This is a genomic window from Limnohabitans sp. T6-20, assembly GCF_003063505.1.
In the GTDB taxonomy this organism is placed as follows: domain Bacteria; phylum Pseudomonadota; class Gammaproteobacteria; order Burkholderiales; family Burkholderiaceae_C; genus Limnohabitans_A.
In genome coordinates, this window is sequence record NZ_NERW01000002.1 from 1 (window position 1) to 56,637 (window position 56,637).

The 56,637-nt window shown below is 55.5% G+C and carries 56 protein-coding genes and 2 pseudogenes (1 of these 58 only partly in view); 51 read left to right on the forward strand and 7 right to left on the reverse strand.

The features are described from left to right. Positions 1–128: 128 nt before the first annotated feature. Positions 129–359 (forward strand): annotated as a pseudogene (locus B9Z33_RS06210) (IS30 family transposase); the annotation flags it as partial. Here B9Z33_RS06210 and B9Z33_RS15600 read toward each other — a convergent pair. Continuing rightward, the gene (locus B9Z33_RS15600; protein WP_199220339.1) at positions 254–547 is read right to left on the reverse strand and encodes a hypothetical protein; all 294 of its coding nucleotides are present in this window, start codon (positions 545–547) and stop codon (positions 254–256) included. The pseudogene B9Z33_RS06210 and the gene B9Z33_RS15600 overlap by 106 nt on opposite strands. Positions 548–848: 301 nt before the next feature. Between B9Z33_RS15600 and B9Z33_RS06215 the strand changes: the two genes are divergently transcribed. The 3 genes from B9Z33_RS06215 (at position 849) to B9Z33_RS06225 (ending at position 4,902) form a co-directional block, all read left to right on the forward strand. After that, on the forward strand, positions 849–3,437 hold the full coding sequence (locus tag B9Z33_RS06215; RefSeq protein ID WP_108286196.1) for an ABC transporter permease: 2,589 nt from the start codon (positions 849–851) through the stop codon (positions 3,435–3,437). 243 nt (positions 3,438–3,680) lie between these two features. After that, on the forward strand, positions 3,681–4,085 hold the full coding sequence (locus tag B9Z33_RS06220; protein ID WP_108286197.1) for a group II truncated hemoglobin: 405 nt from the start codon (positions 3,681–3,683) through the stop codon (positions 4,083–4,085). Positions 4,086–4,263: 178 nt separating this feature from the next. Beyond that, complete coding sequence (locus tag B9Z33_RS06225; protein WP_108286198.1) at positions 4,264–4,902, forward strand: Smr/MutS family protein; 639 nt, start codon at positions 4,264–4,266, stop codon at positions 4,900–4,902. Between the two features lie 237 nt (positions 4,903–5,139). On the opposite strand, the gene B9Z33_RS06230 is transcribed toward B9Z33_RS06225, so the two are convergent. Then, the gene (locus B9Z33_RS06230) at positions 5,140–5,967 is read right to left on the reverse strand and encodes a symmetrical bis(5'-nucleosyl)-tetraphosphatase (protein ID WP_108286199.1); all 828 of its coding nucleotides are present in this window, start codon (positions 5,965–5,967) and stop codon (positions 5,140–5,142) included. Between the two features lie 120 nt (positions 5,968–6,087). On the opposite strand from B9Z33_RS06230, the gene B9Z33_RS06235 reads away from it, so the two are divergent. The 3 genes from B9Z33_RS06235 (at position 6,088) to B9Z33_RS06245 (ending at position 8,676) form a co-directional block, all read left to right on the forward strand. Beyond that, on the forward strand, positions 6,088–7,395 hold the full coding sequence (locus B9Z33_RS06235) for a hemolysin family protein (protein WP_108286200.1): 1,308 nt from the start codon (positions 6,088–6,090) through the stop codon (positions 7,393–7,395). A 298-nt stretch (positions 7,396–7,693) separates the two neighbouring features. After that, complete coding sequence (locus B9Z33_RS06240; RefSeq protein WP_108286201.1) at positions 7,694–7,993, forward strand: H-NS family nucleoid-associated regulatory protein; 300 nt, start codon at positions 7,694–7,696, stop codon at positions 7,991–7,993. Between the two features lie 131 nt (positions 7,994–8,124). After that, a complete protein-coding gene (locus tag B9Z33_RS06245) occupies positions 8,125–8,676 on the forward strand; it encodes a transcription termination/antitermination protein NusG (protein ID WP_108286202.1) in 552 nt (183 codons plus the stop codon). A 68-nt stretch (positions 8,677–8,744) separates the two neighbouring features. Here the strand turns inward: B9Z33_RS06245 and B9Z33_RS06250 are convergent, their stop codons facing one another. Then, positions 8,745–9,164: a hypothetical protein gene (locus tag B9Z33_RS06250; RefSeq protein ID WP_233252753.1), complete on the reverse strand. Its 420-nt coding sequence runs from the start codon at positions 9,162–9,164 to the stop codon at positions 8,745–8,747. Further along, positions 9,151–9,732 (reverse strand): transcriptional regulator, encoded by a 582-nt coding sequence (locus tag B9Z33_RS06255; protein ID WP_108286203.1) that lies wholly within the window; start codon positions 9,730–9,732, stop codon positions 9,151–9,153. Before B9Z33_RS06255 ends, B9Z33_RS06250 begins: the two co-directional genes overlap by 14 nt. A 164-nt stretch (positions 9,733–9,896) precedes the next feature. On the opposite strand from B9Z33_RS06255, the gene uppS reads away from it, so the two are divergent. The 38 genes and pseudogenes from uppS to B9Z33_RS06445 all read left to right on the forward strand — a co-directional run bounded on the left by uppS (position 9,897) and on the right by B9Z33_RS06445 (position 47,939). Beyond that, complete coding sequence (gene uppS / locus B9Z33_RS06260) at positions 9,897–10,619, forward strand: polyprenyl diphosphate synthase (RefSeq protein WP_255418202.1); 723 nt, start codon at positions 9,897–9,899, stop codon at positions 10,617–10,619. 447 nt (positions 10,620–11,066) lie between these two features. Next, a complete protein-coding gene (locus B9Z33_RS06265; protein ID WP_233252754.1) occupies positions 11,067–12,017 on the forward strand; it encodes a glycosyltransferase family 2 protein in 951 nt (316 codons plus the stop codon). A 15-nt stretch (positions 12,018–12,032) separates the two neighbouring features. After that, positions 12,033–13,166: a dTDP-glucose 4,6-dehydratase gene (gene rfbB, locus B9Z33_RS06270; protein WP_108286205.1), complete on the forward strand. Its 1,134-nt coding sequence runs from the start codon at positions 12,033–12,035 to the stop codon at positions 13,164–13,166. Beyond that, on the forward strand, positions 13,163–14,035 hold the full coding sequence (gene rfbA / locus B9Z33_RS06275; protein WP_108286206.1) for a glucose-1-phosphate thymidylyltransferase RfbA: 873 nt from the start codon (positions 13,163–13,165) through the stop codon (positions 14,033–14,035). The genes rfbB and rfbA overlap by 4 nt, the downstream gene beginning before the upstream one ends. Next, a complete protein-coding gene (rfbC, locus tag B9Z33_RS06280; protein WP_108286207.1) occupies positions 14,035–14,586 on the forward strand; it encodes a dTDP-4-dehydrorhamnose 3,5-epimerase in 552 nt (183 codons plus the stop codon). Before rfbA ends, rfbC begins: the two co-directional genes overlap by 1 nt. Further along, positions 14,586–15,407, forward strand: a complete 822-nt coding sequence (locus B9Z33_RS06285) for an ABC transporter permease (protein WP_108286208.1) — start codon at positions 14,586–14,588, stop codon at positions 15,405–15,407. Before rfbC ends, B9Z33_RS06285 begins: the two co-directional genes overlap by 1 nt. After that, positions 15,397–16,749, forward strand: coding sequence for an ABC transporter ATP-binding protein (locus B9Z33_RS06290; protein WP_108286209.1), 1,353 nt, complete (start codon positions 15,397–15,399; stop codon positions 16,747–16,749). Before B9Z33_RS06285 ends, B9Z33_RS06290 begins: the two co-directional genes overlap by 11 nt. 79 nt (positions 16,750–16,828) lie before the next feature. Beyond that, positions 16,829–19,222: a methyltransferase domain-containing protein gene (locus tag B9Z33_RS06295; RefSeq protein WP_108286210.1), complete on the forward strand. Its 2,394-nt coding sequence runs from the start codon at positions 16,829–16,831 to the stop codon at positions 19,220–19,222. Next, positions 19,219–20,214 (forward strand): glycosyltransferase family 2 protein, encoded by a 996-nt coding sequence (locus tag B9Z33_RS06300; protein WP_108286211.1) that lies wholly within the window; start codon positions 19,219–19,221, stop codon positions 20,212–20,214. The genes B9Z33_RS06295 and B9Z33_RS06300 overlap by 4 nt, the downstream gene beginning before the upstream one ends. Beyond that, the gene (locus tag B9Z33_RS06305; protein ID WP_108286212.1) at positions 20,207–21,154 is read left to right on the forward strand and encodes an NAD-dependent epimerase/dehydratase family protein; all 948 of its coding nucleotides are present in this window, start codon (positions 20,207–20,209) and stop codon (positions 21,152–21,154) included. Before B9Z33_RS06300 ends, B9Z33_RS06305 begins: the two co-directional genes overlap by 8 nt. A 29-nt stretch (positions 21,155–21,183) precedes the next feature. Next, entirely contained in the window at positions 21,184–22,212 is a 1,029-nt protein-coding gene (locus B9Z33_RS06310) for a GDP-mannose 4,6-dehydratase (RefSeq protein ID WP_108286213.1), read from the forward strand. Positions 22,213–22,263: 51 nt separating this feature from the next. Further along, positions 22,264–23,295, forward strand: a complete 1,032-nt coding sequence (locus B9Z33_RS06315; RefSeq protein ID WP_108286214.1) for a dehydrogenase — start codon at positions 22,264–22,266, stop codon at positions 23,293–23,295. Beyond that, the gene (locus B9Z33_RS06320) at positions 23,280–23,876 is read left to right on the forward strand and encodes a D-sedoheptulose 7-phosphate isomerase (protein WP_146183832.1); all 597 of its coding nucleotides are present in this window, start codon (positions 23,280–23,282) and stop codon (positions 23,874–23,876) included. Before B9Z33_RS06315 ends, B9Z33_RS06320 begins: the two co-directional genes overlap by 16 nt. Next, positions 23,876–24,562, forward strand: a complete 687-nt coding sequence (locus B9Z33_RS06325) for a nucleotidyltransferase family protein (RefSeq protein ID WP_108286215.1) — start codon at positions 23,876–23,878, stop codon at positions 24,560–24,562. Before B9Z33_RS06320 ends, B9Z33_RS06325 begins: the two co-directional genes overlap by 1 nt. Beyond that, the gene (locus tag B9Z33_RS06330) at positions 24,559–25,110 is read left to right on the forward strand and encodes a D-glycero-beta-D-manno-heptose 1,7-bisphosphate 7-phosphatase (RefSeq protein WP_108286216.1); all 552 of its coding nucleotides are present in this window, start codon (positions 24,559–24,561) and stop codon (positions 25,108–25,110) included. The genes B9Z33_RS06325 and B9Z33_RS06330 overlap by 4 nt, the downstream gene beginning before the upstream one ends. Positions 25,111–25,146: 36 nt before the next feature. Beyond that, positions 25,147–26,877 (forward strand): hypothetical protein, encoded by a 1,731-nt coding sequence (locus B9Z33_RS15415; RefSeq protein WP_146183833.1) that lies wholly within the window; start codon positions 25,147–25,149, stop codon positions 26,875–26,877. A gap of 200 nt (positions 26,878–27,077) precedes the next feature. Further along, entirely contained in the window at positions 27,078–27,494 is a 417-nt protein-coding gene (locus tag B9Z33_RS15820) for a GtrA family protein (RefSeq protein ID WP_369916734.1), read from the forward strand. Further along, positions 27,491–28,306 carry a glycosyltransferase family 2 protein gene (locus B9Z33_RS06345; protein ID WP_108286219.1) on the forward strand — a complete coding sequence of 272 codons (816 nt, stop codon included), beginning with the start codon at positions 27,491–27,493 and terminating at the stop codon, positions 28,304–28,306. Before B9Z33_RS15820 ends, B9Z33_RS06345 begins: the two co-directional genes overlap by 4 nt. Positions 28,307–28,327: 21 nt before the next feature. Beyond that, positions 28,328–29,194, forward strand: coding sequence for a lysylphosphatidylglycerol synthase domain-containing protein (locus tag B9Z33_RS06350; protein ID WP_158270185.1), 867 nt, complete (start codon positions 28,328–28,330; stop codon positions 29,192–29,194). Position 29,195: 1 nt separating this feature from the next. Continuing rightward, on the forward strand, positions 29,196–30,659 hold the full coding sequence (locus B9Z33_RS06355; protein ID WP_108286221.1) for a hypothetical protein: 1,464 nt from the start codon (positions 29,196–29,198) through the stop codon (positions 30,657–30,659). Then, a complete protein-coding gene (locus B9Z33_RS06360; RefSeq protein ID WP_199220304.1) occupies positions 30,652–31,050 on the forward strand; it encodes a capsular biosynthesis protein in 399 nt (132 codons plus the stop codon). The genes B9Z33_RS06355 and B9Z33_RS06360 overlap by 8 nt, the downstream gene beginning before the upstream one ends. After that, on the forward strand, positions 31,050–31,793 hold the full coding sequence (locus B9Z33_RS06365) for a glycosyltransferase family 2 protein (protein ID WP_108287019.1): 744 nt from the start codon (positions 31,050–31,052) through the stop codon (positions 31,791–31,793). The genes B9Z33_RS06360 and B9Z33_RS06365 overlap by 1 nt, the downstream gene beginning before the upstream one ends. A 282-nt stretch (positions 31,794–32,075) precedes the next feature. After that, positions 32,076–33,122, forward strand: a pseudogene (locus B9Z33_RS06370) (nucleotide sugar dehydrogenase); the annotation flags it as partial. Between the two features lie 17 nt (positions 33,123–33,139). Continuing rightward, entirely contained in the window at positions 33,140–33,541 is a 402-nt protein-coding gene (locus B9Z33_RS06375) for an FdtA/QdtA family cupin domain-containing protein (protein WP_108286223.1), read from the forward strand. Further along, entirely contained in the window at positions 33,538–34,014 is a 477-nt protein-coding gene (locus B9Z33_RS15790) for an acyltransferase (protein WP_108286224.1), read from the forward strand. Before B9Z33_RS06375 ends, B9Z33_RS15790 begins: the two co-directional genes overlap by 4 nt. Next, positions 33,998–35,116, forward strand: a complete 1,119-nt coding sequence (locus B9Z33_RS06385; RefSeq protein WP_108286225.1) for a DegT/DnrJ/EryC1/StrS aminotransferase family protein — start codon at positions 33,998–34,000, stop codon at positions 35,114–35,116. The genes B9Z33_RS15790 and B9Z33_RS06385 overlap by 17 nt, the downstream gene beginning before the upstream one ends. Before the next feature lie 4 nt (positions 35,117–35,120). After that, positions 35,121–36,365: an O-antigen translocase gene (locus tag B9Z33_RS06390; protein WP_108286226.1), complete on the forward strand. Its 1,245-nt coding sequence runs from the start codon at positions 35,121–35,123 to the stop codon at positions 36,363–36,365. Between the two features lie 4 nt (positions 36,366–36,369). Beyond that, positions 36,370–37,305 (forward strand): glycosyltransferase, encoded by a 936-nt coding sequence (locus B9Z33_RS06395; RefSeq protein ID WP_108286227.1) that lies wholly within the window; start codon positions 36,370–36,372, stop codon positions 37,303–37,305. 24 nt (positions 37,306–37,329) lie between these two features. Then, positions 37,330–38,325 carry an NAD(P)-dependent oxidoreductase gene (locus B9Z33_RS06400; RefSeq protein ID WP_108286228.1) on the forward strand — a complete coding sequence of 332 codons (996 nt, stop codon included), beginning with the start codon at positions 37,330–37,332 and terminating at the stop codon, positions 38,323–38,325. Between the two features lie 44 nt (positions 38,326–38,369). Continuing rightward, positions 38,370–39,617, forward strand: coding sequence for a hypothetical protein (locus B9Z33_RS06405; protein ID WP_108286229.1), 1,248 nt, complete (start codon positions 38,370–38,372; stop codon positions 39,615–39,617). Beyond that, positions 39,610–40,770, forward strand: a complete 1,161-nt coding sequence (locus B9Z33_RS06410) for a glycosyltransferase (protein ID WP_108286230.1) — start codon at positions 39,610–39,612, stop codon at positions 40,768–40,770. The genes B9Z33_RS06405 and B9Z33_RS06410 overlap by 8 nt, the downstream gene beginning before the upstream one ends. Next, entirely contained in the window at positions 40,754–41,347 is a 594-nt protein-coding gene (locus B9Z33_RS06415) for a sugar transferase (protein ID WP_108286231.1), read from the forward strand. The genes B9Z33_RS06410 and B9Z33_RS06415 overlap by 17 nt, the downstream gene beginning before the upstream one ends. Further along, positions 41,344–42,000 carry an acetyltransferase gene (locus B9Z33_RS06420; protein WP_158270186.1) on the forward strand — a complete coding sequence of 219 codons (657 nt, stop codon included), beginning with the start codon at positions 41,344–41,346 and terminating at the stop codon, positions 41,998–42,000. Before B9Z33_RS06415 ends, B9Z33_RS06420 begins: the two co-directional genes overlap by 4 nt. A 10-nt stretch (positions 42,001–42,010) precedes the next feature. Next, complete coding sequence (locus B9Z33_RS06425) at positions 42,011–43,225, forward strand: DegT/DnrJ/EryC1/StrS aminotransferase family protein (protein ID WP_108286233.1); 1,215 nt, start codon at positions 42,011–42,013, stop codon at positions 43,223–43,225. Between the two features lie 66 nt (positions 43,226–43,291). Beyond that, a complete protein-coding gene (locus B9Z33_RS06430) occupies positions 43,292–45,244 on the forward strand; it encodes a nucleoside-diphosphate sugar epimerase/dehydratase (RefSeq protein WP_108286234.1) in 1,953 nt (650 codons plus the stop codon). 335 nt (positions 45,245–45,579) lie between these two features. Next, complete coding sequence (locus B9Z33_RS06435; RefSeq protein ID WP_108286235.1) at positions 45,580–45,981, forward strand: transposase; 402 nt, start codon at positions 45,580–45,582, stop codon at positions 45,979–45,981. Further along, a complete protein-coding gene (gene tnpB, locus B9Z33_RS06440; protein ID WP_146183834.1) occupies positions 45,978–46,313 on the forward strand; it encodes an IS66 family insertion sequence element accessory protein TnpB in 336 nt (111 codons plus the stop codon). The genes B9Z33_RS06435 and tnpB overlap by 4 nt, the downstream gene beginning before the upstream one ends. Positions 46,314–46,394: 81 nt before the next feature. Then, complete coding sequence (locus B9Z33_RS06445) at positions 46,395–47,939, forward strand: IS66 family transposase (RefSeq protein WP_108287021.1); 1,545 nt, start codon at positions 46,395–46,397, stop codon at positions 47,937–47,939. Between the two features lie 90 nt (positions 47,940–48,029). Here B9Z33_RS06445 and purT read toward each other — a convergent pair whose 3' ends face one another. Beyond that, positions 48,030–49,166, reverse strand: a complete 1,137-nt coding sequence (purT, locus tag B9Z33_RS06450) for a formate-dependent phosphoribosylglycinamide formyltransferase (protein ID WP_108286236.1) — start codon at positions 49,164–49,166, stop codon at positions 48,030–48,032. Between the two features lie 129 nt (positions 49,167–49,295). Between purT and B9Z33_RS06455 the strand changes: the two genes are divergently transcribed. The 3 genes from B9Z33_RS06455 to B9Z33_RS06465 are packed head-to-tail and all read left to right on the forward strand — an operon-like array spanning position 49,296 to position 52,437. Continuing rightward, positions 49,296–50,510, forward strand: a complete 1,215-nt coding sequence (locus B9Z33_RS06455; protein ID WP_158270187.1) for an efflux RND transporter periplasmic adaptor subunit — start codon at positions 49,296–49,298, stop codon at positions 50,508–50,510. Between the two features lie 12 nt (positions 50,511–50,522). Continuing rightward, on the forward strand, positions 50,523–51,755 hold the full coding sequence (locus B9Z33_RS06460) for an FtsX-like permease family protein (protein WP_108286238.1): 1,233 nt from the start codon (positions 50,523–50,525) through the stop codon (positions 51,753–51,755). Further along, entirely contained in the window at positions 51,748–52,437 is a 690-nt protein-coding gene (locus tag B9Z33_RS06465) for an ABC transporter ATP-binding protein (protein ID WP_108286239.1), read from the forward strand. The genes B9Z33_RS06460 and B9Z33_RS06465 overlap by 8 nt, the downstream gene beginning before the upstream one ends. Here B9Z33_RS06465 and B9Z33_RS06470 read toward each other — a convergent pair. Both B9Z33_RS06470 and radC read right to left on the reverse strand, forming a co-directional pair. After that, entirely contained in the window at positions 52,434–53,432 is a 999-nt protein-coding gene (locus B9Z33_RS06470) for an adenosine kinase (RefSeq protein ID WP_108286240.1), read from the reverse strand. The two genes, B9Z33_RS06465 and B9Z33_RS06470, sit on opposite strands and share 4 nt — an antisense overlap. Before the next feature lie 313 nt (positions 53,433–53,745). Continuing rightward, on the reverse strand, positions 53,746–54,417 hold the full coding sequence (gene radC / locus B9Z33_RS06475) for a DNA repair protein RadC (RefSeq protein ID WP_108286241.1): 672 nt from the start codon (positions 54,415–54,417) through the stop codon (positions 53,746–53,748). 129 nt (positions 54,418–54,546) lie between these two features. Between radC and B9Z33_RS06480 the strand changes: the two genes are divergently transcribed. The 3 genes from B9Z33_RS06480 to serS form a co-directional block, all read left to right on the forward strand. Further along, complete coding sequence (locus B9Z33_RS06480; protein ID WP_108286242.1) at positions 54,547–54,990, forward strand: peptidylprolyl isomerase; 444 nt, start codon at positions 54,547–54,549, stop codon at positions 54,988–54,990. After that, positions 54,990–55,919 (forward strand): 4-hydroxy-3-methylbut-2-enyl diphosphate reductase, encoded by a 930-nt coding sequence (ispH, locus tag B9Z33_RS06485; RefSeq protein WP_108286243.1) that lies wholly within the window; start codon positions 54,990–54,992, stop codon positions 55,917–55,919. Before B9Z33_RS06480 ends, ispH begins: the two co-directional genes overlap by 1 nt. Positions 55,920–56,249: 330 nt before the next feature. Then, positions 56,250–56,637 carry the 5' end (the start) of a serine--tRNA ligase gene (gene serS / locus B9Z33_RS06490; RefSeq protein WP_108286244.1) on the forward strand. It continues 920 nt past the right edge of the window, so only the first 388 of its 1,308 coding nucleotides appear in the window; the start codon lies at positions 56,250–56,252; its stop codon lies off the right edge, out of view.

A 56,637-nucleotide genomic window follows, 5' to 3' on the forward strand; every position in this document is an offset into this window, starting at 1 on the left:
AGAGAAAGGAGCTGCAGGACGACAATTGAACTTATAGTTATCCACAGCCAGCCGACATAAAAGCTGGCTCAAGCCCCTGGTCAAAACTCAATCGGCACAGGTGGTCAATATTGGATCGGCGTCAACACACAGACATCCAGGTTTACTTCTGCGATCCGCAAAGCCCTTGGCAACGCGGCAGCAACGAGAACACGAATGGACTACTCAGACAGTACCTACCTAAGGGCGTGAACATCTCGGGCTATTCGCAGGTTCAGCTCAACGCGATTGCGCGACAATTAAACGAGAGGCCGCGCAAAACGCTCGGCTTCCATACGCCCGCTGAGATGTTCAGCGAATGCGTTGCATCGACCGGTTGAATCCGCCCCCAAGTGCTGGCTCTGCCCAGACGGTCCTCTGCGCTCAAAGTGCGGATGAGGCAACGAGCTGCTTCAAACGCCTCAAAAACAGCTTGGCGGTTGAGCGTGACCATCGTCAGCAGATACACCTGTCCTGCTTGTGAATGGCGTCCAGTGCGCAAGCGGTGTGACTCGGCTTTTTGTGCCATGTTGTGTGCTCCCTGTGAGGATGCTAGTCACCCGGCCTTGGGCTGGCAAGTCTGTTTGACCACCATTCGCGAGCAGGGGCTCGCTCCCACGAAACCCCAAAGGTGCTGTCCCTGTGGGAGGCTGCCCCGCAGCCGAATGTGTGAATTGGCTCCAGCCAAGATTCGCGAGCAGGGGCTCGCTCCCACGACAACCCAGAGGTGCTGTCTCTGTAGGAGGCTGCCCCTGCAGCCGAATGTTTGAACGGGCACAAAGAAATGCCTTTCGCCCCGCCGTGAATGTGTTGTGCGGTAAGGTTGCGGCATGAATCAACAAGGATGGATGCACGGCCTGCGGCTGGGACGGCGCAATTTGTGGCGCGATTTGCGTGCGGGCGAATTGCGACTGCTCATGCTCTCGGTCGCCTTGGCTGTGGCGGCGCTCACAGCCGTGGGATTTTTGGCTGACCGCATGCAGTCGGGCTTGTGGCGCGATGCGCGTCAGCTGCTTGGCGGCGATGCGGTGGTGGTCAGTGACCAAAGCACACCGCAAGCCTTTGTGCAGCAGGCCCAAAAACTGGGCCTGCAGACCAACACCAACGTGACTTTTCCGACCATGGCCCGCGCCATGGCCGAGCAAGGCGGAGCCAGTCGGCTGGTCGCCCTCAAAGCGGTCGAGCCGGGTTATCCGCTGCGCGGTCAGCTGCAGGTCTTGCCTGACCCTTCCAGCGGTCCCGCTGCAGCCGTTCCCACATCGGTGGCCGGTGCTTTAAGCGCCGAGTTGCCAGGTGCCAAGCCATTGCGCATCCCGCCCGCTGGCGAGGTCTGGGTCGACCCTGCTTTGCTCGACAACCTGAATCTGAAAACCGGGCAACTGCTGGCCTTGGGCGACCGCAGTTTCCGCATCACGGCCATCATCGAGCGCGAACCCGACCGTGGTGCAGGCTTCATGACCTTTGCTCCCCGCGTCATGCTGAACGCGGCCGACCTGCCATCGACTGGCCTGGTGCAACCCGCCAGTCGCGTGACTTGGCGCATGGCCGTGGCAGGCGATGCCGCTGCGGCCGAGCGATTTGTTCAATGGGCCAAGCCCGAAGTGGAGCGGTCGCATGTGCGGGGTGTGCAGATCGAATCGCTCGACAGCGGCCGCCCCGAAATGCGCCAAACGCTGGACCGCGCTGCCCAGTTTTTGAATCTGGTGGCCTTGCTGGCCGCCTTGCTGTGCGCCGTGGCCGTGGCTTTGGCGGCCCGCAGTTTTGCCGAGCGGCAACTCGATGCCTGTGCCTTGCTGCGGGTTTTGGGGCAAAGCCAGCGCACACTCACTTTGAGCTATGGCCTGGAATTTCTGGGCGCGGGCCTGTTGGCCAGCGCTGTGGGCGTGTTGGTGGGTTATGGCGTGCACCTGGGCTTTGTGCTGTTGTTGGCAGGTTTGATCGATGCACAACTGCCCGCTGCCACCGTGCAGCCCGCCTTGATGGGTCTGGGCATGGGCCTCACGCTGCTGGTGGCTTTTGGCTTGCCGCCTGTGTTGCAGTTGGCCAAAGTGCCGCCCTTGCGCGTCATCCGGCGTGACCTGGGCAGCCTGCAAGTGCGCTCGGGTTTGGTGTTGGTCATGGGTCTGGTGGGCTTTGCGCTCACGCTGCTCATGGTCAGCCGCAACCTCACGCTGGGCCTGATCACTGTGGGTGGTTTTGCCTTGGCCCTGCTGGTCTTTGCCGGGCTGGCCGCCGCCGCTTTGTGGTTGCTGCGCCGCACCGTGCCTGGCGAACAAGCGCCGCGCTGGTTGCGACTGGCCACGCGCCAAGTGGCGGCACGCCCCGTGTTTGCGGTGGTGCAGGTCAGCGCCTTGTCGGTGGGCTTGCTGGCTCTAGCCCTGCTGGTGCTGCTGCGCACCGACTTGATCGCCAGCTGGCGGCAAGCCACACCCGCCAAGGCGCCTGATCGGTTTGTCATCAACGTGCAGCCCGAGCAAGCCAGCGACTTTTTGGCGAGCTTGAACAAAGCGGGCGTGCAGTCACCCGACTGGTTCCCCATGATCCGGGGCCGTTTGGTCGCCATCAACGGTCGCGAGGTCGGTCCTGCAGACTTTGAAGCCGACCGCGCCAAACGCCTGATCGACCGCGAAATCAACCTCTCGCACTCGGCCACTTTGCCCGCGCACAACCCCCTTTCCGCAGGCCGTTGGGTGCCCGAAGAAACCGATGGCCTGAGCGTGGAGCAAGGCATTGCCGACACGCTGGGCCTCAAGCTGGGCGACCAATTGCGTTTTGACATCGCAGGCCAGACCCGCGAGGCCCGCATCACCAGCTTGCGCAAGGTCGACTGGACCTCTATGCGTGCCAACTTCTTCATGATGTTCCCCGTCTCGCAAATGCCCGACCTGCCCATGACCTACATGGCCGCATTCCGCTCGCCGCAAGGCTTGGCGGGCTTTGACAATGCGCTGGTCAACCAGTTCCCCAACATCACCAGTGTCGACATGCGCAGCACCTTGGCGCAAGTGCAGCGCGTCATGGACCAAGTCATCCGCGCGGTCGAATACCTGTTTGCCTTCACGCTCGCCGCAGGCCTGATGGTGCTGTTGGCCGCTGTGGGCGCCAGCCGCCAGGCGCGCGAACGCGAATACGCCATCATGCGGGCGCTCGGGGCTGGGCGCGCTTTGCTCGCTCAGGTGCAGCGCACCGAACTGTTGGGCTTGGGCTGGCTGGCCGGGTTCATGGCCAGCAGCATGGCCTTGGTCGTGGGCTGGGCGCTGGCCCGCTATGCGTTCGAATTTTCGTGGCAACCCCCACTCTGGGCCCCCTTGGCTGGAGGCACTTTGGGTGCCCTGCTGGCCTGGGTCGCAGGCAGCCTCAGCCTGTCTGGTGTGCTGCGCCAACCTGTCATGCAAACCCTGCGACAAGCCGCAGAGTAAATGAATTGGGGTCAGATCCCAATTGTTTCCCCAGTGGGAGGTCGCCCCCGCGGCCGAATGCGTGCAGTGGCTCCGGCCGCCATTCGCGAGCAGGGGCTCGCTCCCACGAAAGACCGCAGGGCAGTTCCCCTGTGGGAGGCCGCCCCCGCGGCCGAATGCTTGCAGCGGCTCCGGCCGTCATTCGCGAGAAGTGGCTAGCCCCCACACGAAACCATCGGCACCGCTTCCTGCAAAATACAAGCCATGCAAATCGAAGACAAACCCCCGTTTGACACCCCGTTCGAGTGGATCGGTGGCGAGGCCCGCGTCAAGGCCTTGGCCGAGCGGTTTTACGATCTGATGGACATCGAGGCTGCCTACAAAGAATTGCGCGCAGCCCATGGCAGCACCTTGCAGGATGCGCGCGACAAACTGTTTTGGTTTTTGTGCGGCTGGCTCGGCGGCCCAGAGCATTACACCGAGCGCTTTGGCCATCCGCGACTGCGCATGCGCCACATGCCGTTCTCGATCGGCATCCTTGAACGCGATCAATGGTTGGCCTGCATGGACCAAGCCATGCAAGAAACCCAGGTCGATCCGGTGCTGCGCGAGCGCCTGAACGCCAGCTTCTTCAAAACCGCCGACTGGATGCGCAATCGCGGCGACTGATGCTTTTTGCGAGATTGCGGCCGAATGCGTGCAGAGGCTACGCCTGCCATTCGCGAGCAGGGGCTCGCTCCCACGAAAGACAGCAGACCGTTCCCCTGTGGGAGGCCGCCCCCGCGGCCGAAGGTATGAATGGGCTGGGTGTTCGTCAAGTAAGCGCCTTTTGTGGCACGATCAGCCCGTGAAAATCAATTCCCTGCAAGACCTCAAGAAAGTCCAGAAAAAACTGGCCGAGGCCCACGAAAAAGCACAAGCGGCAGAAGCTGCTCGCCTGGCCGCCGCACGCCAGCGCGAGGCCGAGGCCAACTTGTTTGCACGTGCGGTCGGGGTTGTGCAGCGCATGCCCCAGAACGACCAGGCCAGCATCAGCTCACCCGCCCCTGCACCGGTCGCGGTGCAACGCCAAAAGGACGAAGAAGCGGTGTTGCGCGATGCGCTGAGCGATGGCTTTGATGTCAGCACCTTGCTCGACACCGACGACGCTCTCAGTTTTCGGCGGCCAGGCATCGGCATCGACGTGACCCAAAAATTGCGCAAAGGCGGCTGGTCCATCCAGCGCGAGATCGATCTGCACGGCCTGCGCAGTGACGAGGCGCGCGTGGCGCTGGCCGAATTCATCCGCAATGCCCACCGCCAAGGCCTGCGCTGTCTGCGCGTGGTGCATGGCAAAGGGCTGGGTTCACCCGGCAAAACGTCGGTGCTCAAGCCCAAGGTGCACAGCTGGTTGATTCAAAAGAACCAGGTCATGGCCTTCGTTCAGGCCAAACCCGCAGAAGGCGGCGCGGGGGCATTGGTGGTGTTGCTCAAACCGGCAGGCTGAGCCACTGCACGCATTCGGCCGCAGGGGCGGCCTCCTACAAGAAGGTTGTGCACTCGGCCGCAGGCAGACGGTGCCTTGTATTCGTGGGAGCGAGCCCCTGCTCGCGAATGGTCGTTGGAGCCACTGCACGCATTCGGCCGCAGGGGCGACCTCCTACAGGGAGGCGTTGCACCCAGCTGCAGGCAGACGGGCGTTAATCGGGGTCAGAGTTAATCGGGGTCAGACCCCATTTGCTGGTCAACCCGGTTTTTGTGCCTGCTCGCACTTCACTTGGATCAATTCATGCCGACCGTCGTGACCCAAGCGCATCGCGCTCAGGCAGCCGCCCCACACGCAACCCGTATCCAGTGCCCACACGTCATGGCGCTTGAGCAAGCCCAAGGTCGACCAGTGGCCAAAAGCCACCGTCACATTGGCTGTTTGCCTGCTTGGCACATCAAACCACGGCATGAAGCCCGCAGGTGCCGCATCGGCCCCTTCTTTGGCCTCGAATTCCATCTCGCCGGCCGCTGAGCAAAAGCGCAAGCGGGTTAGCGCATTCACCACCATTCGCAAACGAGCCACACCCGTCAAATCATCGCGCCAGGCGGCAGGCTCGTTGCCATACATCTGGTGCAAAAAATCGTTCAGGTTCGGCCCACGCAACACCGCCTCCACCTCGCCCGCCAAAGCCAAGGTTTGCGCCACCGACCACGACGGCAGCACCCCCGCGTGCACCATCAGCACCCCGTGATCCCAAATGGCCATGCGCTGGTGGCGCAGCCAGTCCAGCAGGGCAGGGCGGTCGGCCGCGTGCAAGATGCCGTCCAGCGTGTCCATCGGCTTGAGTCGGCCCGCCCCGGCCGCCACCGCCAGCAAATGCAAATCATGGTTGCCCAGCACACACTGCACGGCGTTGCCCATCGCCATCAAACGGCGCAGCACCTGCTCTGATGCCGGCCCCCGGTTCACCAAGTCGCCCAACTCATACAAGCTGTCGCGGCTCGCAGAGAAATCAACCTCGTCCAGCAATCGCCCCAAAGGCGCATCGCAACCCTGAACATCACCCACCCAATAAACAGCCATAAGTACCTCGTTGGTGAGATTGTCCCAAATCGCTTCATCGCTGGCCTGCGCTGTCACTTTCTCTTTCGCCCCGACCCATCTTGTTTCAGGCCACCCCCCACTCTTGGCACAATGGCGGCTATGGATTTTTTATTGATCGTCTTCCTCACCCTGCTCAACGGGGTGTTTGCCATGTCAGAGCTGGCGCTGGCCTCCAGCCGCAAGGCCCGCTTGGCCGCCATGGAAGAGGCGGGCGACAAAGGCGCGCATGCGGCGCTGCAGCTACTTGAAGAACCCACCCAGTTTTTGTCCACCGTGCAAGTGGGCATCACCTCCATCGGCGTGCTCAATGGCATCGTGGGCGAGGCCGCTTTCAGTGCGGTTTTGGCGCTGAAGCTGGTGGCGTGGGGCCTGACCGAATCGGTGGCGGGCATCACCGCCACCGCCATCGTCGTCACCATCATCACCTTCACCACCATCATCTTTGGCGAACTGGTGCCCAAGCGCATTGGCCAGCTCTACCCCGAGGCCGTGGCCCGTCTGGTGGCGCGGCCCATGGCCTGGTTGGCCAAAGCCGCAGGGCCGTTTGTCAAACTGCTGTCACTGTCCACACAAGGCATGCTCAAGCTCATGCGCATCGACAGCACAGGCAGCCGCGCCGTGACCGAAGAAGAAATCACCGCCAGCCTGGTCGAAGGCGTGGATGCCGGCTTGATCGAAGAACACGAACACCAAATGGTGCGCAACGTGTTCCACCTCGACGACCGCGCGCTCACCTCCATGATGACGCCACGCAGCGACATCCAATGGCTCGAAGCCAGCCTCACGCCCCAACAAGCCATGGACCGCATCAACCAAATGCGCGGCGAAGGCAATCACTCCTGGTACCCCGTTTGCCGCGATGGCTTGGGTCACATCATTGGCGTGATCAGCCTGTCGCACCTGCTGGCGCTGCCGCACAGCGACGAGCGCCCCCTCGAACACCACGCCCAAACCGCTCACTTCGTGCCCGAAACCCTGACCGGCATGGAGCTGCTGGAGCAAATGCGTGACCAATCCAGCCGCATGCTCTTTGTGGTGGACGAATACGGTGAAGTGCAAGGCCTGCTCACCCCGCTCGACCTGCTCGAAGCCATCACTGGAGAGCTCAAGCCCGACACCCAAACCGACGCCTGGGCCACCCAAAACGACGACGGCAGTTGGCTGCTCGACGGCATCATGCCCGTCAACGAACTCAAGGCCCGTTTGGACATCAAGGAGCTGCCTGCCGAAGACAAAAACCGTTACAACACCCTGGCCGGGCTGCTCATGTATGCGCTGGGCCAATTGCCCACCCAAGGGCAGGTGATCGAATTGGCCGACTGGCGCTTTGAAGTCATCGAGCTCGAAGGCCGCCGCATTGACAGGGTTTTGGCCACACAAGCGCAATACAATTCTGAAACGCCCTGATTGGATTGCTGTTTGCGCAGGCATTGGCAAGGCATGCGGCCATGAGTCGCTGATTCTCTGAAAAGCGCCAAGCTGCACCGCTAAAGTAAATCTTTGACCATTATGGATAATGGATTTACCCAAGGTATCCTCATTCGCCGTGAGGCCATTCCCAAAGTCCCGTACCTGTTATTTTTTTAATCACAGCTTTGGATTCGGATGATTTTCAATAAAAAATACCTTGTATATCCAAATCATGGATATCTGTAGATATTGCTTGGTGTATATTCAACACTCTTATTTCTAATCAGGATCTCACATGACCGCAAGCTACAAAGAATTATTGGCCCAGCGCGAAGCCCTGGAGCAAGCCATTGCCCAAGCCCGCAAGAACGAAATCTCCAGTGCCGTTGCCAAAGCACGCGAACTCGTGGCCGAATATGGCCTGACCGCCCAAGACATCTTCCCTGCCCGTGGTGCCAAATCCGGCGCACCTAAAGCCACCAGCAAAGTTGCTGCCAAATACCGCGACCCCGCCACTGGCCAGACCTGGACAGGTCGTGGCAAAGCCCCTAAATGGATTGAAGGCAAAGACCGCACCCCATTCGTGATTGCCTGAATGCCATTGGCTTGCACTTGAATGAAAAAACCCCGCTGTTGCGGGGTTTTTTTGTGGCTTCATCCAAGCCAGATAGGCATGCCACCGCCCGTTAAAATACACCCCCGAGACAGCCTGCAAAAAAATACCGAATGACCCAGAACCCCGAAACTGCTGACGCCCTCTTTGGCATCCCCGCGCCGTCAGACCGGTGGTACCTGGCCTACACCAAACCACGGCAAGAACAAATCGCCCAGGTCAACCTCGAGCAGCAAGCCTTCGAAGCCTATTTGCCGCTCTACAAAAAATTCAAGAAAACCGAGCAAGGCCCGGTGGCGCTGTTTGAACCCATGTTCCCGCGCTACATATTGTTCAGGCCCAGCAAACCCGAGCAAAGCATCTCGGTGGTGCGCAGCACCAAAGGCATTGCCACCATCGTCCGCTTTGGCTTCGAGCCCGCCCAATTGCAGGGCGATCTCGTGCAACGCATCCGGCAGCTTGAAGAAGACCGCAACCACGCCACACTGCAAGAGCTCAGCAACCTCAAACCCGGCCAAACCGTGCGCCTCAAACACACCGCCTTGGGCGGCATCGAAGGCCTCATTCAAAGCGTCTCCAGCAAACGCGTCGCTGTGCTGCTCGAAATTTTGGGCCGCCCTACAGTGGTGCAGCTTGAACACCACCAGGTTGAAGTCAACACCTAGTCTGGATAGAGCAGACTGACGCGGTCAGTAGTAGCCTCACGCGGCTCGTGGATTTTCGAAAATCCGCTTCAGTTTTGAGTCATCAAAACGGTGTCATCGATCAATTTTTGAGCCAATTCCATCAGCTCCGTCACCAGTGCTTCTTGCAGATCCATGAAGCCTTCATATTCGGCCAAATTGCGTTTTTGATGCGCGGCATCCAAAACGCGCCATTGCGAAGCAGACCAGCCCAAAGTGTGCACAAGACACTGGAACACCGTAAATCTGTTTTCGCTGCGGTAACCATGCCAGCGCAAAGCCGCTAAAGCTGCGGCATGCGATGCGTTGTAGGCGCTGGTAAAGCGCCCCTCCAAAGACATCTGCTTCAAAGAAGCATCTTCGAGCCTCGTTCGGGCCATCGACAACAAGCGCTTGACCTCCTGCATGTTGCATGGCTCGGTTTTCAGTTGCCCAATCTTGGCTAAATTCCTCAGTTCATCCAGGCCCATTCAAGTCTCCTGTCAAAGTCAACAAAGGTTGTGCCAGCACTTGGTGAACAAATGAGCCTTCTTCGTTTCGTCGGTCGTTGAATTCTGACCGTGAATAGCAAGTAGGGTTGATTTTTCTGCCCAAGGCAGCTTCGACAGGGGCAAGCCACTCAAATACATCACTCAACCGCAAGTCATCACCCACCAGCATCACATCGATGTCGCTGCTCGCTGAGTCTGAATTTTTGGCCACCGATCCAAACAAACCAGCCCACTGCAGTTGTTCGGCATGTGGCAACAAAGCCTTTTGCAATTGACTCGACACACCCAATGTCTTTCGGGTCAGCGACACCAGCTCGTTAAAAACGGGGCTGTCAGGGTTGGCCTTGAAGCAACGCAAATTCCCTATTTTTTGCGTGCTCACCAAATGTGCGTCCGCCAAGCGGTTCACCTCACGTTGCAAAGACGCGCTGCTCAGCCCCGTCAGCCGCCGCAACTCGCTCAAATGGAAACTTCGTTCAGGCGAACCAAAAATCCAACGCCAGACACTGGCTTGGCTTGGCGTAAAAATAGCATCCATCAAAGACATGGCTAAATTTTAGCACGATCATTCCAATATTTGGCTTGATTTGGCGTGCGGCTCTATTGCACGACAAGTCAGACGTTGAAATACAGGCACCTGTGACCCCGGATGCACTCGCTGCACTTCGCTATGCCTCTAAAATCTGCAACCATTCAGCCCCGCACGCCACCTTGTCTTCATCTACGCCTTCCAACCCCTTGCCGCAGCACATTGCCATCATCATGGATGGCAATCGCCGCTGGGCCAAAAAGCGCTTCATGCCTGCTGCGCTGGGGCATGCGGCGGGGGCCAAGCAAGTGCGCGAGATCGTCAAAACCTGTGCTGAGCTGGGTGTACCGCACCTGAGCCTGTTCGCCTTCAGCACCGAAAACTGGAAACGCCCCGAAGAAGAAGTCTCCAGCCTCATGGGCCTGTTCATGTCTTACCTGCAAAAAGAAGTGGACAGCATGAACACCAACGGCGTGCGCCTGAAAGTGGTGGGCGACAAAACCCGCTTTGCCCCCGCGCTGCAAGACCTCATTGCCCGAGCCGAGCAGCAAACCGCCGCCAATACCCGCATCACCCTCACGGTGTGTGCCAACTACGGCGGCCGCTGGGACATGATCCAGGCGGCCCAAGCCTGGCAGCGAGCCCACCCCGGTCAAACCCTGCAAGACATGACCGAAGACACGCTGGCCCCCTACCTCAGCACCTCCTATGCGCCCGAGGTCGATTTGCTCATTCGCACGGGGGGCGAATCCCGCATCAGCAACTTCATGCTCTGGCAAGCCGCCTACGCCGAAATGTTCTTCACCGACGACCTCTGGCCCGAGTTTTCGCCTGCGCGCCTGAAAGAAGCCATCACCTGGTTCGCCAGCCGTGACCGCCGCTTCGGTTCCTCTGCACCACTTTGATACCTGCAGCGCACCGGCCTGTTGCGGGTTAACCCATCGGGTTAACCCGCGCCGAAATTCTACAAATTCCCTTAAATCTTTTAGACATGCACCATTTTGGGTTAATTTTTTAAGAGTCGGCATCGTTCTCAAGAATACAATCGTGGGTTACCCAAAACGGCCCATTTGCCAAGCTTCGCGTCAGTCTGCGCGCATAAGCTGAAAGCCTATGGCCCCGGTCCCAAGTCTGCAAAACACCTTGCCGGACTGCGGTAGCTTGCCTGTCGCCTCATGTTCGCAGTGGCCCAACCCCCATTCGCGAGCAGGGGTTCGCTCCCACAGAAATCACCAACACCGCTTACTTGACAACACACCTGTAGGAGCTTGCCCCCGCAAGCGAATGCCAGCCAAGCTAAAGCTTCAAGCAAAAACCATGCGCCTCGCCCCCGCCCCCCTCTCGCCAATCCATTGAGCATTTTGACACCGCAAAGTTCCATTCAGCCCTCGGTTGCCATCCTCATGGGCAGCTACAACGGCAGCAAATACATCGGTCAGCAGCTCGAATCTTTTGCCAACCAAACCCATGCCAACTGGCGTTTGGTGGTCAGTGATGATGGGTCGACCGACGACACGCTGGCCCAAATAGAGAAGCACACCCAAGCCTGGGCACCAGGGCAGCTGACGGTGCGCCAAGGGCCACGGCAGGGCTTTTGCCACAACTTCTTGTCCATGGCGTGCGATACCACGCTCCAGGCTGACATGTACGCCTTCAGCGACCAAGACGATGTGTGGCTCCCCAACAAACTGCAAGTGGCTGTAGAGCACATCCAGCAACACGCACGCCCAGAGCAACCCTATGTTTATTGTGGGCGCACCACCTATGTGCGCGACAACCTCAAACCCTATGAGCAATCCACGCTGTTTGTGTACCCCCGAAGCTTCCGCAATGCCTTGATACAAAGCATTGCAGGCGGCAACACCATGGTGTTCAACCAAGCGGCCAAAAAACTGATTGAGCAGGCCGGCATGGTGCCCACCGTCTCGCATGACTGGTGGCTTTACCAGTTGATCACCGGTGCTGGTGGTCGGGTGTTCTATGACGAAAAGTCTTACATCCTTTACCGTCAGCACGCACAAGCCTTGGTGGGTGGCAACACGACCATCGCGGCGCGATTCAAGCGGATTTTTCTGGTTTTTCAAGGGCGGTTTGAAGCATGGACGGACCGCAACATCCTTGCGCTTAACCAAGCGCGAGACTTGCTAACCCCAGAATCGAGAGAAATCTTTGATCTCTTTGTCCGGCTCAGGCATTCCACTTTGAGGCACCGTTTTCGCATGCTCGAAGTCTGCGGCCTATACCGCCAAACATGGCGGGGCACCATCAGCCTCATCATTGCCGCAGTGTTCAAAAAAATCTAACTACCTGTATTCAAAATGACGATTCTCGTGACTGGCGGTGCCGGCTTCATAGGTGCCAACTTTGTCCTCGACTGGCTGGCCGCCAGCAACGAGGCCGTCATCAACCTCGATAAACTCACCTATGCGGGCAACCCCGAGACCTTGGCCAGCCTGCAAGGCGACGAGCGCCACCAATTGGTGCAAGGCGACATCGGCGACAGCGCTTTGGTCAGTCGATTGCTGGCCGAGCACCAGCCCCGCGTCGTGGTCAACTTTGCTGCCGAAAGCCATGTGGACCGCTCTATCCATGGCCCGGGGGAGTTCATTGAGACCAACATCGTGGGCACCTTCCGTCTGTTGGAGTCGGTACGGGGGTATTGGGGCGGGTTGGCTGATTCAGACATTCGCGAGCAGGGGCTCGCTCCCACAGGGGGGCAGGCTCAAGCCCTTGCTCAGGCCCCCACAAAAAGCGGCTTCCGGTTTTTGCATGTCTCCACCGACGAGGTCTATGGCTCGTTGAGCCAATCTGATCCGGCCTTTGCCGAGACAAACCGTTACGAGCCCAACAGCCCCTACAGCGCGAGCAAGGCCGCCAGCGACCACTTGGTGCGCGCCTGGCACCACACCTACGGCCTGCCGGTGCTCACCACCAATTGCAGCAACAACTACGGCCCCTATCACTTCCCCGAAAAGCTCATCCCGCTGATGATCGTCAACGCGCTGGCGGGCAAACCCCTGCCCGTTTACGGCGACGGCATGCAAATTCGAGACTGGTTGTACGTCAAAGACCATTGCAGCGCCATCCGACGCGTGCTCGAAGCCGGGCGACTGGGCGAGGTCTACAACGTGGGCGGTTGGAACGAAAAGCCCAACATCGAGATTGTGCAAACCATTTGTAAGCTGCTCGATGAGATGCGCCCCAAAGCCGACGGGGGCAGCTATGCCAGCCAGATCACCTACGTGACCGACCGCCCCGGCCACGACCGCCGTTACGCCATCGATGCCCGCAAGCTCGAAGCCGAACTGGGCTGGAAGCCCGCCGAAACCTTTGACACCGGCATCCGCAAAACCGTCGAGTGGTACTTGGCCAACCCCGAGTGGGTCGCCCATGTACAAAGCGGGGCCTACCGTGAGTGGGTGAGTAAGCAATATGCAGGAGCCGCCAAATGACCCAACGCAAAGGCATCATCCTTGCAGGCGGCTCCGGCACTCGCCTCTACCCCGTCACGCAAGCCGTGAGCAAACAGCTCATGCCCGTGTACGACAAGCCCATGGTCTATTACCCGCTGACCACCCTCATGCTGGCGGGCATCAAAGACGTGCTGCTCATAAGCACCCCACAAGACACACCCCGCTTTACAGAGCTGCTGGGCGACGGCAGCCAGTGGGGCATGAACATCCAATACGCCGTGCAACCCAGCCCCGACGGCCTGGCGCAAGCCTTCATCATCGGCAAAGACTTTGTTGGCAATGACCCGAGCGCATTGGTCTTGGGCGACAACATCTTTTATGGCCACGACCTGGTTAGGTTGCTGGACAGCGCGAACCAGCGCAACAGCGGTGCCAGCGTGTTTGCTTACCATGTGCATGACCCCGAGCGATATGGTGTGGTTGACTTTGACGACCAGCAACGAGCCTTGAGCATCGAAGAAAAGCCCAAAGCGCCCAAGAGCAACTACGCCGTTACGGGCTTGTATTTTTATGATCAGCAGGTCTGCGACATTGCCGCAGACATCAAACCATCACATCGTGGCGAGTTGGAAATCACCGACGTCAACAAACGCTACTTAGAGCTGAACCAACTCAACGTCGAAATCATGGGCCGTGGCTACGCCTGGCTGGACACCGGCACCCACGATAGCCTGCTTGAAGCTGCAGGCTTCATTCATACCCTGCAAAAACGCCAAGGCCTCATGGTCGCCTGCCCTGAAGAGATTGCCTTCCACCAAAAGTGGATCAACGCCGAGGCACTGCAAAAGCTGGCCCAGCCCCTGGCCAAAAACGGCTACGGCCAATACCTATTGAACCTGCTCAAGTAATGCCTTACACCGTCACAAAAACAAACATCCCCGACGTCCTGATCCTCGAGCCCAAAGTGTTCGACGACAGCCGGGGCTTCTTTTTTGAAAGCTTCAACCAGCAAGACTTCAACCAAGTCACTGGCCTGGATGTGAACTTTGTGCAAGACAACCACAGCCGCAGCGCACATGGCGTGCTGCGCGGCTTGCACTACCAGCTGCAGCAGCCACAAGGCAAGCTGGTGCGCGTGGTGCGGGGCGCTGTGTTTGACGTGGCCGTGGACATCCGCAAAAGCTCCCCCACCTTTGGCCAATGGGCTGGGGTCGAGCTGACTGAAGACAACCACAAACAATTTTGGGTGCCCCCAGGCTTTGCCCACGGCTTTGTCGTGCTGTCAGACGCTGCAGACTTTTTGTACAAAACCACCGAGTACTACGCTCCCGCCCACGAGCGCTGCATTGCTTGGAACGACCCTGCCATCGGCATCACCTGGCCCCAAGGGCTCACGCCTCAACTGTCGGCCAAAGACCAAGCGGGCTTGACGCTGGCGCAGGCTGAGGTGTTTGCCTGATGCAAGATTTTTCTGCATCTCCGCGCGAGATGGTCGCCAGCCTTTGGCGCAACAAAGGCCTGATCCGAAACTTGGTCCACCGCGAAGTGGTGGGCCGTTACAAAGGCTCCATGCTGGGCATCTTCTGGTCGCTGGCCACGCCCATCTTTATGCTGGCGGTTTACACCTTCGTTTTCAGTGTCGTCTTCAAGGCCCGCTGGGGTGCTGGCGGCAGCGACTCCAAAACCGAATTCGCCTTGGTCCTGTTTGCAGGCTTGATGATTTTCAACCTGTTTTCTGAATGTGTGGGCCGCGCTCCTGGTCTCATCCTGTCCAACGTCAACTACGTCAAAAAAGTGGTCTTCCCCCTTGAAGTACTGCCCTGGGTCAGCATGGGTAGCGCACTGTTCCACTTTGCCGTCAGCTTGGGGGTGTGGCTGGTGGCGTATCTGATGCTGTTTGGTGTGCCGCACTGGCATGTGCTGCTGTTGCCTCTGGTGCTGGGGCCGCTGGTGCTGTTTGTCATGGGCCTGAGCTGGGCCTTGGCTTCTTTGGGCGTGTACCTGCGCGATGTGGGTCAGATCATCGGTTTGGTCATCACGGTGTTGATGTTCTTGACGCCCATCTTTTACCCCGCATCGTCATTGCCGCCCGCCTATCAGCCGCTGATGTTTTTAAACCCGCTGACGCCCCCCATTGAAATGGCGCGAGACCTGCTTTATTGGGGCCAAATGCCCAATATGACGCTGCTGGCGCTGTATGCGGCTGGCTCTCTGGCGTTTGCCCTGCTGGGCTTTGCCTGGTTCCAGAAGACCCGCAAAGGATTTGCCGATGTCCTCTGAGAACACCACATCTGACACCACAGAATACGCCATCGAAGTCAATGGCTTGGGCAAGTGCTACCAGATTTATGACAAGCCCAGCGACCGCCTAATGCAAATGCTGATGCGCGGGCGCAAGCAGTACTACAAAGAATTCTGGGCACTCAAAGACGTCAGTTTCAAGATCAAAAAAGGCGAGACCGTCGGCATCATCGGACGCAACGGCTCGGGCAAATCCACCTTGCTGCAAATGATCTGCGGCACGCTAAACCCCACAGGGGGCGAAGTCAAGGTCAATGGCCGCGTGGCGGCGCTGCTGGAGCTGGGTGCAGGCTTTAACCCCGAATTCTCGGGTGTGGAAAACGTCTACATGGCGGCATCGCTGTATGGGCTGAGCAAAGAAGATGTCGATCAACGTTTTGACGACATTGCCACGTTTGCCGACATTGGCGACCACCTCCACCAAGCAGTCAAGACCTACTCGAGTGGCATGTATGTGCGGCTGGCCTTTGCTGTGATCGCTCACGTGGATGCGGATATTTTGGTGGTGGATGAAGCCTTGGCCGTGGGCGATGCTTTTTTTACCCAGAAGTGCATGCGCTACCTGCGCAAATTCATGGAAAAAGGGACTGTACTATTTGTAAGTCATGACACGCACGCCATCCTCGACCTGTGTAACTATGCAATTTGGATCGAAAAAGGTGAGATTTTGCAGGAGGGGCTACCCAAGGATCTATGCGCCTCGTATTTGCAGTCCTTCTATGAGGCCCAGCAAGGGGTGGGCAGCACAACGAAATTGAAGCCAGCTAAGGTTGTTGACAGAACCTTGCCAGCGACTGACCAACGCCTTGAGTTCATCAATAACAGCAATTTGCGCAACGACTTACAGGTGTTTCAGTTCGATCCATCTGCCCCATCTTTTGGCATGGGGGGCGCCCGCATTGTTGATGTCAGCATGCTCAATGAAGAGGGGCGGTCTATGGTGTGGATTGTCGGTGGCGAGAGGGTAACGATCCGGATAGCCGTGCAGGTGAATCAGTATCTGCTCTCACCCATAGTAGGGTTTTCTGTTAAAGACCGTAAGGGTCAAGTCCTGTTTGGTGAAAATACCTTTTTGTCTTATCAAGACAAGGCTTTCCATAGCCCGCACGAAAGTGAATTGCAGGCATTCTTTACCTTTCAGATGCCTCTGCTGCCTGCGGGGGAATACAGCATCGGCGCCGCTGTAGCAGATGGCACACAGGACGAGCACGAGCAACATCACTGGATTCATGATGCAGTCATGTTCAAGTCGGAATCCAGCAGCGTATCTTCCGGCCTGATTGGTATACCGATGCTTGATATCCGTATGGAGAACGCGTGATGGGATACGGACAGATGAGAGCACTAAACGCAGCCCAGACTGCTGTGTTGTATGGAACAGTAGGGCAAGAGTCTTAAATATGAATAATACCGACAAGCAAGTGACAGAACTGCCCTGGACCGGTGAGAGATACCTTCCCAGTATTCAAGGCGGAGTCGAGTTAGAGCATTTTCACCGCTACCTGTTTGCTGAGCAGCTGGTGAAGGGGAAGTGCATTCTCGATATTGCCAGCGGCGAAGGCTATGGAAGTGCCCTGATGGCTAGATCGGCATCCAGCGTGGTGGGCGTAGATATCTCGGAAGACGCAGTGATACACGCACGAGAGAAATACCGTGCGGACAATTTGGAGTATCGCGTAGGCTCTTGCGCTGCCATCCCGCTGGAGGACCATAGCGTCGATGTCATAGTGAGCTTCGAGACTATCGAGCACCACGATCAGCATGAAGAGATGATGAGGGAGATCAAGCGTGTGCTGAAGCCCGATGGTGTCCTGCTCATCTCTTGCCCGGATAAATTGGAGTATTCAGATAAGCCCGGCTACAAGAATGAATACCATGTCAAGGAACTGTATCGAGAGGAATTTGTTCAGCTCTTGGCAGACCATTTCAAGAAGCACGTCATGTTTGGCCAGCGTGCAGCTTATGGCTCTCTGATCCTCCAGGAAGAGGGCCTTTATGAAAACATTACCGCCCGAATTGATGATAAGTTTGCGCCCCCGGTCAAGGGGCTGGCCAATGCCCTTTATCTGATCGCAATTGCTTCCGACGTGCAACTCCCCGCAGTGCAGGTGGGCTTGCTAGATCAGGAACTGAAGTCAATCAGCGAAATCTCCGAACGCGATGTGTGGATTGCCACGTTGAATGAAACTATCCAGTCCTTGATTCTGGATCGTGATTCGCAGAAGGCTGGATATGAGCAATTGCAGGAAGAGCTTAAAAATCTAAGGGCTACATATTGTCTTGATCGCGCGGACCAAAAGTCCCTGCATGAAAAAGAAATCGCTGAGCGGGACGCCCGAATTTTTAACCTATCCGTAGCGATCCAGTCTTTGGAGAGAGAGCAGCCAAAGACGGACGAGATTGCTGCATTAAAGCTTGAGTTGCGGGCTCTGCGTCAATCAACGTCTTGGCGGGTCACCTCGCCGATGCGTACGATGGTCAATCTGACGAGACGGTTCCTGGGTAGCTCAATGAAGACAACCCCTAAGGCCCCAGAAAACCAATTTGCTCCCCAGGCAACGGTTGTGTCCGTCCAGAATTTGGGTGGTAAGAGAACACCTGAAGAGGAGCCGAATGCACCAGCCCGTTTGTCGGAAAAGTACCGCGTCCTGCTGACGAGCTTTTATTGCCCGACCCGTGCCCATGCGGGCGGACTGCGGATATTGGACATGTACGCTCTGTTGCGTGCGAAGTGTCCCGACGCCCGGATTGATCTCTTCACCTGCAGCCGACCTGGCATTGACTGGTCGCTTGATGACGCTAACGCGATCTTCGACAATATTTACTTGACCAATTCTGACGACCTCAACCCGGAAGAGTTGCGCTTGCTGCAGGGTGGTTTATCGGTGCGTTATGACCTTGTTGATCTGCAATTTCATCAAACGGCACGCCGGATGGATGCTTTTCGTGCGATCGGATCCAAGGTCATCTTTACTCCTATGGAGTCTTTGGCCAAGGCGTTCTACCTTGAGTTGGTGGCAATGTTCCGTCGAGGTAATTTGCACGGAATTAGGCGACTGGCGGGTGGGCTACAAGCGGCGCTTGAAGAAATCAGCTTCTGCCGGAAGGCGGACGAAACAGTGTGCGTCTCCGAAACCGATGCTTCCTTTCTCCGCCGAGTGGGTGGTGGCGGGAAGGTACGCAGCATCGAAACCGGCATTTCGCAGATCGAATTTGGCGACGCGTTGAGCCCCGGCTTTGTACCGGCTCAGGCCGCAAGCAAGAATGCAAAACTTATCTATGTTGCTTACTTTGGGTCCCAGACAAATATCGACGCGCTGAACTGGTTCCTCGAGCACGTTCATCCCCTCGTTAAGAAAAGCGTTCCAGGCTACAAGCTTTCTGTCGTCGGCAGGGGTGACATGGCGCAGTTTAAAAAGTACGAGGATGCCAGCTTGGAGCTGGTCGGCGAGGTGCCGGAGATAGGCCCCCATATTGCCGATGCCCGTGTTGGCATTGCGCCAGGCCTGGGTGGTTCAGGTTTTCGCGGCAAGGTCAATCAGTACGCGGTGTTAGGAGTTCCTTGCGTCGTTTCGCCTGTCACCCTACAAGGGCTGGCGTACCGTAATGGTGAAAATGTTTGTGTAGCAGAGTCGCCCGCTGACTTCGCGAGAGATTGCATCCGTCTGTTGACCGATTTGGAATTCAACCAGCGCATGGCGACAGCAGCACGGAAACTCGCCATAGAGCACTATTCTTGGCAATCTAAGTGGCCACAGATTAGCATCGTCTATGTCGTTAAAGGTGCAGTATGACGGGAGCTCTTCCACTGGTCACTGCACTGGTTCCGTCTTACAACCACGGGCGTTACATTCGCGAGCGCATCGAGTCGATTTTGGGACAGACCTATCCGGCCGTGGAATTGATCGTTATCGACGATGCATCCCAAGACGATTCGGATGCGCTCATCCGGGCGCTGCAGCAGCAACATGGATTTCAGTACATTCGAAACCAGAAGAATTCCGGGACACCCTTTGCAGCGTGGGAGCGCATTTGCAAGCTCGCCAAGGGCCGCTACATATGGGTATGCGAAAGCGATGATGTGGCCGAGCCCGAATTCCTACAGACGGCAGTCACACGCCTGCTCGGGGCACCCGGATCGGTACTGTTTTACTGCAACTCGTTAGTGATCGACGATCAGAGCGAGGTGATTGGAAGTACCGAAAGCTACTTCCATGACATTTGGCGGGAAAGTCGCTGGGATCAGGATTTCTCTGCAGCGGGTAAGGATGAACTCATTCGCTATCAGCTGCGCGGGCAGATGGTTCCGAACATGAGTTCCGCATTATTTGAAGCCGAGGCCTTTCGCAAGGGGTTTACGCCGTTCCTTAAGAATCTCAGGTTGACCGGTGACTGGTTGTTCGTAGGTGACGTTCTGCGCCAAGGGGGGGCCGAATTCTCAGCCAGCAAACTGAGTCGATTCCGCAAGCATGAAGTGACATCGCGCGTGCGTGTCAAGTCGGCCCGTTCGCAAGCGGAATTTATCCTGACCAAATATCACTTGTTCAAGTCCACCCGGCTCCCAGTGTCCGCATTTGCCAATTTGATGGGCACAGACATGGTCCGCTTCCTTTACGAGTCTGCAGGTTTGCTACAGGTTATCCGTGCACTGGTGGCCGTTTCCGCGATGGACACGCTTCGTTGCGCAGCATTGTTGATGGTTTCCCTATTCTGGAATCCGTCCTATATCAGCAAGTTTTTCGCCCGTTACAAAGTTGCCAAAATATGGAGATCCGAGAATGAGTAATACATTTGTAGTTGATAAAAATGCCACAGTCCTTATCACGGGCGGGACAGGCTTAGTGGGGCGGGCCCTTGGGACTGCCTTGGCCGCCGACGGTTTTGTTAAGGTAGTGTCAATTGGTAGTCGGGACTGTGATTTGCGTGATGGTGTGGCAGTGCAGGCCTTGATGGAAAGACTACGTCCCGACTATGTCTTCCATATGGCGGCGCGCGTGCATGGTTTGGGTGGCAACACGCGTTACAAGTCTGACATCCTGGTTGACAACGTCCTGATCAATACCAATGTGGTCGAGTATGCGCGGCGTAGCGGAGTCAAGAAAATCGTGGCTATGGGATCCGGCTGCGTTTACCCCGAACTGAAGGGACAGCCGGAGCTGTTCGAAGACCAAGTTTGGATCGGTCCACCCCACCCATCTGAAGACTCTTACGCGCATTCCAAGCGGCTAATGCTAGCTCAGTTGGATGCAGCCCGGGAGCAATATGGTTTGGCCTCGGCATTTGTCATCAGCGGCAACTTGTACGGGCCGCATGACAGCTTTAACGTGGAGGAGGGGCACGTTATTCCCTCCTTGGTCGCGAAATTCCATGCTGCACGAGCCCAAGGTACATCCGTTCATGTGTGGGGCAGTGGTGTGGCTATCCGTGACTTCACCTTCGCTGATGACACTGCACAGGCACTGATCGCCATCCTCAAGCACATCGAAGGGCCGGTGAATATGGGCAGCGGCCAACGGCATCCTATACGCGACATTGTGGACACGCTGCATACACTGACGGGTGTGCCAGTTGTCTGGGATTCCCACAAACCTGACGGCCAATTGGTGCGCTACTACAACCTAGACCGGCTGGCCTCGACAGGCTTCGAAGCAAAGACCGCACTTGCTGACGGGATCCGCCAGACTTATCAGTGGTACGAAGAAAACGCAGGTCTGGCACGGAAATAGCCCAAGGCAAAACATTACATATTTGCACCATGAAAAAAGTATTGATTACAGGAATAACCGGCCAGGTCGGCTCGCAGCTTGCTGATTACGTTCTGGAAAACACGGATTTTGACGTTGTCGGCATGTTGCGTTGGCAGGAGCCGATGGACAATCTGTACCACCTGACAGACCGTATCAACCGAAAAGACCGCATGAGTTTGGTGTACGCCGACCTGAACGACTATTCGGCCATGGCACGCATGTTGCGTGATTTGAAGCCTGAGTTTATCTCGCATCTTGGGGCACAGTCATATCCGAAAACGTCGTTCAATATTCCAATCGAAACCTTGCAGACCAACATCATTGGTACCGCGAATTTGCTGGAGAACATCCGCCAACTCAAAGAAACGGACGGATACGATCCGGTTGTGCACGTCTGCTCATCTAGCGAGGTGTATGGCAAGGCAAAGCCAGGTATTCCGTTGTCGGAGGAAACCGCTTTCCACGGTGCCAGTCCCTACAGCATCAGCAAGATTGGTACCGACTACCTTGGGCAGTTTTACGGCGAAGCTTATGGAGTCCGCACCTTTGTCACCCGGATGGGCACGCATTCTGGCCCGCGCCGAAGCGATGTCTTTTTTGAAAGTACTGTGGCCAAGCAGATCGCAATGATCGAGGCGGGCCACCAGGCGCCGATCATCAAAGTGGGGAATCTGTCGAGCACTAGAACCTTCCAGGATGCAAGGGATGCGGTCAGGGCCTACTTTATGTTGCTCCAAGCCAGTGAGCGCGGCACCGTCCGTTGCGGTGAATTCTTCAACATTGCCGGCGAGGAAGTCTTCAAACTACCCGAAGTCATCGAGTTGCTGATCGGAATGAGTAGTCGCAAGGACATCAAAGTTGAGACTGACACGGACCGCCTGCGCCCGATCGATGCTGACTACCAAATGTTCGATAACACTAAGATTCGAGCAGCAATTGACTGGAAGCCCGAAATCCCGGCCCGGAAGATGTTCCAGGACCTGCTCGATCATTGGCGAAGTGAAATCGCCAAAGGCAAGATTCCACTGAATCGGTGAAGTCCCGAGTGGTCCCATCCTCTCTTTTCCGTGTTTTGCTGAGTTGAAACTATGATTATTCGAGCCCGAGCTCCACTGCGCCTTGGTCTGGCAGGTGGTGGAACCGATGTTGCACCCTATTGTGATACCCATGGTGGCTACGTCCTCAACGCCACCATAAGTCGTTACGCGTATGCCGTGATCAAGGTCCTCGATAACCAGTCCGAGGTGCGTTTCGTGGCGACGGATCAGCAGAAGGAAATGGCCACTGCTGCAGCTGTACCCCTAGCATTTGATGGTGTGCTGGACCTTCACAAAGCGGTCTACAACCATATGATGCTGAACTACAACGATGGCAATCCGATTTCTCTTGAGCTCAGCACTTTTTGCGATGCGCCCGCAGGTTCTGGTTTAGGTTCGTCCTCGACCCTGGTCGTTGCAATGGTTAAAGCTTTTGCTGAGATGCTTAACCTGCCGCTCGACGACTACACGATCGCGCACATGGCCTACAAGATTGAGCGCGTGGATTGTGGCCTGCAGGGGGGCCGGCAGGATCAATATTCAGCTACCTTTGGAGGCTTCAATTTCATGGAGTTCTACGCAGAGGAGCGGGCGGTCATCAACCCGTTGCGCATTAAGGACTGGATCATCAGCGAACTAGAGGCATCGCTGGTGCTTTTTTACACAGGCGTATCCCGCGAATCCGCCAAGATCATTGCTGACCAGAGCAAAAACGTGACATCAGGCACGCGGGATGCGCTGGATGCAATGCATGGTATCAAGCGTGAAGCGCTGGCCATGAAGGAGTGTCTGTTGAAGGGAGACTTCGCCGGCATCGTCGACAGCATACTGGCCGGTTGGGAAAGCAAGAAGCGGTCCGCCAAGACAGTCTCCAACCCGCTGATCGATTCAATATATGACGCTGCCCTGCAGGCCGGAGCGCTGGCCGGAAAGGTATCCGGGGCCGGTGGTGGTGGCTTCATGATGTTCTTTGTTCCGACAGAGAGACGCATGGAAGTAATCCGAGCTTTGAGCGAGTTCAACGGGCAAGTCAGCAATTGCCATTTCACAAACCACGGAACACAAGCATGGAAAATCCTATAAAGACATTTATCAAGCAGCAGATCGAAGAAGCGGCGTACATCAGCACCCAAATGGCAGCAGATGAGAAGTTAGTGGCTCTGCTGGAGGCCGTTTCTCAGGCCTGTATTGTCTGTTACCGGGCTGGAGGCAAGATCCTGCTGGCGGGCAACGGCGGCAGCGCTGCGGACGCACAGCACATCGCCGGGGAGTTTGTCAGCCGCTTTGCATTTGACCGTCCCGGCCTGCCAGCCATCGCTCTGACAACAGATACATCGATCCTGACCGCAATTGGCAACGATTATGGTTACGAAAAATTATTTGCACGCCAGGTGCAAGCGCACGGGCAAAAAGGCGACGTATTTATCGGCTATTCGACCTCTGGCAAATCCCCCAACATTTTGATGGCCATGAAGGAGGCTCGGGAACGAGGTCTGATCACCGTTGGCCTTACCGGGAATCGTGGCGGCCCCATGCTCGAACTGTGTGATCACCTGCTGGAGGTGCCTTCTAGTCAGACGCCTAAGATTCAGGAAGGCCATCTGGTGATGGGTCACATCATTTGTGGCTTGGTGGAGAGTGCGATTTTTCGTGCGCCTGCCTGATGGAGGCGATTGTTCTAGCGGGAGGTTTCGGCACGAGGCTACGCCATGTAGTTCCTGATTTGCCCAAGCCGATGGCACCCGTTGCCGGACGGCCATTCTTAGAGATCCTGCTTTCCACGCTGGCGAAGAAGGGTTTTACTCGGATCGTACTGTCACTTGGCTATATGGCACAGACGATCGTCACGCACTTCGGAGACCGTTACCAAGACATGGAATTGGTCTATGAAATCGAAGACAGTCCATTGGGAACCGGGGGCGCAATACGAGCAGCCCTAGAGAATTGTCGCTCGGACCATGCCTATATCTTCAATGGCGATACTTACCTAGATCTTGAGGTGGATTCGCTAGAAGCAATGTGGGAACAATACCGGCAGCCCCTGATCGTGGTGCGCGAAGTGCCTGATACCGCGCGTTATGGCCGGGTGGAGCTGGCCGATGGGCGCATTACCGCGTTCCGAGAAAAAGGTGATGTCGGCCCCGGCCTGATCAACGCAGGTTGTTACGTGCTGCCACGTCACCTGTTGGAGGGCTTTACGCGCGGCCAAGCCTTCTCCCTCGAGTCTGATTTCTTCGCTGCTAGCATCGATTCTGTCCGGTTTGACGGCTTTGTCACGAGAGGGCTTTTCATCGATATTGGTGTGCCGGACGATTACACCTCTGCTCAGGCGATGTTGGCTGGGCTATGAACACGCCCCTTCGACGAGCCTTGTTCCTAGACAGGGATGGTGTCATCAACCATGATTCGGGCTATACCTCGACCATTGCACAGTTCTCCTTCATCGACGGCATTTTTGAGCTGGCTCGGGAGGCTGTCAGGCGCGATTACCTGCTTATTGTCGTGACAAACCAGGCCGGCATCGGCCGCGGCTACTACACCGAGCAGGATTTCAGGGCACTTACCGACTGGATGTGTGAGCAGTTTCGAGAGCAGGGTGCACCGATCACGGATGTCTTTCATTGTCCTTTTCATCCGGAGCACGGAATTGGCCAATATCGGCGTGAGTCGGAAGATCGCAAACCTAATCCAGGTATGCTAATTAGTGCGGCCCGGAAACATGGAATCGATCTCTCCCTTTCCGCTATGGTTGGAGACAAGGACACAGACATGCTGTCGGCTCTAAATGCTGGAGTTGCGACACGAATCCATTTTGCGGACAAAGGGGCGTCGGGGGACGTATCAACTGCTGCCACGTACACTGCCACGAGCCTGTGGGATTGTGTGACTCAACTATGACTATATTTTCCGAATATAATAATATATATTAAAAAAATGAAAAATATAGCAGGGACGTATTTCGGTAAACATTGGTGGCTATTGGTAATTCCGCTGATGTTATACGCTTTTATTGCATTCAGAGAAATTGGACTGCCAGGTCTTTACATGGATTCTGTAAATCCAGACTATATGGCAGCTTGGCTTTTGCGCGGAAATCATCATATTCCAGTTTGGATTTTTCCCGATAACTATTTTGCGGGTACGGAACGTTATCCTTTGCTCAACTCTTTGTATGGCGGAAATATTACAGCCTATATTGGATTAATTTTTTTTAAAATTACGGGCTTTGGTCTTGTCGAAGTACGTATTTTTCACGCGCTGCTTGGAATGTTGGTGTTGGTGTCCTTGTCGTGGTGTCTTCATAAATGGCAATTTCCACGTTTTGTAAGTAGTTTTGCCCTTTGCTTGCTTGCGATTGATCCAACTTTCCTTTTTGCATGGCGTTTGCAGTATTATTTACAATTGTTTCCTTTAATTTTTATGTTTGTAGGATTGGGACTGCTGGGTGAGCATTATAAAAGAATAAAGTTGGATGTTAGAGGGCATCATAATTTATTCTTTGCTGGTATTTTTCTTGGTTTGTCGGCATACTCATATTTTATTTTTGCCTTTTATTCAGCAGTGATTGTTACTATGTATATTAATCACTGTCGACATCACTTATCACTACGCAGCATTGTTATTCCTTTAGTTATGGGCGCGGGGTTGGGTTGGTTGCCTTATATCTATGCTCATGCCTCCCTCATTCTGATTACAGATTTTCATGCCTATCAGGAAATGTTGCGAGGACTCCAGACTAGCTATGGTGTTATAGATCAGAATCAGGGTGGGATTATTGATCGCCTTCATATTGTTGCTGAGAGATTTTCTTCTTTAGTTGCTGGTCGTGCATTGCAGATAAATGTATTCGGAAATTGGGTGGGATCTGGTTTCCTTATTTTGTTGCACTGGTTGATTTTTATTTCTGGCCCGGTGATTTTGGTTATTTATTATATTGTTAGATTGGTTTGGCAATTGGAGTCTATGGTAGATTGGTGCGAAAAACCGTTATGGTTATTTGCTAAAATAATGACCACTATACTCATTATTCATGTTATTTTCGGATTAATTGTGGGGCGTCCGCTCGGTCTTCAGCATTATGTAATGTTACTTCCAATCATGTATTCTATGACAGCTGCTGCTATTGTTTATCTGTGGCAAACAGTCATTAATTTACAGTATTATTTGGGAGTCTCGCGCGGTGTAATGGCCTCTCTTTTTGTTGGTATGATAGCAACAAATTATTCATTATCATGGGATCTTATTGATCGATTAAAGCAGACTGGTGGTTCGCGAATGTATTCTGATGTTATTAATGTAGCGGCATCCCATATACAGAATTTAAACTCAGAAACTATTTTATTATTTCCGCAATGGGGTTATTGGATGGGGGTTGTAACTATTACTGGTCCTAGATTTTCAAGCTATGAAGCCCTTTCTCTCAACGAAATGCAGGTTAAACTTAATAATGATACAAAACTCATTAAGCAACAATCCTTTGCGATGATTATAGGAGAAGAGCTTCTGAAGAACGGAACTGAAGAGACACGTAAGAAGTTAGAAAAATTTGTAGAGTCTAGCGGATTGGAGATTATAAACATTACCTATTGTTTGGGACGCAATGGGGTCGATCAAATTTGGTTGATCCAAATGACACGCAAAGAAACGCAAAAACTATATAATTAAAAATTTAATTATAAGATGAATAACTAAAAAAATCTATAAATTTCGTAAAATTTTCTAATTAAAAATTAATATATATAATAAGATCAGTAATTTAAATATTTTACGTTTTCTTGATGTCTTGTTTGGATTATGTTTATTAGCACTCTTTTTTTAAATGAAAATATGGCATTATCGTGGATAAAATTCTAACTATTGCGAGAGTGTTCTTCAGTTTTACTTTGTTGTCGGGTCTCGGTTGGGTCTGCGACTTCGTGACCTTCACCTTATTGGTGAATTTGTCCAATTTAGAAATCTTCAAGGCCAATTTTGTATCCTCTTATGTGGGCGTAACGTTCGTTTGGTTCACTTCACTCAAGACGGTGTTTAAGCTTGGTGGTAAGGGGTCAAGTATTTTTTTAGTTGTTTACTGGTGTTTCCAGTTCGTTTCTATATTGATCTACTCGCAGTTGATGCACATGACTGTTCATGAAATACCAAGTATATTTCAGCTAGTAAAAATTAGTCAAAACCCTGAAATTGCCGCTAAAATTATTATTACTCCGTTTAATCTTGTTACTAACTTCATATTTATGAAGTTTCTTACGCACCTATTTGCGCAAAAAGCATTACGTCCATGACTGAGTCTATCCCTCGAATACTTGTTTTTATTCCCGCATATCGCTGTGAAGCGCAGATTCCGCGCGTCATTGACCAATTCGATGAGAACGTTCAGCAATGGGTTGATACTGTTATTGTTATAGATAATCGGTCGCCAGACAATACGCTATCAGCGACTATAGAGCGTAGTAAGTCGCGATTTACGCAATGCCGCTTTATTGCCTGGCTAAATGATAAAAACTACGGTTTGGGCGGTTCGCACAAGGCGGCTTTTCGCTACGCTATCGAACAAGGTTTCGATTATCTTATCGTGTTACACGGTGACGATCAGGCAGACATTCGTGACGTGATTCCCGAACTCGAACGAGGTGCGCATTTGGATGTGGATTGCCTACTTGGTGCCCGTTTCATGAGCAGTAGTCGGCTCAAAGGGTATTCTCGGATTCGCACTTTGGGCAACCATGTCTACAATAAACTATTTTCTCTGTCAGTTTTCCGTAATATTCACGACCTTGGTTCAGGTCTCAATTTGTATCGTTTGGATACTTTTCGCGAGTTCTATTACAAATCCTTCCCGGACGACCTGACTTTCAACTATGTAATGTTGCTGGCAAGTTACCATGCAGGGCAGCGTGTACGCTTTTTTCCGATCAGCTGGCGTGAAGAAGATCAACTTTCTAATGTTAAGCTGTTCCGGCAGGCTTTCAAGGTTTTGGGTATGCTCGGCGTCTTTTTCTTTAAACGCGGTACCTTTCTGACGTATGAAATGCGAACCCAGCCCTTCGAATCTTACAGCGGAAAAATCGTTCACAGCATTGATCGAAGAAAGTGATCGGATACTATGGCTCTAAATGTGCGCATCTATCTCGTCCTGCTGACTTCCATGGTGCTTGGCTGGCTGCTTATATGCGCCCATTCTATTGAGCTGTTGGTACGCTACACAGATATACTGATATTACTCGGTATTACTCTACTCTACATTGCTTCCCATGGCTTTCGTATGTTGCGCCTTGCATTGCTGACGCTGGATGAGCGCGACAAGGCTTTTGAGCTCATTACTGCGCACGCACTAACTGCTTTTCCAAGTAGTTTCCTACCCTTTAAAATAGGTGAGTTATTACGTCTTTCGGCTTTCTTCCATGTCTTTGGTCACCGTCGTAAAGCTTTTGCTATTTGGCTAGCTGAGCGTTTCGGTGATGTACTAGTAATTACTGCGCTAATTCTCAGTCTTTACTTATTTAATGTAAGCATGCCAAATTCGATGCGTGCCATATTCATCATATTTACTCTGGTTAGCGTGTTTGGTTTACTCGGATTATTCGCAGTGGCCAATGTTTTAGTCTATCTCAATCGACATTTGGTGCTCACCAGTCATAGTGCTCGCGGTCTTATGTTGCTACGTGCTAGCTATGTGCTGCGTCGTCTTGAGTTGGAGATTTACAAATCAGTCGAAGGAAGGCTTATAGGATTTCTGTTACTGTCAATGTTAATATGGGCGTTGGAGATAGCTGCTCTATCAGCGTTCATAAACCATTATTCTATAGGGGAACTTGACTTTGCATCCATGTTTACCTCTGGCTTGTTAGCAAGCCTGCCTGGTGGAGTTGTTGGTGAAGCTAGAGCCTTTGGACTCTATCAATCATTAGCGCTTGCACTTTTAACGGTGCTTTTTCTTGCCGCCTTGTGGTTAGCAAATAACCTCAAACTAGTGAGGTATTGATATGTCTGATTTGCATCAAAAATTTCTCATGGTCCTTGATGATCGAGAATTCACCAGCGGCGATGTGAGTAGTCTTGTCGGTATCCGTCGCTTTGGCGACATTATTTTTAAGCGTCGCGCACTTATTGAACATTTTCGCGCCTGTTTACCTGAATGGGCAGGCAAACGTTTCATCCATTTACGCACTGCTGAAGATGTAGTTACCCTACGCGCCACACTAGAGGCCAGTAGCGAAGATTGCGCTGTTTGTGTTATCGCAGGACGAGCAGGCTTCATAGAACCTGAACGAATAAACCAGCTTATAGAGCGACTACCTTACTCAGAAGAAGATTTTACAGATAGGCTTTACAAGCCTTTATTGGTTTTTCTACGTAATGCACACAGTTTAATTGAGCAATGGGCTGCGTTTGAATCTGCACCTTTACACGCATGGGAGCAAGGCTGGCAGGGCAGTCAGCGTGTGCAGTCGGTACAGCCGCTGGATCTGGGAAAGATTAGCGATTTCTTAAGTTTCACTTCCGGCTCGACTGCTACTAGGCATTTTAATCAGGTTAGTATTGACACTTATTACTATACAAATAGTTCGTCTGATCGTCGCAAGATGCTAGCAGAATATTCATTTTATGGTCTTGTACCTGAATCAATGCGGCCTTGGCTAATTCAGCCCTTCGATTATCAGGATCACAATGATCATGCCTCCTATAGAATGCTGCGCTATTATTTTGCTGACGCTGCGTTGCAATGGGTGCATGGCGCTTTCAATGCTGAGACTTTCGAGTCTTTTGTGGATCGATTGTTGTTTTTTGTCGCCGAGCGCCCGCGTAGAATTTGTAGCAAGGAGAAATCTTCTCGCGTAGCATATGAACTTTTTGTAATCAAAGTAGAGGCGCGTGTGAAACAGTTCCTCGCCTTGGATGATGGGCAACGTATCAATGTGCTGGCAACCAGCGCTACTTCTGAACTTGATCTGAATCAGCTGCTTAAGCGTTACCTACATCTTTACAATCGTTATAAAAATGGTTTTGCCTTTGAATATGGAGTGGTCGGTCATGGCGATCCTTGTTTTTCGAATATCCTCTATGATCAGCAACGTTATTTACTTAAGCTAATTGATCCCAAAGGAGCTATAAATGAGGAGGATTTATGGACTCATCCGCTTTACGATCTATGTAAAATATCTCACAGTGCCCTTGGTGATTATGATTTCATAAATAATGGGCTTTATAGCGTAGGTTTTTCCGATAACAATGACCTTGTATTATATATAAATTCTGATAATAATCTTGCTCTTAAGTCGATATTTAGGAGTCGTGTGCATAAAATTGGTTATGACGAGCGCGTTATGCGGTTGGGGGAGGCATCATTATTTCTTTCTATGTTACCACTGCACATTGATTATCCGAATAAAGTAATTGCCTTCATGTTGAAGGCTAAACAAATTCTTGATGAGGTTGATAGTGAATAAAGCATTTGAAGAATCCGAGGGCGTGCTGGTCGTAGATATCGATGGTACACTTTGTGACATCAAAACGGCCAATCAGTCCTATGCTGAGTTGAAACCAAGGCATAATATTATTGAAAAGCTACGTGAATACCAAAATTGTGGTTATCGCATTTTACTATTTACTTCGCGCAATATGAAAACTCACAACAATAATCTGGGACTCATTAATAAGCATACTGCCCCGGTAATGCTTGAGTGGCTCGCAAAGTGGGACATACCTTATGATGAGATTTTATTTGGTAAACCTTGGCCGCGTAGCAAGGGGTTCTATATTGATGATCGTGCAATACGACCGGAAGAATTTCTCAATTTATCTGAAGAGGAAATTCAAAAGCTGTTGGGGCAAGAATGATGAAGCAGAATGTCGTTATAACTATGGCCGGTCGTGGTTCGCGTTTTTACGAGGCTGGTTACACTGTGCCCAAGTATGAGATTATGGCTCATGGTCATAATCTATTTTATTGGTCTTTATTGTCCTTAAAAAACTTCCTAAGCCATGAGAGTCATCTGATATTTGTATGTCTGGAAGAAAATCACTCGGCTGATTTTGTGCGTGAGCATTGCAAAAAAATGGGGTTACAGAATGTTCATATTGTCGAGTTAGCCGAAATATCGGATGGACAAGCTACCAGTGCTTATGTGTCACGCGAGCTGTGGCTGTCTGATGCGCCTCTGCTAATTTACAATATTGACACCTATGTGAATCCGCTTGTATTGCATCCTGCACATATTCATCCAGATTCGGATGGTTGGGTGCCTTGTTTTCGTGCATCCGGCGATCATTGGAGTTTTGTAAGCCTAGGCGCCGACGGATGGGCCACAGATATTACTGAAAAGAAACGCATCTCTGACTATGCTTCCATCGGTCTATACTGGTTCGCTCATGCCAGCGATTTTGTAGAAGCCTATGAAGAGTTCTTTTCTAATCCTGCTAATCTTGTGAAAGGGGAGCGTTATGTGGCGCCGCTATATAAACACCTTCTTGGAAATGGCAAGAATATTTCAATTGCTGATTTTCACGTGCAGGATGTACATGTACTGGGGACGCCAGCTGAATTAAATGAATTTATTAAGAAAGACATGCGCCAAAACTAAGAAGAATATAAAATATTAACCACTGGCAATGTCTTGATTTTTCATGAATCTTCCCCTCAAGTATTGATGAAGATGTGGTGATTAATGTTATCATGTGTAGTCTTCGACGGTTATTTAAATTTTTTATTTATTTAATTTATTTTAAGCATTGGATCGGTTTTGCAAAGCCAGAGCGTGATGTGAATAAATTTTAATAATTAAGGGTAGTGTTCAGATAATAAAAAAACTTAATGCAATGGCCTTCTATTTTTTGAGGGCGATTATATATGAAAATAAATAAGCATGATGATTAATAAAAAAATAGCCATCATAGGCTTGGGCTACGTCGGCCTTCCCCTGGCCGTCGAATTTGGCAAACAACGCGAAACGCTTGGTTTTGACATCAACCAGTCACGCATCCTCGAGCTGCAGTCTGGCCAAGACCACACGCTGGAGTGCAGCCCCGAAGAGCTGCGCAGCGCAGTGCATTTGCGCTACAGCGCCAACCCCTCAGACTTGCAAGCAGCGCATGTGTTCATCGTTACGGTGCCCACCCCGGTAGACCAGGCCAACCGCCCCGACATGACGCCATTGGTCCGAGCCAGCGAGACCGTGGGCAGGGCCCTTAAAGTTGGGGATGTGGTCATTTACGAGTCCACCGTGTACCCCGGTGCGACCGAAGAGGTTTGTGTGCCCGTGCTCGAAAAGTTCAGCGGGCTCAAGTTCAACACAGATTTTTTCTGCGGCTACAGCCCCGAGCGCATCAACCCCGGTGACAAAGTCAACACACTCACCACGATCCGCAAAATCACCAGTGGCAGCACACCCGCAGTGGCCGATGAGGTCGATGCCTTGTACCAAGGCATCATCAAGGCGGGCACTTGGAAGGCCAGCAGCATCAAGGTGGCCGAGGCCGCCAAGGTGATTGAAAACAGCCAGCGCGACCTGAACATCGCGTTCGTCAATGAGCTGTCGGTCATTTTTGACCGCATCGGCATCGACACGCTGGAAGTGCTGGAAGCGGCAGGCAGTAAATGGAATTTTTTGCCGTTTCGCCCCGGTATGGTCGGTGGGCATTGCATTGGCGTGGACCCTTATTACCTGACCCACAAGGCCGAAGAGTTGGGCTATCACCCGCAGGTCATTTTGGCGGGTCGCCGTATTAACGACGACATGGCACGCTATGCGGCGCAGGGCATCATCAAGCGCATGCTGCAAAACGGCATTGACGTGGCCCGCAGCACGGTGGGTGTGATGGGCATCACGTTCAAAGAAAATTGTCCGGATATTCGCAACAGCAAAGTGGCTGATTTGGTGAAAGAGCTGAAAGGCTGGGGCGTCAATGTTGTTCACATTGGAACGAACAGATGAGTTTGATTAAAACGATTGATTTCCCACCTTTGGGTGATGAGCGGGGTTCGCTCGTTGCCCTTGAAGCGCACAAAACCGTGCCTTTCGATGTCAAGCGGGTTTATTACATTTTTGGCACCAAACCGGGCGTGTCCCGCGGTTTTCATGCGCACCGCGCCTTGCAGCAGGTGTCCGTTTGCGTCACCGGCAAGTGCCGCATGGTGTTGGACGATGGTCACAAGCGTGAAGAGGTGTGGCTAGACTCGCCCACCAAAGGCCTGCTGATTGGCGATTTGGTTTGGCGCGAAATGCACGATTTCAGCCCGGATTGTGTGTTGTTGGTGTTGGCCAGCGAGTTTTACGACGAGACCGACTACATCCGTTCTTACGACGAATTCAAACGGGTTGTGGCGTCATGAGCTTTGTTCACCCACTGGCAGATGTGGCCGAGTGCCAAATTGGCTCAGGCACACGGGTTTGGCAATTTGTGGTGGTGCTCAAGGGCGCTCGCATTGGCGCTGACTGCAACATTTGCGCCCAAACCTTGATAGAAGGTGATGTGGTGATTGGCGACCGTGTGACGGTCAAGTCGGGTGTCCAGATTTGGGATGGCACGGTCGTGGGCGATGACGTGTTCATTGGCCCCAACGCCACGTTTTCAAACGACTTGTACCCCAGGTCCAAACATTACCCGGATAAATTTTGCGGCGTCACCATCCACAAGGGCGCAAGCATTGGGGCCAATGCCACCTTGTTGCCTGGCGTGATCATTGGCGAATACGCCATGGTGGGGGCTGGTGCTGTGGTGACCAAAGATGTGCCGGCCCGTGCGGTGGTGGTGGGCAACCCGGCCAAAGTTGTGAGATATTTAGCAGATGATTCCCTTTCTTGATTTAAAAGCCATCAACCAGCAATACCGCCAGGCCCTGGTCGATGCGGCCACGCGGGTCATCGACTCCGGCTGGTATGTGCTGGGCCAAGAAGTCAAAGCCTTTGAGCAAGACTTTGCCGTCTATTGCGGCGCCACGCACTGCGTTGGCATGGCCAATGGCTTGGACGCGCTGGTGTTGACCCTGCGTGCCTGGAAAGAAATGGGCAAGCTCCAAGAGGGTGACGAGGTCATCGTGCCCGCCAACACCTACATCGCGAGCGTGTTGGCCATCACCGAAAACGGGCTCAAGCCAGTGTTGGTGGAACCCGATGAGCGCAGCTTTAACCTTTGCCCCGACAAGGTGCGGGCCGCCATCACGCCCAAGACCAAGGCCATGGTGGCGGTTCACCTGTATGGCCAACTCGCGCCCATGAAAGCACTCATGGCGATTGCCCAAGAACATCAGCTGTTGGTGTTAGAAGATTCTGCGCAAGCGCATGGCGCTTCGGTAGACGGCAAACGGGCAGGCAACTGGGGGCATGCGTCGGGCTTCAGTTTTTACCCCGGCAAGAATTTGGGCGCATTGGGCGACGCGGGGGCAATGACCACCAACGATCCCGAACTGGCCCAAACGGTGCGGGCCCTGGGCAACTACGGCAGCCACAAAAAATACGAAAACCTGTACCAAGGGCTCAACAGCCGATTGGACGAAATGCAAGCTGCGCTTTTGCGCGTGAAGCTGCAACACCTGGACGCGGAAACACGCGTGCGCCAAGAGATTGCTGTGGCCTATGCCCAGGGCATCACCAACCCTTTGGTGCGCCTGCCCATTGGCCCTGATAGCACGCTGGACGCATTGGCCAGTCATGTGTTTCACCTGTTTGTGGTGCGGGTGCAGCAGCGTGCCGCCTTTCAGGCGCACCTGAAGGCGGCGGACATTGAAACCTTGATCCATTACCCGATTCCACCGCACCAGCAACAGGCGTACAAGGCCTACAGCAGCTTGCAGCTGCCTTTGACCGAAGCGATCCACAGCGAGGTGGTGAGCTTGCCCATTGGGCCGACCATGACGGCGGCGCAAGTGCAGCAAGTGATTGCCGCTTGCAACGCCTACCGCGGTTGATGTTTTGACGCTCATCAGGACGAGCCTGCTCAACGCCGTTGCGGTGGGCGTGAAGATGCTCACCTTGCTGGGCATCAACAAAATATTGGCCGTGTATGTGGGCCCTGCGGGTTATGCGGCGCTGGGGCAGTTTCAAAATGCGGTGCAGATGGTCATCACTTTGGCCAGTGGTGGCATCAACACAGGGGTGACCAAATACACCGCCGAATACCACGAGGACGAGCGCCAGCAAAAGCGGGTCTGGCAAACCGCTGGAACGATTGCCTTGGCAGGCTCGTTCATCTTGAGCGTGTTGGTCTTGATCTTCAGGGCCGATTTGGCCTTGTGGTTTTTGGGTGACGAGCGCTTGGCCTCGGTGTTCGTTTGGTTTGCCGCCACCTTGGTGTTGTTTGTTTTCAATACCTTGCTGCTGGCGATATTGAATGGCAAAAAAGACATTCCACGCTATGTGGTGGCCAACATTGCCGGTAGCCTGTTTGCGCTGGCGGTCACGGCTTGGATGGTGGTGCATTGGGGGCTGTATGGCGCCCTGGTGGCTTTGGCGGTCTACCAGTCCTTGGCGTTTTTTGTGACCCTGGCCCTGTGCATCAAAACCCCTTGGTTTCATTGGCGGCACCTTTTTGGCCGTTTGGACAAAGAGGTGGCCCAGAATTTGGCCAAGTACACGGCCATGGCCTTGACCTCTGCGGCCGTGGTGCCCTTGAGCCATATCTTGATTCGCAACCACCTGGGCGAAACATTGGGGTGGGCGGCCGCAGGCTACTGGGAGGCCATGTGGCGATTGAGCGGTGCCTATTTGATGCTCGTGACCACAACGCTCAGTGTGTATTATTTGCCACGCTTGTCAGAGCTAAAAACCCGGGCCGAAATAAAAAAAGAGATTGTTGCCGGGTATCGCGTGATATTGCCTGTGGCGGTGGTGTGTTCGTTGTTGGTGTATTTGCTGCGCGAGCCCATTGTCAAAATCTTGTTCACTGAAGATTTTCTGCCCATGGATGTGCTGTTTTTTTGGCAGCTGATGGGTGATGTATTGAAAATTGCAAGCTGGATTTTTGCATTCGTGATGCTCGGCAAGTCGATGACGGTGCTGTTTATCTCGACTGAAATTATTTTTTCTGCTGCATTTTTAGGGTTAACCATTATTTTGGTGGAGCATATGGGTTTGGTGGGGGTGTCTGTGGCCCATGCGATCAATTACGCTTTGTATTGGGTGGTGGTGGCGTTTTTGGTGAGCCGAAAATTAAAATAAAAATATGACATTTCCTAAAGTTAGCATTGCGATCATCACCTACAACCAGAAAGATTTTTTGGGCGAGTGCATTGAGTCTTGTTTGGCCCAAGATTATGAAAATTTTGAAATCGTCATCGCAGACGATGGCTCAACAGATGGCACAAAAGAAGTGATATTGCGCTATGCCGCCCAATATCCGACCCTCATAAAACCCGTTTTGGCGGCTAAAAACTCGGGCATCTCTGTCAATTGCAACAACGCTTGGCGTGCTTGCTCTGGTGAATGGATCAAGACCATTGCAGGCGATGACAAGCTAAAGCCCCAATGCCTGAGTTTGTTTGTGGCGCAAGCTGCCAAAGACGAGGGAACGTGTGATGCTTATTTTTCGCACATGACGACATTTGACAAAAATGGTGCTGTCAATGAAGTGCGCTTGGATGATTTTTTCTTCGGCTTGTCAGACGAAGGCAGGTTGAAATTTGCGTTGTACAAAAATCCACTGCCTGCTCCGACTTGTTTCATCAAGAAATCCGCACTCCAGGATGTGGGCTTTGCAGATGTGGATTTTATGATGCTGGAAGATTATCCTTTGTGGTTCAAGCTGCTCGAATCGAAGAAGAAAATTTCTGCAATTGATGCCTCGACCATTTTTTACAGGGTGGGGTTTGGCGTGTCGAATGGGGCCGAGAAGATCTGCAACATTTGGTATGTCCGGTCGCTTCATTTGTTTCGGGTAAAAAAACTGTGGCCCCATCTGCATGGCTGGTCTTTGCTGAAAAAGCTGGATGACCTGGCTTATTTTTACCAAAATTCCATAGGCTATAAATTCTTGGGCAATCAAAGGGGTTGGGCTCATTCGGCCTTGGTGCTTTTGATGGCACCTTTGAGGTTGTTTTCCTTCTTGTTGCTGTCCAAGCGGGTGTTTGCGTGGGTGATTCGCTCCACAACGCTGCGGTAATTCATCCAACAAGAAGAAATTGAGATGTCTGACCCGATGAACATGACAAGCTTGGCCAAGGAGCCGCGTGGCCTTGTGGCCGTGACAGGGGCTTCGGGCTTCATTGGCAAGGTTTTGCTGCCGCAGTTGCTGTCTGCTGGCTGGCGGGTGCGGGTGTTGACGCGTGAGCCGCAAAAGTGGACCGAATCAGCGGGGGGCGATGTTTTTGTCGGCGATCTGGTGGATACGCGTGATTGGTCTGGCTTTTTGAAGGGGGCGGATGTGGTGATCCATGCCGCTGCAGAAATCCGCCAGCCCGAGGTGATGATGGCGGTGAATGTGCAAGGCCCCGAAAGGCTGCTGCATGCGGCAGTGGCCGCGGGTGTGCGGCGTTGGGTGCAGCTATCGAGTGTGGGGGCCTATGGGCCTGTTTTTGAGGGTTGTGTGGATGAGCACAGCCCCGAGAAACCCGCAGGGCCCTACGAGAAGACCAAAACCCTGTTTGATCAGCTGCTGCGCGATGCGTCGAGGCTGGGACAATTGGAGGTTTGCATTGTCAGACCGAGCAATGTGTATGGCCCCGGCATGGTGAACCAGTCGCTGTTTCAGATGATGAACATGATTCGCCGTGGATGGTTCGCCTACATGGGGCCCGCGGGTGCATCGGCCAACTATGTGCATGTGAATGATGTGGTCAGTGCTTTGCTGCTGTGCGCAGCGCTGCCGCAGGCTTCGGGCAAGACCTACAACGTATCGGATTGGTCGACCATGGAGGACTTGGTCGAGGCGATGGCCAAGGGCATGGGTGTATCTGCACCCACGCGCAGATGGCCTTTGGGCTTCATGATGTTGTTGGCAAGGTCTCTGCAATGGTTGCCGCGTTGGCCCTTGACGGTGGCGCGTGTGCGAGCCTTGAGCGGGCGTGCTCGGTATTCGACGCAGCGGATCGAAGAAGATTTGGGTTGGCGTGTTTCGGTGCCGGTGGTTCGCGGGATGCAGGCCTTGTCGACTCAGGGACACTGTGCGGACGCGCAGACCTAAGATTTGGCAAATACTGAGTGAACAATTTTGAGTTAACAGGGTGAATGATGTTTGAGACAAATTTTGCGCCGCTGAGTCGTGCAAGCAGGCTGTGGGCTTGGGTGTTGATGCTGGCTGCGCTGGTGTTTTCACCCATTTACGTGTACGCCAGTGGCTTGCCGCAACCCGCGCACGTGGTGATGTTGGTGGCGGCTGTGGCGCTCATATTTTTGAACTTGGAGCGGTGCAAAAATCTGCTGAAGGGGAATGTCCCTGGCGTTTTGTTTTTGGCTCTGGTGGCGGTCATCAATGCCGCTTATGCCGTGTATTACCAGGACAAAGGCTTCATTGTCGGCACGGTTTATTGGGTCTATGGTTATTTGTTGTTGCTAGCAGTGTTGTGCATGGCCCGTGATGAATGGGTGGCGACGTGGACGGCGCGATTCATCCTTGTTGCATTGAGCCTGGTTATTTTTGCCTATGTGGTGGGCTGGGGTGGGTACACCTGGTGGCCCAGATACCAGTATTTCTTCAATGGCCCCAATCAGTTGGCCTATTACGCCATGTGCTTGTTTTTGGTTTATGTGGCGGTTAACCGTGGCAAGCTGAGCTGGGACTTTTATGCAGCTTATGCGTTGATGATTTTTGTGGTGATCACGACGGGTGGCAGAAGCGCGTATTTGGCTGTTGCCCCCTTGGTGGCGCTTGTGTTGTGGATGAGTCGGAAAAGTCTTTTGAAGTTGATTCTGGTCTTGCTGATTTCGGGGTTGACCAGTTTTATTTTTGAGCCTTTGTGCTTGCCTGCGTTCAAGCCTGGAGCCAATGGCAACCAGTATGTGGACTGTCATGTGAAGCCGGAGCCTGGTACAGCCGAGTCTCGTTTCATTGCAGCCGATACGGCGATTCGAATGACCGACTTGAGCACAGAAAAAGAGGTGACTGACCACAAGTCAGTGCACAAACAGCTGCTGGCGCGCGGCTACTTGCGTTTCATTGAGAGCCCGCAGTATCTTTTGTACGGCGCAGGGCAAGGTCGTGATGAGCGATTTGGTGATGTCGATGGGTTTGTCTACGAAATTCACTCATCTTTGATGGCCGTTGTTTTTTACTATGGCGTTCTAGGCTTGTTGCTGTTTCTGGCTTTTGTTTGGAAGCTTTTCCCGGTGAAGCAAAACCTGTTTTTCTTGACGCCGTTGTTCGTTTATGGCTTGTTCACTTACGGATTGCGAACACCTTATTTTTGGATCGCGTTGGGTTTCTTGGCTTTGATGCCGAGTTTGCTGACGACATCGAAAGCGCCAGTGGATGACTGAGGCTAAAAAACCATTGCTGTATTTTGTGGCGTCTCAACCGATGAGTGTGGTGGCTTTTTTGCTGCCCCATTTGAAAGGACTGACACCACACGCCAGACTGCGAGTGCTGGCCAATACACAAGAGGCCGATTTGTTGTCACGGCGTGGTTTGGACGTGCCGGTGGAATGTGTGGCCATTGAACGGCACATTCGGATTTGGCAGGATGTGTTGGCTTTGGTGGCTTTGTACAAGTCGTTCGTTGTGAACAAACCAGATGCGGTGCACACCATCACGCCCAAGGCGGGCTTGCTGGGCATGGTCGCGGCATGGCTTGCACGGGTGCCGGTGCGGGTGCACAGTTTTACGGGGCAGGTTTGGGTCACGCGCCGTGGGCCGATGCGTTGGCTGCTGAAGGCGGCTGACAAATGCATTGCAGCCTTGGCGACCGATGTGCTGGTGGACAGCCCGTCGCAACGCGCTTTTTTGATCGCGCAAGGTGTGGTGAGGCCTGAGCGCAGCACGGTGTTGGGCGCTGGGTCAATTTGTGGGGTGAACACGCAGCGCTTTTGCCCAAGCGCTGAGGTGCGGCAGGCAGTGCGCGCTGAGTTGGGCACCCCTGCAGATGTCTTGGTGTGCCTGTATTTGGGCAGACTGAACCGCGACAAGGGTGTGCTGGATTTGGCCAGTGCCTTTGGCCAAGTGGCCAAGGCGCATCCGCATGCAGAGCTTTGGGTGGTGGGGCCTGATGAAGCGAATTGGTTTGAGCAGATGCAAGCCCTGATGGGCGATGCGAATAGACAAGTCAAACGGGTGGGCTTTACGCCTGAGCCTGAGCGCTTTATGCAAGCGGCCGATTTGTTTTGTCTGTCCAGCTACCGCGAGGGTTTTGGGTCTTCGGTGATTGAGGCGGCGGCCTGTGGCGTGCCTGCTTTGGCATCACGCATTTATGGGTTAACCGATGCCGTGAAGGAGGGGCAAACCGGCTGGATGCACGAGGCGGGCCATGTGCAGGATTTGGCCCAGCAGCTCCACACCTTGTTGGCCAACCCTGCTGATTTGGCCGTCAAAGGGCAAGCGGCTCGGCAATACGCCCAAACGGTGTTTGCAGAAGAGGCCATTACCGAGGCGATGGTGCAGTTTTATAAGAAGCGCTTGAATGAAACGACTGTTTGATTGTGTGGCCGCGTTGCTGGCTTTGCTGTTGCTGGCCTTGCCTTTGTTGGTTTTGGTTTGGCTCATTCGCCGCAAGCTGGGCAGCCCTGTGCTTTTTCGTCAGGTGCGTCCGGGTTTGCATGGGCAACCGTTCACCATGGTCAAGTTTCGCACCATGACCGATGAGCGTGGTACAGATGGGGCGTTGCTGCCCGATGCGCAGCGCATGACACCCTTTGGCCGCTTTTTGCGTGCCACCAGCTTGGACGAACTGCCTGAGCTGTGGAATGTGTTGCGCGGTGAGATGAGCCTGGTGGGGCCACGGCCTTTGTTGATGGAATATTTGCCGCTCTATACGCCTGAACAAGCTCGCCGCCATGAGGTGCGCCCCGGAATCACGGGTTGGGCTCAGGTGAATGGCCGCAATGCCATCAGTTGGCCAGACAAGTTTGCATTGGATGTTTGGTATGTCGACAACCAGAGCCTGTGGCTGGACATCAAGATACTGTGGATGACGGTGCGCAAGGTGTTGGTGCGCGATGGGATCAGCGCGGCAGGCGAGGCGACCATGTCTAAATTCACGGGGTCAGAGTCTTGAAACGTTTTGCCATTTTTGGGGCCAGCGGCTATGGCCGTGAGGTGATGCCTCTGGTGCGCCAGCAGTTGCAGGCCGATTTGGCGGCGGGCTTGGCCGATCTGGTGTTTGTGGACGATCAGCCGAGCGCGCCTGTGCTCAACGGGCAACGGGTGCTGACTTATGCCCAGTGGTTGGCCGAGCCTGCCAGCAGTCGCCACATGAATGTGGCCATTGCCAACAGCCAGGTGCGACAAAAGCTGGTGGCACGTTGCGCGGCCGATGGCGTGCTGTTTTTTGAAGCGCGTGCGGCCAACGTGGTGCAGCTGGACGATGTGCAGCTGGGTGAGGGGGCTGTGTTGTGTCCCTTTGTCACGCTGACGAGCAATGTGCGGATTGGCCAACATTTCCACGGCAATATTTACAGCTATGTGGCCCATGATTGTGTGATTGGCGACTTCGTGACCTTTGCGCCGGGTGTGATGTGCAACGGCAATGTGCATGTTGAGGATCACGCCTACATTGGTACGGGCGCGGTCATCAAACAGGGTTTGCCTGGTGCGCCATTGGTCATTGGCCGTGGTGCGGTGGTGGGCATGGGTGCGGTGGTCACCAAGAGTGTGCCGCCGGGGGTGACGGTGGTGGGTAGTCCGGCCCGACCTTTGATCAAGAACTGAAAAACTCAAGATGTTGAATACCCCTTTTTCTGCTTGGCCCAGTTTTACCGCCGAAGAGGCCGATGCGGTGCATCGTGTGGTGATGTCCAGCAAGGTCAATTATTGGACGGGCACTGAGACCCGTGAGTTTGAAAATGAGTTTGCCGCTTGGTGCGGCACTGCGCACGCTGTGGCACTGGCCAACGGTACGCTGGCGCTGGATGTGGCGCTGAAGGCTTTGGGTATTGGCCCGGGGGACGAGGTGGTGGTGACGCCCCGCACGTTCATTGCGTCGATTTCGTGCGTGGTCAATGCGGGGGCGGTGCCGGTGTTTGCCGACGTAGAGGCTGATTCGGGCAATGTGTCTGCACGCACGATAGACGCAGTGCTGACGCCCCGAACCAAAGCCGTTATTTGTGTGCATTTGGCAGGTTGGCCTTGTGATATGGACCCGATCATGGCGCTGGCCGCGCAGCATGACTTGAAGGTGATTGAGGATTGTGCGCAGGCGCATGGGGCACGCTACAAAGGCCGCCCCGTGGGCAGCATTGGCCATGTGGGGGCGTGGAGTTTTTGCCAAGACAAAATCATGACCACCGGCGGCGAGGGTGGCATGGTGACCACCAATGACGAGGCGCTGTGGCGAGCCATGTGGGCTTACAAAGACCATGGTAAAAGTTTTGAAGCCGTTTATGAGCGCCAGCACCCACCAGGCTTCAGGTGGTTGCATGAGAGCTTTGGCACCAATTGGCGCATGCTGGAGATGCAGGCGGTGATTGGGCGCATTCAACTTCGCCGCATGCCTGAGTGGGCCGCAGCACGCAAGCGCAATGCTGAGGCTATTTGGGCGACGTGCCGCGAGTTTTCGGCGTTGCGGGTGCCGCAAGTTAAGTGCGCGAGCTGCCCTGGCGCTTGTCACGCAGCTGGCGCAAGTTGTGAGCATGCGCATTACAAGTGTTATGTGTATCTGCAGCCAGAGCGTTTGGCCCCGGGGTGGTCACAAGACCGGGTTGTGGAGTCCATCACCGCTGAGGGCGTGCCTTGCTACCAAGGGTCATGCTCAGAGGTGTATCTTGAAAAGGCGTTTGACGGCACCGGCTGGCGTCCTCAAGAACGCCTGCCCGTGGCCAAGATGTTGGGCGAGACATCCATCATGTTTTTGGTGCACCCAACACTGACCGAGGCTGAAGTGGCCAAGACGTGTGATGTGGTACGCCGGGTGATGGGTTTGGCAAGCCGACCTTGACCCTGCTCGAATTTGACCGATGGCGTCCTCTTGTCATATCCGCGTAGCGCTTATTCATGGTTTGAAATGAACACTGGTTCTTTGACTGATTTTTTGTTGTTCTTGCCGCGACCTGTCAAACGTGCTGTGGCCTTGGGCGCTGATGCGCTGATGTGTGCCATCACGGTCTGGATGGCGTTCAATCTGCGTTTGGAGTCTTGGACCGCTTGGTCGCATGCGCATTTCACGGCATTTGCTGGGGCAGCAGCGTTTGCTTTGCCACTGTTCATTATTTTTGGTTTGTACCGGGCCATTTTTCGGTATGCCGGATTGCCTGCTTTGATGACGGTGCTAAGAGCCGTTGCGTTTTACGCACTCATTTATTGTTTTGCATTTACTTTTGTTGGCGTGCCTGGTGTGCCTCGCTCTGTGGGCATCCTTCAACCGTTGTTGCTTTTATTGGGCGTTACCTTGTCACGGGCATTTGTGCGCTATTGGTTGGGTGGTATCTACCAAGGCATTTTGGGGCGCAGCAGTCTGCCGCAAGTATTGATTTATGGCGCGGGCTCTGCAGGGCGGCAGTTGGCTGCTGCTCTCAAAACCAGCCCGGAGCTGGTGGTCGTGGGCTTTCTGGATGACGATGACCGTTTGCATGGGCAGGTGCTCAATGGTCTGAAGATTTATGACCCGGCAAAGATCGTGGCATGGGTGACAAAGCTGCATGTGACGCAGGTGTTTTTGGCGATGCCGTCGGCGTCACGTGCAAGGCGCAATGAGATTCTGGAGCTGGTCCGCGCCGCCCATGTGCAGGTGCGTACTTTGCCTGGGGTGTTGGAGTTGGCTCAAGGCAAAGTGCAGGTATCGGATCTGAAGGAGCTGGATATCGAAGACTTGCTCGGCCGTGACCCGGTACCTCCCAATCCATTGATGCTGTCCATGAACATCACGGGCAAGGTGGTGATGGTGACTGGCGCGGGTGGTTCGATTGGTTCGGAGCTTTGCCGGCAGATTGTCAAGTTGGGGCCTTCGACCTTGCTCTTGGTGGAGCTGACGGAGTTTGCGTTGTATGCGATTGAGCATGAGTTGCAAAGCCGCATTCTTGAAGAGTCTGCAGTCGATGTGAAATTGGTGCCTTTGCTGGCCAACGTGCGCGATGCATCGCGCATGGCCGAGATATTCCGCACCTGGAAGCCGCACACGGTCTACCATGCAGCGGCTTATAAGCACGTGCCGCTGGTTGAACACAACCCGGCAGAGGGTGTGAAGAACAATGTGCTGGGGACTTTGACCACGGCCATGCAAGCAGTCGCGCATGGCGTGAGCGACTTCGTGTTGATCAGCACCGACAAGGCGGTGCGCCCCACCAATGTGATGGGGGCCAGCAAGCGCTTGGCCGAGATGGCGTTGCAGGCCCAGGCGGCGGTGATGGAAGGGCAGAGGCAAGAGCCGGTTGGCAAGACGCGTTTCAGCATGGTGCGCTTTGGCAATGTGCTGGGCTCTTCGGGCTCTGTGGTGCCGCTGTTTCGCAAGCAGATCAAGGAGGGTGGCCCGATCACCCTGACGGATGAACGGATTACCCGCTATTTCATGACCATCCCCGAGGCGGCGCAGCTGGTGATTCAGGCCGGGGCCATGGCCAGTGGTGGCGATGTGTTTGTGCTGGACATGGGCGAGCCAGTGCGCATTGCCGATTTGGCCCGACGCATGGTGGAGCTGTCTGGTTTGGGCCTCAAGGACGCGAACAACCCGACCGGCGACATCGAAATTCAGGTGACGGGCTTGCGCCCCGGTGAAAAGCTGTACGAAGAGCTGCTGATTGGCGACAACCCCTTGCCCACCAGCCACCCCCGCATCATGAAAGCCCACGAAGACTTTTTGGTTTGGGATGAATTGCAAGCCAAGTTGTCTGATTTAGGCTTGGCACTGGACGCCAACAACGTGCCCCTGATCCGCACCCTGCTCAAGGATCTGGTGCCAGGCTACCAACCCGATGGCGAGGTGGTGGATTGGGTGTGGATGGAGAACGCCAAAACCGCGTGACCCGTTTTAATTGGGGTCAGATCCCAATTATTTTGCAACAAAGGAGCCTGTGGCTCCTTTGTTGTTTGTGGGGTGGCAAAAGGGCTTGAGTGGGTGTCTTGTAGGAGCGAGCCCCTGCTCGCGAATGGTTGCACGAGTCACTGCATGCATTCGGCCGCAGGGGCGGCCTCCCACAAGAGATAGGCCTCTCACAGGAGATATGCCTCCCACAGGGGATGGGCCTGCCACAAAGTCAAAAAGGCCAGGGTGCTTAGACCGTAAGCGTCCGGCCATCCCATCTGGCAATGACGTCTCCAATCTAAGAGCATTGTGTCCACGTAAAAGATCGTGGACACATGTACACCAACAACCAACTCACCCAGACTGGCCGCAGCCGTCGCACTTATAGCCCCGAATTCAAGGCCCAACTGGTGGCCGCCTGCCGCATCCCCGGCATGTCGGTCGCCTCCGTGGCCCGAAACCACGGCATCAATCACAACATCCTGCACCGCTGGTTGCGTGAGCTGTCTGACTGTGGCCAGCCTCGTATGCATTCGGCCGTTGAATTGGCGCCACCTGGCTTCATCGAGTTACCCATGCCAGCGTCCTTGCCTGTTCCCTCACCATCCATCACACCCCTCATCACAGAAGGATGCGTTCACCTCGAACTACAACGTGGTGAACTGTCTCTCAAGCTGTCTTGGCCTGCATCCAGTGCCGCCGAATGCGCAGCGTGGCTTCGTGAGCTTTTGCGTTGATTCGCATCGACGCAGTCTGGATGTCCACCGAGCCGCTGGACATGCGTGCCGGTGCCGACACCGCCTTGGCCCGCGTGGTGCAAGTCTTTGGGTCAGCCCACCCGCATCACGCCTATTTGTTTGCCAATGCCCGCGCCAACCGGATGAAGGTGCTGGTGCATGACGGCGTTGGCGTGTGGCTGGCCGCCCGCAGGTTGAACACGGGCAAGTTTGTCTGGGGCGATGCCCGGCTGTCGCCCCGACTGCCGATGAACGCCGCCCAGCTGAGCGCTTTGGTGCTGGGCTTGCCTTGGCAGCGCATGGGCGATGCGGGCGTGATCACGGTGCTGTGAGTGTGGGTGATGCGCTAGCTGCAATTCAATTGGGGCATCTGCCAATAGGCTGACGGCGTTGCTTCGGTGATGATTACGGCCATGAGTGAAGTCGTTGATCTGCAAGCCATGGACGAAGGGCAAGTGCGCCAGATGTTGGCCAGCATGCTCACGCAGATCAGCGCCCGAGACGCCACCATCCGTTTCAAGCAAGCCCTGATCGACAAACTCACGCACGAGAACGCGGTTCTCAAACGCCTTAAGTTTGGCCTCAAGAGCGAGAAGATGAACGCCGAGCAGCGCAGCTTGCTCGACGAAACCCTGGACGCAGACTTGGCTGCTGTGTCCGACGAGATCGCACTGGCTGTGCCCGAATCAGCCGCGGCCAAAGACAAACAAACGCCCAAGCGCCAGCCCTTGCCCGCCGAGCTGCCCCGCCAGACCTTTGCCCACGAGCCCGAGTCCACCGTGTGCACGGCTCCCGGCTGTGGCGCCCAGATGAAGCGCATGGGTGAGGACGTGTCTGAGAAGCTGGACTACGTGCCAGGCGTCTTCAGCGTGCACCGCCATGTGCGTGGCAAATGGGCTTGTGCCTGCTGCCAAACCTTGGTGCAGGCGCCGGTGGAGCCTCACGTCATCGACAAAGGCATCCCCACACCGGGACTGCTCGCCCAGGTGCTGGTGAACAAGTTTGCCGACCACTTGCCGCTGTACCGCCAGGAAGCCATCTTTGGCCGCGCTGGTGTGGCGATCCCCAGATCAACGTTAGCCCAATGGGTGGGCAGCTGCGGGGTTGAGCTGCAACCGCTGGTGGACGCTTTGAAGCGAGACATTCTGAGCCGCAGCGTGATCCACGCCGACGAAACCCCGGTACAGATGCTCAAGCCGGGGCACGGCAAAACACACAGAGCGTATTTGTGGGCCTATGCGGCAGGAGCGCATGAAGACATCAAGGCTGTGGTGTACGACTTCTGCGAAAGCCGAGCGGGGGCAAACGCCAAAGCGTTCTTGGATGAATGGCGAGGCTCGCTGGTGGTCGATGACTTCAGTGGCTACAAACAACTCATGGGCGATTCGTCGGATCAGATCACCGAGGTCGGCTGTTGGGCGCACGCTCGGCGCAAGTTCCACGATTTGCAGTTGGCCAACCAAAGCCAGATTGCCGAACAAGCGGTCAGGCAAATGGCGCAGATCTATGCGGTCGAGCGCGAGGTCAAAGAACTCAGCGCCGAAGAACGCTTGGCGATACGGCAAGACAAAAGCCAGCCGCTGGTGCAGACCTTGTACGAGTGGCTGGTGCTCAATCGGCAAAAGGTACCCGAAGGCTCGGCCACGGCCAAAGCCATTGACTACAGCCTTCGGCGCTGGAGGGCTTTGACACGGTTCTTAGAAGACGGCCAAGTGCCAGTGGACAACAACTGGATCGAGAACCAAATCAGGCCAATTGCGATTGGCAGGAACAACTGGTTGTTTGCGGGCTCGCTGCGCGGCGGACAAAGAGCGGCGGCGGCCATGAGTCTGATTCAGTCGGCCAAACTGAATGGTCACGACCCGCATGAGTACTTGAAAGATGTGCTGACGAGGTTGCCGACGCACATGAACAGCCGGATTGAAGAGCTGCTGCCGCACCGCTGGAGTCCGGTTTAGTGTCTACGTGTCCACGATCTTTAGGTGGACACGTATCTGCTAAGCGAGCGTGTTTATCGGAAATCTAGATGGGATGGCCGGACGCTTACCTTAGACCACCACTTTGATCTTGCCCGCAGCATCCCGTGCACGTTGCAGCGCCCCCGGGCCTTTGGCCAGTGCCACCGCCATGCGGCGGTAGGGCCGTGTGGTGGGCTTGCCGAAAATGCGCACATCCACGCCAGGTTCTGCCAACGCGGCTTCCACGCCGGTGAAGCTCGGGTTGCTGCCTTCCTTGTCGGCCAGCACCACGGCGCTGGCCCCTTCCACACACTCAATGTTCGGGATCGGCAGGCCCAACACGGCGCGTGCGTGCAGGTCAAATTCGCTCAGGTTTTGGCTGATGAGCGTGACCATGCCGGTGTCGTGTGGTCGGGGGCTCAGCTCGCTGAAGATCACCTCGTCTTTGGTCACGAAAAATTCCACGCCAAACAAGCCCGCGCCGCCCAGGTTGGTCGTCACTTTTTCGGCCATGTCTTGTGCGGCTTTGATTTGCTCGGGCTTCATGCCCTGGGGCTGCCAGCTGTATTGGTAGTCGCCGCGCTCTTGCACGTGGCCAATCGGCGGGCAAAACAGCGTGGGGCCTTTGCGCTGGCGCACGGTGAGCAGCGTGATTTCAAACTCGAAGTGGATGAACTCTTCGACGATGACTTTTTGGCGGTCACCGCGCATGCCCGCGCAGGCGTAGTCCCAGCTGGCCTGCACGTCGGCGGCTGTTTTGGCCACGCTCTGGCCTTTGCCTGACGAGCTCATCACCGGCTTGATGACGACCGGGAAGCCGATTTCTGTGGCTTTGGCCAGCAGCTCGGCGGCCGAATCGGCGTAGCTGAACTTGGCGGTGCGCACGCCCAGGCCCACCGCCACATCGCGGATGCGGTCGCGGTTCATGGTCAGGTTGGCGGCGCGGGCGCTGGGGATGACCTCAAAGCCTTGTTTTTCCACGTCCAGCAACACTTCGGTGCGGATGGCTTCGATCTCGGGCACGATCAAATCGGGTTGGTATTTGGCGATGGCTGCGCGTAGCGCGGCTTCGTCGAGCATGCTGAAGACGCAAAACTCGTCAGCCACCTGCATGGCGGGCGCCCCAGCGTAGCTGTCGCAGGCGATGACGTGGCAGCCCAGGCGCTTGGCGCTGATGACGAATTCTTTGCCGAGTTCACCGGAACCCAAAAGCAGTATTTTTTTCATGGGAATAAGAAGGGTAAAGAGAGCACACAGTCCTCATTGTTGCTCAGTTGCCTGACACACAGCCTGCACATGGGCCGATCTTGACCTGGATCATGGGTGTGAACCGCGTCGATCCCCACAATGGGCCGCATGAATGCTGTTTGGACCCGGATTCGCCAACATGGCGGCAAATTGTTGTGGGGCTTGCTGGTCCTGTTTCTGGGCGCTGGCTTGCTGCGCTGGTGGATGGGGCCTCAGGTGCAGACCGAGGCGGTGCAGCGCCGTGATTTGCTGCAAACCGTGGTGGCCAGTGGCCGCGTCGAGACACCGCACCGGGTGAACATTGGCGCGCAGATCACCGGCACCGTGGCGCGTGTGCCTGTGACCGAAGGGAAAACCGTGAAGGCGGGCGATGTGTTGATTGAATTGGTCAGCACCGAACTGCAGTCTGCCCGGCTTCAGGCCCAACAGGCCGTGGTGCAGGCACAAAACCGGCTGCGGCAGATGAATGAGTTGCAGGGGCCAGTGGTGCAGCAGGCGCTGCGCCAGGCTCAGGCCAGTTTGGACACGGCGCAGGCCAACTGGCAACGCAATCAGGCTTTGTTTGGCCAAGGCTTCATTGGGCAGGCGGCGCTGGACGAGTCGCGCAAGGCTTGGGCACTGGCCGATGCCCAAGTGCTGGCCGCTCAAAAACAAGTGACGTCAACCCGGGCCGGTGGCGCTGAGCACAGCCTGGCGCTAGGGGCTGTGGCTGAGGCACAGGCCAATGCAGAAATGGTCAACGCCAAGGCCCGTTATGCGGTGATCCAAGCACCTGTGAGTGGGCAGCTCATAGGCCGCAACGTGGAGGTGGGCGATGTGGTCCAGGCGGGCAAGGTCTTGATGACTTTGTCGCCGGAAGGGGCCATGCAGTTGGTGGTGCAGATCGATGAAAAGAACCTGCGCCTGATGGCGCTTGGGCAGCAGGCGCTGGCCTCGGCCGATGCCTATCCGCAGCAGCCATTCAAGGCCCAAGTGGCTTACATCAACCCCGGCATCAATGCCCAGACCGGCGCTGTAGAAATCAAGCTGGATGTGCTGGAGCCCCAACACAACCTTAAGCAGGACATGACCGTGTCGGTGGACTTGGTGGTGGCACGCAAACCACAGGTGTTGGCGCTGCAGGTGGGCCGTGTCAACGAGATCAGCGGGGCATCGCCTTGGGTGTGGCTGCTGCAGGCGGGCCATGCGGTGCGTCGCCCGGTGCGGCTGGGCTTGCGCGGTGGTGCGTGGGTGGAGGTGCTGGAGGGTCTGAGCGAGGGCGATGCCGTGGTCACATCGCCCACTGCTTTGCGCGAAGGCCAGCGCGTGCGTGTTCAACCTTGATCGGGCCGCAGCATGTTCAAGCCCTGGGTGCCGTTTGAATGGATTGTGGCGATCCGCTTTTTGCGCGAAGGCCGGATGCAGACGGTGTTCATTTTGGTGGGTGTGGCCATTGGGGTGGGCGTGATCGTGTTCATGTCGGCGCTGCTGGCAGGTTTGCAGGGCAACTTCATTGCGCGGGTCTTGTCGGGGCAGGCGCACATTCAGCTTTTGCCCCCCAAAGAGGTCACGCGCACTTTGCACGGGGTCGAGCCTGGCGAAGTGGATGCATCCATCGTGCAGCCGCCTTTGCAAAGGCTCAAGTCGATTGACCAATGGCAATCCTTGCTCACCAAGGTGCGCGACATGGCCGATGTGAGCGTGGTCTCGCCCGTGGTTGGCGGTTCGGCACTGGCGGTGCGCGGCAGTGCCAGCCGCGCCATCAGCCTCACGGGGGTGGAGCCCGAGGGGTATTTTCAGATCGTCAAGTTGCCTGAAAAAATCGTGCGGGGCACGGCGCGCTTGACGGGGCAGGACATGCTGATCGGGACCGATTTGGCCAGCGACCTGGGCGTGGATGTGGGGGACAAGCTGCGCGTGGCCAATGCCGCAGGCGAGGCCACCAGCTTGACCATCAGCGGCGTGTTTGACCTGGGCAACAAGGGGGCCAATCAGCGAAGCACCTTTGTGGCGCTGCGCACCGCGCAAAGTCTGCTGGGTTTGTTGGGCGGGGTGACCAGCATCGAAGTCACGGTGCGCGATGTGTATGCGGCCGAAGTCGTCGCCCAGCGCATTCAGGCGGCGACCGGGGTGCAGGCCGACAGCTGGATCAAAACCGGCGCGCAGTTTTTTGCCGCCGTGAGTGCGCAGACCACGGCCAATACGGCGATCCGGTTTTTTGTGGGCTTGTCGGTGGCCTTTGGCATTGCCAGTGTGTTGGTGGTGTCGGTGGTGCAGAAGTCGCGCGAGATCGGGATCATGCGGGCGATGGGCATTTCGCGTGGGCAGGTGCTGCGCGTGTTTTTGTTGCAGGGCGGCTTGCTGGGTTGGGGTGGCGCTGTGTTGGGTTGCATGGTGGGCGCTCTGGGCTTGGTGCTGTGGCAGCACCTGGCCTTGAATGCCGATGGCACGGCCCTGTTTCCGCTGGTGCTGGACCCGGTGCTGTTTGCTGTGGCGCTGGGCTTGGCCACTCTCACGGGTCTGGCGGCGGCTTACGCACCGGCCTTGCGGGCGGCCCGTTTGGACCCGGTGGAGGCGATCCATGGCTAGGTCGGATGTGGTGGTGGGCTTGCAGGGCGTGCGCAAGGCCTTCAACGTGGGCACCGGCATCGAGACCGAGGTGTTGCACGGCATCGACCTGACGCTGCACCGGGGCGACTTTTGCGCGGTGATGGGGCCCTCGGGCTCGGGCAAAAGCACCTTGCTCAACATCATCGGTTTGCTGGACAGGCCGACCTCGGGCTTGTTGCAGATGGCGGGCGAAGAAACCACGCTGTTGGCCGATCAGGCCCTGACGCGCTTGCGGGGGCACCACATTGGTTTTGTGTTCCAGTACCACCACCTGATCTCGGCCTTTACTGCACTTGAGAACGTGATGATGCCCATGCTGGGTGCGGCCGGTTTTCCGAACCCCGAGATGCGCGAGCGGGCTGAGGCCCTGCTGGAGAGCGTGGGCCTGACGCCCTGGAAAAACAACATGGCCAACAACATGAGTGGCGGACAGCAGCAGCGCGTGTCTTTGGCGCGCGCCTTGGCCATGAACCCGGCTTTGCTATTGGCCGATGAACCCACGGGCAACTTGGACACCAAAAGCGCCGATGCGGTGTTTGCGTTGCTGCGGCGCATCAACCAAGAGCAGGGCACCACCGTGCTGCTGGTCACGCACAACCCAGAGCTGGGCAGGCGTTGTGACAAGACCATCCAGGTGGTGGATGGTCTGATCCAGACTTAGGCTTTTTCAGCTTGTGCGGCAATGCCTTGCAGTTGCGCGGCTGTCAGGCGGTTGCCGTGCTGGCTGACCACCGCAGCGGCAGCGCGATTGGCCAATGTGGCCGCTTGCGCCGGGCTTTGGCCGTGGGTGATGCCGAACAAAAAGGCACCTGCAAACATGTCGCCCGCGCCGTTGGTGTCTACCGCTTTCGTGGGCACGGCGGGCACTTCGATGCGCTGCTGGCCTTGCACAACGATGCATCCTTTGGGGCCCCGGGTCAGGCACACGGTTTGGGCCAGCGGTGACAGTTGGCCGATGATGGCGTCCAGGTCGGTGCTGCCGCACCAGGTTTGCGCTTCTTCTTCGTTGGCAAACAAGTAGTCCAGGCCGTCGCCGATCATGGCTTCGAGGCCTGTGCGGCAGAAGTTGATCATGCTGACATCGCTGAGCGTGAGGGCCGTGGCCACTTTGTGCTCGATGGCGATTTGGCGGCCTTGCACGGCGGCTTCCAGGCCCGTGGGCGAGGCGGCCAGGTAGCCTTCCATGTAATAAATTTTGGACTTGGCGATGTCTTGCGGGTGCAGGGCGTTGCTGTCGAGCTGCGAGGTGGCACCCAAAAATGTGCACATGCTGCGCTCGGCATCGGGCGTGACCAGCACCATGCAGCTGCCGGTTTGGCCTTCGGTGGCGCGGGTGTGCGTGAGGTTGGTGGCCACGCCGTTGGTTTGCAGGTCCTGGCTGTAAAAAGCACCCAGTTCATCGTCGGCCACGCGGCACGAATAAAAGGCCTTGCCGCCGAGTTGCGCCAGCGCCACCACCGTGTTGCCCGCCGAGCCGCCGCCTGTGCGGCGGGCGTGCAGGCCTTGCACGTGGGTGAGCAATTCGGTGCGTTGCTCGGTGTCGATCAGGGTCATGTGGCGCTTGCTCACGCCCATGGCGCTCAGCAGTTCATCGGAGACTTCGTATTCGGTGTCGACCAAGGCGTTGCCGATGGCGTAGAGGTGGTAGTGGGACATGGCCGTAGTGGAATGAGCAAAAGCCAAGAGTTTAGCGGCTGCCCCTGCGGCCCTTGCATCCCTGTAGGAGGCCGCCCCTGCGGCCGAATGTGTGCAGTGGCTTCGTTAGCCATTCGCGAGCAGGGGCTCGCTCCCACAAAGACCGCAGGCCATTCCGCTGTGGGAGGCTGCTCCCACAAAGACCGCAGGCCATTCCGCTGTGGGAGGCTGCTCCCACAAAGACCGCAGGCCATTCCGCTGTGGGAGGCTGCCCCCACAAAGAGCGCAGGCCATTTCCCTGTGGGAGGTCGCCCCTGCGGCCGAATGGTTGCCATCACATCAGCCCTTGCTCCGCCATCGACAGGGCTTGGCCTTGCCCGACGATGATGTGGTCGAGCACGCGCACATCCACCAGTGCCAGCGATGCTTTGAGGGTCTGGGTCAGGTGCTCGTCGGCCCGGCTGGGCTGCACCGAGCCGCTGGGGTGGTTGTGGCTCAGCACCACGGCAGCCGCTTGGTGGTGCAGGGCGCGCAGGACAACCTCTCTTGGGTACACAGAAGTCTGGCTGAGGGTCCCCCGAAAAAGTTCCTCCAGAGCCAGCAAGCGGTTTTGGCTGTCCAGAAACAGCACGGCAAAGACTTCGTGGTTTTTGTGGGCCAGTTGCAGCTGCAAATACTGCTTGACGGCGTCGGGCGTGTGAAAGGCCTCGCGCTCTTTGAGCCGTTGGCTCAGGGCCCGGCGGGCCAGCTCGAAAACGGCCAGCAGTTCTGCCTGCTTGGCAGGCCCGAGGCCCTTGACCAATTTGAGTGACTGCGCCGAGGCCTGCAGCAAGCCCGCAATGCCGTCGGGCCCGAGCAGTTCTTCGGACAGCTGGAAGACGTTTTTGCCCGCCATGCCGGTGCGCAACAAGATGGCCAGCAGCTCGACATCGCTCAAGGCCTGGGGGCCTCGGGCGAGCAACTTTTCTCGTGGCCGCGCGTCGGGCGGCAAGTCCTTGATGCTCATCTGAAGCCCCTCCCCGGAGCAGCCATCGGTCCTTTTTGCCCCTTTGGGGGGACGGGTTGGCCGGGCTTTTTACAATAGTGCCTTCTTTATGCCTGTTTGGCCGCGTTTGCGGCATTCCAGAAAACCCTTATGTCCATTGTCGAACCCGGTTCTTTCTTGACGCTTCACTACCGCCTGGCTGGGCCGCAGGGTGACATCATCAACACCTTCAACGAAAAGCCTGCCACTTTGTCGCTGGGCTCGGGCACCTTGTCGCCCGCCGTGGAGCAGCGTTTGCTGGGCCTGGCCGAGGGCACGCGGGTGGTGATGGAAATTCCGGCAGGCGAAGCTTTTGGCGAGCACATTGCGGACATGCAGCAATGGGTGGCGCGCAAGCTGCTGAATGAGCTGGGCGACCCGATGGAAAAATACGCCGCAGGCGATGTGGTGCAGTTCCCCACGCCCGATGGCTTGGGCTCTTATGCCGGCACGGTGCTTGAAGTGGGCGAGGCGGGCGCGGTGTTGTTTGACTTCAACCACCCGCTGGCCGGGCAGCCTGTGACCTTTGAGGTTGAACTGATCGGGGTGCTGTGATGACATCTGAAGTGCTGTTGGCCGAACCCCGTGGCTTTTGTGCCGGGGTGGACCGGGCCATCGACATCGTGGAGCACGCGCTGACCAAATTCGGCCGACCCATTTATGTGCGCCATGAAATCGTGCACAACACCTATGTGGTCAATGACCTGAAAGAAAAGGGCGCGATCTTTATTGAAGAGCTGTCCGATGTGCCGCCGGGTGCGACGCTGATTTTCAGCGCCCATGGCGTGAGCCGGGCCATCCAGGACGAAGCCGAACAACGCGGCTTCCGTATTTTTGATGCCACCTGCCCGCTGGTGACCAAGGTGCATGTGGAGCTGGCCAAGCTGCACAAAGAGGGCTACGAGTTCATCATGATCGGCCACAAGGGGCACCCGGAGGTGGAAGGCACCATGGGCCAGCTCGACAGCGGCATCCACCTGGTGGAAGACGTGGAAGACGTGGCCAGGGTGCAGCCCGCACAGACGACTTTGCTGGCCGTGGTCACGCAGACCACCCTGAGCGTGGACGATGCGGCCGAGATCGTGGCGGCCGTGAAAGCCCGCTTTCCGCAAGTGCGCGAGCCCAAGCAGCAAGACATTTGCTACGCCACCCAGAACCGTCAAGACGCCGTGAAGCTCATGAGCCCGATGGTGGACGTGGTGATCGTGGTGGGCAGCCCCACCAGCTCCAACAGCAACCGCCTGCGCGAGCTGGCTGACCGGCTGGGCACGCCGGCCTACATGGTGGACAGCGCTGCAGACCTGGATCCAGCCTGGTTTGAAGGAACCCAAAAAGTGGGCCTGACGGCTGGTGCTTCGGCACCGGATGTGCTGGTGCAAGAGGTGATTGCGCGCCTGCGCGTGCTGGGCGCCGTGTCGGTGCGCACGCTCGATGGCATTCAGGAAACCATCAAATTCCCGCTGCCCAAGGGTTTGAAGCTGTAACCCACTGAACCACTGCCCATATGGGAGCGAGCCCCCGCTCGTGAATCCCCGGTCTTTGTGGGAGCGATCCCCCGCTCGCGAATGCCTGATGTGCCACAGCACACATTCGGCCGCAGGGGCGACCTCCCACAGGGACAAGCCCGCCAGAGACTTGGGTGCTGATTGAGTTCATGTGGGAGCGAGCCCCCGCTCGCGAATGCCTGATGCGCCAAAGCGTGCATTCGGCCGCAGGGGCGGCCTCCCACAGAGCCATCCACAGAGCAAGCCATCCAGAGGGGGCGGCCTGTTGGTGGGAATCAGCGGGGTCGTTCACGTCACTACAATGGCGACATGCTTGATATTGTTCTTCTCCGCAAAGATCTGGACGCCGTTGTTGCGCGTTTGCAGACCCGTAAAACCCCTCAGCCTTTTCTGAACGTCGAGGCTTTCCGTGCTTTGGAAGGTGAGCGCAAAACGCTGCAAACCCGCACCGAAGAGCTGCAAAGCCAGCGCAACAGCTTGTCCAAGCAAATTGGCATGCTCAAAGGCAAAGGCCAGCATGCCGAGGCCGATGCCGTGATGGCGCAAGTGGGCGCCATCAAGGACGAGCTGGACGCTTCGGCCCAGCGGCTGGAGGTCATTCAGTCCGAGTTGCAAAACCTGCTGCTGGCCGTGCCCAATTTGCCGCACGAGTCGGTGCCCGTGGGTGCCGATGAGCATGGCAACGTCGAGGTGCGTC

Excerpts from the sequence above, each read along its gene's own strand:
- radC (WP_108286241.1), bottom strand. The coding sequence starts at position 54,417 with ATGAGCATCAAGGACTTGCCGCCCGACGCGCGGCCACGAGAAAAGTTG.
- B9Z33_RS06395 (WP_108286227.1), top strand. The coding sequence starts at position 36,370 with ATGACATTTCCTAAAGTTAGCATTGCGATCATCACCTACAACCAGAAA.
- B9Z33_RS06480 (WP_108286242.1), top strand. The coding sequence starts at position 54,547 with ATGTCCATTGTCGAACCCGGTTCTTTCTTGACGCTTCACTACCGCCTG.
- B9Z33_RS06215 (WP_108286196.1), top strand. The coding sequence starts at position 849 with ATGAATCAACAAGGATGGATGCACGGCCTGCGGCTGGGACGGCGCAAT.
- B9Z33_RS06460 (WP_108286238.1), top strand. The coding sequence starts at position 50,523 with ATGTTCAAGCCCTGGGTGCCGTTTGAATGGATTGTGGCGATCCGCTTT.
- B9Z33_RS06325 (WP_108286215.1), top strand. The coding sequence starts at position 23,876 with ATGGAGGCGATTGTTCTAGCGGGAGGTTTCGGCACGAGGCTACGCCAT.
- B9Z33_RS15600 (WP_199220339.1), bottom strand. The coding sequence starts at position 547 with ATGGCACAAAAAGCCGAGTCACACCGCTTGCGCACTGGACGCCATTCA.
- B9Z33_RS06400 (WP_108286228.1), top strand. The coding sequence starts at position 37,330 with ATGTCTGACCCGATGAACATGACAAGCTTGGCCAAGGAGCCGCGTGGC.
- B9Z33_RS06235 (WP_108286200.1), top strand. The coding sequence starts at position 6,088 with ATGGATTTTTTATTGATCGTCTTCCTCACCCTGCTCAACGGGGTGTTT.
- B9Z33_RS06415 (WP_108286231.1), top strand. The coding sequence starts at position 40,754 with ATGAAACGACTGTTTGATTGTGTGGCCGCGTTGCTGGCTTTGCTGTTG.
- B9Z33_RS06345 (WP_108286219.1), top strand. The coding sequence starts at position 27,491 with ATGACTGAGTCTATCCCTCGAATACTTGTTTTTATTCCCGCATATCGC.
- B9Z33_RS06430 (WP_108286234.1), top strand. The coding sequence starts at position 43,292 with ATGAACACTGGTTCTTTGACTGATTTTTTGTTGTTCTTGCCGCGACCT.
- B9Z33_RS06435 (WP_108286235.1), top strand. The coding sequence starts at position 45,580 with ATGTACACCAACAACCAACTCACCCAGACTGGCCGCAGCCGTCGCACT.
- B9Z33_RS06300 (WP_108286211.1), top strand. The coding sequence starts at position 19,219 with ATGACGGGAGCTCTTCCACTGGTCACTGCACTGGTTCCGTCTTACAAC.
- B9Z33_RS06425 (WP_108286233.1), top strand. The coding sequence starts at position 42,011 with ATGTTGAATACCCCTTTTTCTGCTTGGCCCAGTTTTACCGCCGAAGAG.
- B9Z33_RS15415 (WP_146183833.1), top strand. The coding sequence starts at position 25,147 with ATGAAAAATATAGCAGGGACGTATTTCGGTAAACATTGGTGGCTATTG.
- B9Z33_RS06230 (WP_108286199.1), bottom strand. The coding sequence starts at position 5,967 with ATGGCTGTTTATTGGGTGGGTGATGTTCAGGGTTGCGATGCGCCTTTG.
- B9Z33_RS06385 (WP_108286225.1), top strand. The coding sequence starts at position 33,998 with ATGATTCCCTTTCTTGATTTAAAAGCCATCAACCAGCAATACCGCCAG.
- rfbC (WP_108286207.1), top strand. The coding sequence starts at position 14,035 with ATGCCTTACACCGTCACAAAAACAAACATCCCCGACGTCCTGATCCTC.
- B9Z33_RS06240 (WP_108286201.1), top strand. The coding sequence starts at position 7,694 with ATGACCGCAAGCTACAAAGAATTATTGGCCCAGCGCGAAGCCCTGGAG.
- B9Z33_RS06305 (WP_108286212.1), top strand. The coding sequence starts at position 20,207 with ATGAGTAATACATTTGTAGTTGATAAAAATGCCACAGTCCTTATCACG.
- B9Z33_RS06285 (WP_108286208.1), top strand. The coding sequence starts at position 14,586 with ATGCAAGATTTTTCTGCATCTCCGCGCGAGATGGTCGCCAGCCTTTGG.
- B9Z33_RS15790 (WP_108286224.1), top strand. The coding sequence starts at position 33,538 with ATGAGCTTTGTTCACCCACTGGCAGATGTGGCCGAGTGCCAAATTGGC.
- B9Z33_RS06365 (WP_108287019.1), top strand. The coding sequence starts at position 31,050 with ATGAAGCAGAATGTCGTTATAACTATGGCCGGTCGTGGTTCGCGTTTT.
- B9Z33_RS06320 (WP_146183832.1), top strand. The coding sequence starts at position 23,280 with ATGGAAAATCCTATAAAGACATTTATCAAGCAGCAGATCGAAGAAGCG.
- B9Z33_RS06470 (WP_108286240.1), bottom strand. The coding sequence starts at position 53,432 with ATGTCCCACTACCACCTCTACGCCATCGGCAACGCCTTGGTCGACACC.
- B9Z33_RS06255 (WP_108286203.1), bottom strand. The coding sequence starts at position 9,732 with ATGTCTTTGATGGATGCTATTTTTACGCCAAGCCAAGCCAGTGTCTGG.
- B9Z33_RS06295 (WP_108286210.1), top strand. The coding sequence starts at position 16,829 with ATGAATAATACCGACAAGCAAGTGACAGAACTGCCCTGGACCGGTGAG.
- B9Z33_RS06310 (WP_108286213.1), top strand. The coding sequence starts at position 21,184 with ATGAAAAAAGTATTGATTACAGGAATAACCGGCCAGGTCGGCTCGCAG.
- B9Z33_RS06250 (WP_233252753.1), bottom strand. The coding sequence starts at position 9,164 with ATGGGCCTGGATGAACTGAGGAATTTAGCCAAGATTGGGCAACTGAAA.
- B9Z33_RS06290 (WP_108286209.1), top strand. The coding sequence starts at position 15,397 with ATGTCCTCTGAGAACACCACATCTGACACCACAGAATACGCCATCGAA.
- B9Z33_RS06465 (WP_108286239.1), top strand. The coding sequence starts at position 51,748 with ATGGCTAGGTCGGATGTGGTGGTGGGCTTGCAGGGCGTGCGCAAGGCC.
- B9Z33_RS06330 (WP_108286216.1), top strand. The coding sequence starts at position 24,559 with ATGAACACGCCCCTTCGACGAGCCTTGTTCCTAGACAGGGATGGTGTC.
- rfbA (WP_108286206.1), top strand. The coding sequence starts at position 13,163 with ATGACCCAACGCAAAGGCATCATCCTTGCAGGCGGCTCCGGCACTCGC.
- B9Z33_RS06355 (WP_108286221.1), top strand. The coding sequence starts at position 29,196 with ATGTCTGATTTGCATCAAAAATTTCTCATGGTCCTTGATGATCGAGAA.
- ispH (WP_108286243.1), top strand. The coding sequence starts at position 54,990 with ATGACATCTGAAGTGCTGTTGGCCGAACCCCGTGGCTTTTGTGCCGGG.
- B9Z33_RS06410 (WP_108286230.1), top strand. The coding sequence starts at position 39,610 with ATGACTGAGGCTAAAAAACCATTGCTGTATTTTGTGGCGTCTCAACCG.
- B9Z33_RS06455 (WP_158270187.1), top strand. The coding sequence starts at position 49,296 with ATGAATGCTGTTTGGACCCGGATTCGCCAACATGGCGGCAAATTGTTG.
- B9Z33_RS06405 (WP_108286229.1), top strand. The coding sequence starts at position 38,370 with ATGATGTTTGAGACAAATTTTGCGCCGCTGAGTCGTGCAAGCAGGCTG.
- purT (WP_108286236.1), bottom strand. The coding sequence starts at position 49,166 with ATGAAAAAAATACTGCTTTTGGGTTCCGGTGAACTCGGCAAAGAATTC.
- B9Z33_RS06245 (WP_108286202.1), top strand. The coding sequence starts at position 8,125 with ATGACCCAGAACCCCGAAACTGCTGACGCCCTCTTTGGCATCCCCGCG.
- B9Z33_RS06220 (WP_108286197.1), top strand. The coding sequence starts at position 3,681 with ATGCAAATCGAAGACAAACCCCCGTTTGACACCCCGTTCGAGTGGATC.
- rfbB (WP_108286205.1), top strand. The coding sequence starts at position 12,033 with ATGACGATTCTCGTGACTGGCGGTGCCGGCTTCATAGGTGCCAACTTT.
- B9Z33_RS06445 (WP_108287021.1), top strand. The coding sequence starts at position 46,395 with ATGAGTGAAGTCGTTGATCTGCAAGCCATGGACGAAGGGCAAGTGCGC.
- B9Z33_RS06375 (WP_108286223.1), top strand. The coding sequence starts at position 33,140 with ATGAGTTTGATTAAAACGATTGATTTCCCACCTTTGGGTGATGAGCGG.
- B9Z33_RS06315 (WP_108286214.1), top strand. The coding sequence starts at position 22,264 with ATGATTATTCGAGCCCGAGCTCCACTGCGCCTTGGTCTGGCAGGTGGT.